Annotated in this window: 29 protein-coding genes; 25 read left to right on the top strand and 4 right to left on the bottom strand. The window is 73.1% G+C overall.

The window, feature by feature from the left end:
• The first annotated feature begins 190 nt into the window (after nucleotides 1-190).
• The 19 genes from GYH36_RS10600 (at nucleotide 191) to GYH36_RS10510 (ending at nucleotide 39,946) form a co-directional block, all read left to right on the top strand.
• The gene (locus tag GYH36_RS10600) at nucleotides 191-964 is read left to right on the top strand and encodes a hypothetical protein (RefSeq protein WP_162289831.1); all 774 of its coding nucleotides are present in this window, start codon (nucleotides 191-193) and stop codon (nucleotides 962-964) included.
• 174 nt (nucleotides 965-1,138) lie between these two features.
• The gene (proC, locus tag GYH36_RS10595) at nucleotides 1,139-2,050 is read left to right on the top strand and encodes a pyrroline-5-carboxylate reductase (RefSeq protein ID WP_162289830.1); all 912 of its coding nucleotides are present in this window, start codon (nucleotides 1,139-1,141) and stop codon (nucleotides 2,048-2,050) included.
• 35 nt (nucleotides 2,051-2,085) lie between these two features.
• On the top strand, nucleotides 2,086-3,138 hold the full coding sequence (locus tag GYH36_RS10590) for a LacI family DNA-binding transcriptional regulator (RefSeq protein ID WP_115943537.1): 1,053 nt from the start codon (nucleotides 2,086-2,088) through the stop codon (nucleotides 3,136-3,138).
• A 117-nt stretch (nucleotides 3,139-3,255) separates the two neighbouring features.
• Nucleotides 3,256-4,908, top strand: a complete 1,653-nt coding sequence (locus tag GYH36_RS10585) for a xylulokinase (protein WP_162289829.1) — start codon at nucleotides 3,256-3,258, stop codon at nucleotides 4,906-4,908.
• The gene (locus tag GYH36_RS10580) at nucleotides 4,905-5,645 is read left to right on the top strand and encodes an L-ribulose-5-phosphate 4-epimerase (RefSeq protein ID WP_162289828.1); all 741 of its coding nucleotides are present in this window, start codon (nucleotides 4,905-4,907) and stop codon (nucleotides 5,643-5,645) included. Before GYH36_RS10585 ends, GYH36_RS10580 begins: the two co-directional genes overlap by 4 nt.
• Nucleotides 5,646-5,769: 124 nt before the next feature.
• Nucleotides 5,770-7,278 carry an L-arabinose isomerase gene (gene araA, locus GYH36_RS10575; protein ID WP_024838817.1) on the top strand — a complete coding sequence of 503 codons (1,509 nt, stop codon included), beginning with the start codon at nucleotides 5,770-5,772 and terminating at the stop codon, nucleotides 7,276-7,278.
• 382 nt (nucleotides 7,279-7,660) lie between these two features.
• A complete protein-coding gene (locus tag GYH36_RS10570; RefSeq protein ID WP_024838816.1) occupies nucleotides 7,661-8,677 on the top strand; it encodes an ABC transporter substrate-binding protein in 1,017 nt (338 codons plus the stop codon).
• 230 nt (nucleotides 8,678-8,907) lie between these two features.
• Nucleotides 8,908-10,446, top strand: a complete 1,539-nt coding sequence (locus GYH36_RS10565; RefSeq protein WP_162289827.1) for a sugar ABC transporter ATP-binding protein — start codon at nucleotides 8,908-8,910, stop codon at nucleotides 10,444-10,446.
• Nucleotides 10,443-11,501: an ABC transporter permease gene (locus GYH36_RS10560; RefSeq protein ID WP_162289826.1), complete on the top strand. Its 1,059-nt coding sequence runs from the start codon at nucleotides 10,443-10,445 to the stop codon at nucleotides 11,499-11,501. Before GYH36_RS10565 ends, GYH36_RS10560 begins: the two co-directional genes overlap by 4 nt.
• Before the next feature lie 80 nt (nucleotides 11,502-11,581).
• Nucleotides 11,582-12,559, top strand: coding sequence for a galactofuranose ABC transporter, permease protein YjfF (gene yjfF, locus GYH36_RS10555; protein ID WP_162289825.1), 978 nt, complete (start codon nucleotides 11,582-11,584; stop codon nucleotides 12,557-12,559).
• A gap of 265 nt (nucleotides 12,560-12,824) precedes the next feature.
• Nucleotides 12,825-16,697, top strand: a complete 3,873-nt coding sequence (locus tag GYH36_RS10550) for an alpha-L-arabinofuranosidase family protein (RefSeq protein ID WP_162289824.1) — start codon at nucleotides 12,825-12,827, stop codon at nucleotides 16,695-16,697.
• Between the two features lie 240 nt (nucleotides 16,698-16,937).
• Nucleotides 16,938-21,116: a beta-L-arabinofuranosidase domain-containing protein gene (locus GYH36_RS10545; RefSeq protein WP_162289823.1), complete on the top strand. Its 4,179-nt coding sequence runs from the start codon at nucleotides 16,938-16,940 to the stop codon at nucleotides 21,114-21,116.
• 172 nt (nucleotides 21,117-21,288) lie between these two features.
• A complete protein-coding gene (locus GYH36_RS10540; protein WP_155098054.1) occupies nucleotides 21,289-24,183 on the top strand; it encodes a beta-xylosidase family glycoside hydrolase in 2,895 nt (964 codons plus the stop codon).
• Nucleotides 24,184-24,330: 147 nt separating this feature from the next.
• The gene (locus GYH36_RS10535; protein ID WP_162289822.1) at nucleotides 24,331-26,748 is read left to right on the top strand and encodes a family 43 glycosylhydrolase; all 2,418 of its coding nucleotides are present in this window, start codon (nucleotides 24,331-24,333) and stop codon (nucleotides 26,746-26,748) included.
• Between the two features lie 226 nt (nucleotides 26,749-26,974).
• Nucleotides 26,975-31,906: a family 43 glycosylhydrolase gene (locus GYH36_RS19695; protein WP_162289821.1), complete on the top strand. Its 4,932-nt coding sequence runs from the start codon at nucleotides 26,975-26,977 to the stop codon at nucleotides 31,904-31,906.
• A gap of 110 nt (nucleotides 31,907-32,016) precedes the next feature.
• A complete protein-coding gene (locus GYH36_RS10525; protein ID WP_162289820.1) occupies nucleotides 32,017-34,593 on the top strand; it encodes an immunoglobulin-like domain-containing protein in 2,577 nt (858 codons plus the stop codon).
• Nucleotides 34,594-34,798: 205 nt separating this feature from the next.
• Nucleotides 34,799-37,042 carry a glycoside hydrolase family 127 protein gene (locus tag GYH36_RS10520; protein WP_162289819.1) on the top strand — a complete coding sequence of 748 codons (2,244 nt, stop codon included), beginning with the start codon at nucleotides 34,799-34,801 and terminating at the stop codon, nucleotides 37,040-37,042.
• Complete coding sequence (locus tag GYH36_RS10515; RefSeq protein ID WP_162289818.1) at nucleotides 37,039-39,042, top strand: Ig-like domain-containing protein; 2,004 nt, start codon at nucleotides 37,039-37,041, stop codon at nucleotides 39,040-39,042. Before GYH36_RS10520 ends, GYH36_RS10515 begins: the two co-directional genes overlap by 4 nt.
• Before the next feature lie 274 nt (nucleotides 39,043-39,316).
• The gene (locus tag GYH36_RS10510; RefSeq protein WP_155098049.1) at nucleotides 39,317-39,946 is read left to right on the top strand and encodes a hypothetical protein; all 630 of its coding nucleotides are present in this window, start codon (nucleotides 39,317-39,319) and stop codon (nucleotides 39,944-39,946) included.
• 109 nt (nucleotides 39,947-40,055) lie between these two features.
• On the opposite strand, the gene GYH36_RS10505 is transcribed toward GYH36_RS10510, so the two are convergent.
• Together GYH36_RS10505 and GYH36_RS10500 are read right to left on the bottom strand one after the other, a co-directional pair.
• Nucleotides 40,056-40,760, bottom strand: coding sequence for a potassium channel family protein (locus GYH36_RS10505; protein WP_024841792.1), 705 nt, complete (start codon nucleotides 40,758-40,760; stop codon nucleotides 40,056-40,058).
• Nucleotides 40,761-40,898: 138 nt separating this feature from the next.
• On the bottom strand, nucleotides 40,899-42,275 hold the full coding sequence (locus GYH36_RS10500; protein WP_115942011.1) for a TrkH family potassium uptake protein: 1,377 nt from the start codon (nucleotides 42,273-42,275) through the stop codon (nucleotides 40,899-40,901).
• Nucleotides 42,276-42,441: 166 nt separating this feature from the next.
• Here GYH36_RS10500 and GYH36_RS10495 point away from each other — a divergent pair, with 166 nt between their 5' ends.
• Both GYH36_RS10495 and GYH36_RS10490 read left to right on the top strand, forming a co-directional pair.
• On the top strand, nucleotides 42,442-43,671 hold the full coding sequence (locus GYH36_RS10495; RefSeq protein WP_162289817.1) for an acetoin utilization protein AcuC: 1,230 nt from the start codon (nucleotides 42,442-42,444) through the stop codon (nucleotides 43,669-43,671).
• 222 nt (nucleotides 43,672-43,893) lie between these two features.
• Nucleotides 43,894-43,992 (top strand): 30S ribosomal protein bS22, encoded by a 99-nt coding sequence (locus GYH36_RS10490; RefSeq protein ID WP_003792170.1) that lies wholly within the window; start codon nucleotides 43,894-43,896, stop codon nucleotides 43,990-43,992.
• A 125-nt stretch (nucleotides 43,993-44,117) separates the two neighbouring features.
• Here GYH36_RS10490 and GYH36_RS10485 read toward each other — a convergent pair whose 3' ends face one another.
• A complete protein-coding gene (locus GYH36_RS10485) occupies nucleotides 44,118-44,996 on the bottom strand; it encodes an HAD family hydrolase (RefSeq protein WP_115942013.1) in 879 nt (292 codons plus the stop codon).
• 48 nt (nucleotides 44,997-45,044) lie between these two features.
• Between GYH36_RS10485 and GYH36_RS10480 the strand changes: the two genes are divergently transcribed.
• Together GYH36_RS10480 and GYH36_RS10475 are read left to right on the top strand one after the other, a co-directional pair.
• Nucleotides 45,045-45,338 (top strand): glutaredoxin family protein, encoded by a 294-nt coding sequence (locus GYH36_RS10480; protein ID WP_312028591.1) that lies wholly within the window; start codon nucleotides 45,045-45,047, stop codon nucleotides 45,336-45,338.
• A 58-nt stretch (nucleotides 45,339-45,396) separates the two neighbouring features.
• Nucleotides 45,397-46,071: a redox-sensing transcriptional repressor Rex gene (locus GYH36_RS10475; RefSeq protein ID WP_081772463.1), complete on the top strand. Its 675-nt coding sequence runs from the start codon at nucleotides 45,397-45,399 to the stop codon at nucleotides 46,069-46,071.
• Nucleotides 46,072-46,208: 137 nt separating this feature from the next.
• Here the strand turns inward: GYH36_RS10475 and GYH36_RS10470 are convergent, their stop codons facing one another.
• Nucleotides 46,209-46,760 carry a YceI family protein gene (locus GYH36_RS10470; protein ID WP_162289816.1) on the bottom strand — a complete coding sequence of 184 codons (552 nt, stop codon included), beginning with the start codon at nucleotides 46,758-46,760 and terminating at the stop codon, nucleotides 46,209-46,211.
• A 168-nt stretch (nucleotides 46,761-46,928) separates the two neighbouring features.
• Here GYH36_RS10470 and GYH36_RS10465 point away from each other — a divergent pair, with 168 nt between their 5' ends.
• Both GYH36_RS10465 and GYH36_RS10460 read left to right on the top strand, forming a co-directional pair.
• Nucleotides 46,929-47,456, top strand: a complete 528-nt coding sequence (locus tag GYH36_RS10465) for a MarR family winged helix-turn-helix transcriptional regulator (RefSeq protein ID WP_246209339.1) — start codon at nucleotides 46,929-46,931, stop codon at nucleotides 47,454-47,456.
• A 60-nt stretch (nucleotides 47,457-47,516) separates the two neighbouring features.
• Nucleotides 47,517-48,188 carry a histidine phosphatase family protein gene (locus tag GYH36_RS10460; RefSeq protein ID WP_162289815.1) on the top strand — a complete coding sequence of 224 codons (672 nt, stop codon included), beginning with the start codon at nucleotides 47,517-47,519 and terminating at the stop codon, nucleotides 48,186-48,188.
• Nucleotides 48,189-48,386: the final 198 nt, after the last annotated feature.

Genomic DNA, 48,386 nt, shown 5'->3' with positions numbered 1-48,386 from the left:
CGCTGGGGGGGGGCGCGGGGGGGTCCCGGGTCGGCGGGCCCCGGGGCCGCTGGGGGGGTTACGCGGCCCGGGGGGTCCCCCCTCCCCGGCCCGGGCGGGGGGTGGGGGCCACGCGCGCGTCCTACGCTTGGCCGCAGGCCCGGGCCGTGGCAGCGGGCCCGCAGGACCGACAGCACTGGAGGTGCGCGCGATGAGCCAGCCGCCCGGGCCGAGCCCCGCGGGACGTGCGCCCGCACCTGCGCGCCCGAGCGCGACGGACCGTGCGAGCGCGGCGGACCGGGCGCGGGCGGGTCGGGGCGCGACCCCGCCCGGCCCCCGCCGTCCGACCGACGCCGTCGGCGCGAGCGACCGTCGGCACTCCCGGCCCGCGTCGGCCGCGGTCTACCGGCGGAGGCGCCTCGTCGTCCTCGTCGGGCTGCTCCTCGTGGTCGGGCTCGTGGCCGCGCTCCTCGCGTGGGTGTGGCCGGGCTTCGCGCGAGCGGACGCGGCACCGCAGCCCGCGCCGACCGTGACCGTGACGGCCGAGGCGCCCACGCCGACCCTCGAGCCCGTCGCCCGCACCGGGACGTCGGCGTTCGCGACGGCGCTCCCGGACACGGTGCTCGACCTCGTGCTCCGCGCCGACCCGGCCACCGAGGCGTGGACGCCGGCGCGTGCGCTCGAGGCGTACGAGCTCGTGTACGCCGACGGCGAGGGCGACGACGCGACGACGGTCACCGTCGTCGCGGGCCAGTGGGCGACGGTGGCCGAGGCCGAGACGGCCGTGGCCGACCTCGTCGCCGCTGCGGGCGAGCCGACCGACACGGGCGACGTCGAGGTCGCCGGCGAGCGCGCCGGCTCGTACGCCGTGACCCCCGCGGGCGACGGCCTGGCCACGGTCACGTGGCGCAACGGCACCGCCGTGCTCCAGGCGACAGGCCCCGCCGACGTCGTCACCGACGTCTACGCCGCATACCCCCTCTGACGCCCCCTCTGACGCCCCCTGCGACGCCCCTCCGACGCCCCGCTCCGACGCCACCGGGACCCGTCCGGGACGGCCCCGTGCGCGACGCACGGCGAGACGCCTGCGACCCCGCGGCGCCGCCGGGCACCCAGGTGCGCAAGAATGCCCTCACCGACCACCGGGAGCTGATCGTCCATGACCGACCCGTCGACCTCGTCGACCGTGCCCAGGCTCGCCGTGCTCGGCGCAGGCGTCATGGGCGAGACCGTCCTCGCCGGCGCCCTCGCGTCCGGGTGGCGACCCGCCGACGTCGTCGCGACCGTGCGCCGCGCCGAGCGCGGTGACGAGCTCGCGGCGCGCCACGGCGTCGCCACGACGCGGGACAACGTCGAGGCCGTGCGCGGGGCCGGCGTGGTCGTGGTCGCGGTCAAGCCGAAGGACGTCGCGGCGCTGCTCGACGAGGTGTCCGGCGCGGTGGGGGCGGGGACGGTCGTGGTGAGCGTCGTCGTCGGTCTCCCCACGTCGTTCTACGAGGAGCGGCTCCCGGCGGGCACCGCGGTCGTGCGGGTCATGCCCAACACCCCGTCCGTCGTGGGCGCGGGCGTGAGCGCGGTGAGCCGCGGCAGCGCCGCGGACGACGCCGACGTCGCGCTCGTCGAGCGGTTGCTCGCCGCGACCGGCCTCGTCGTGCGGGTCGCCGAGAAGGACCAGGACGCGGTCGGCGCGCTCTCCGGCTCCGGGCCGGCGTACGTGTTCTACGTGATCGACGCGCTCGCCGAGGCGGGCGTGCTGCTCGGGCTCACGCGGGCGACGGCGCTGGAGCTCGCGACGGCCACGGTGCACGGCGCCGCGACCATGCTGCGCGAGACCGGCGAGCACCCCGCGATCGCGCGCGAGCGCGTGTCCTCCCCGGGCGGCACGACCGTCGCGGCGCTGCGACGCCTCGACGCCGGCGGAGTGCGCGCCGCGTTCCTCGACGCGCTCGAGGCCGCGCGCGACCGGTCGGTCGAGCTCGCGGCGGCGCTCGCGGGCCCGCCGGCACCGCCCGGGGCGACCGGCGACGAGGCGCGGGCGTCCGGCGACGAGGCCCGGGGGACCGACCGGTGAGCGACGGCCCCTCGGCGCGCACGCGTCCGCCCGCGATGTCCGACGTCGCGCGGCTCGCCGGGGTCTCGCACCAGACGGTCTCGCGCGTGCTCAACGACCACCCGAGCGTGCGCCCCGAGACGCGCGACCGCGTGCTCGACGCGATCGCGACGCTCGGCTACCGCCGCAACAGCGCGGCGCGCGCGCTCGTGACCATGCGGTCGGGGACGATCGGCGTGGTCACCACGGGCTCGGCGCTGTACGGCCCGACGTCGACCCTCATCGCCGTCGAGGAGGCCGCGCGCGAGCAGGGCTACTTCGTGAGCGTCGCGACGATCCGGCGCTACGACGCGGACACGATGCACCGCGTGCTCGAGCACTTCATGGACCAGAGCGTCGAGGGCATCGTCGTCATCGCGCCGCAGACGGACGTCGCGGCGGCGGTCGACTCGTTCCGCGCCCCCGTGCCGGTCATCATGATCGCGGCGCGCGACCGGCCCGGCGACGGCGACCCGGCGGACCGGGTGCTACCGAGCACCGGCGCGCTCGGCGCCCCGGGCGCGATCCTGCCCATCGCGGTCGACCAGCGCCTCGGCGCGCGCCTGGCGACGGAGCACCTGCTCGGCCTCGGTCACCGCACGGTGCTGCACGTGTCCGGCCCGCTCGACTGGTTCGACGCCCGCGAGCGCGAGACCGGCTGGCGCGCGGCGCTCGAGGAGCACGGCGCGCCCGTGCCCGACCCGGTGCGCGGCGACTGGTCGTCGGACCGCGGGTACGCCGTGGGGCGCGAGCTCGCGGACGGCCTGCGCACGGGAGACGGGCCGACGGCCGTGTTCGCGGGGAACGACCAGCTCGCGCTGGGCCTGCTCCGGGCCTTCTGGGAGCAGGGCGTGCGCGTGCCGACCGACGTGTCGGTCGTCGGGTTCGACGACGTCGCGGGCGCGGGGCACTTCATCCCGCCCCTGACGACGGTGCGCCAGCCGTTCGGGTCGCTCGGCCGGCGCTGCATGGCGATGATGATCGACGCCCTCTCCGGTGCGACCGTCCGGCCCGTGTCGATCCCGCCCGAGCTCATGGTGCGCGAGAGCACGACGACCCCGCGGGGCTGATCGGGCACCTGGGCGACGGCACGCGCCGGGGGAGTTGGCCTCGTCGGTTGTGAGCGCTAACATTCCAGGGACAGACCGACCTACCGAGGCGCGATGCCGCGACGAGGAGTAGCAGCGATGGTGCAGCAGGACGAGGTGGGCCGCCGGCGCGCGGCCGTCGTGGCAGGAACGACCGCGCTCGGGATCGAGCTCGGCTCGACGCGGATCAAGGCGTGCCTCGTGGACGAGGACGGCACGCCGCTCGCGAGCGGCAGCCACGCCTGGGAGAACCAGTTCGAGGACGGCACGTGGACGTACTCGCTCGAGGCCGTCGAGGCGGGGCTCCGCGACTGCTACGCGCGACTCGTGGACGACGTCGAGGCGCAGTACGGCGTGCGGCCCACGACGTACGGGGCGCTCGGCGTCTCCGCGATGATGCACGGCTACCTCGCGTTCGACGCCGACGGCGAGCTGCTCGTCCCGTTCCGCACGTGGCGCAACACCTCGACCGGCCCGGCCGCGGCCGAGCTCACCGAGCTCCTCGGGTACAACGTGCCGCTGCGGTGGTCGGTCGCGCACTGGTACCAGGCGATCCTCGACCGCGAGCCGCACGCGGACCGCGTCGCGTCCCTCACCACGCTCGCGGGGTACGTGCACCGGCGCCTCACCGGGCGGCACGTGCTCGGCGTGGGCGACGCGTCCGGCATGTTCCCCGTCGACCCGGCCACGCGCGACTACGACCACGCGCGCCTCGCGCTCGTCGACGAGCGCGCCGCCACGCACCGTGACGGGCCCAAGCTCGCCGAGCTGCTGCCCGACGTGCTCGTCGCGGGCGAGGACGCGGGCCGCCTGACGGCCGAGGGCGCGGCCTGGCTCGACCCCACGGGGTCGCTGGAGCCCGGCGTGCTGCTGTGCCCGCCCGAGGGCGACGCGGGCACGGGCATGGTCGCCACCAACGCCGTGGCGCCGCGCACGGGCAACGTCAGCGCGGGGACGAGCATCTTCGCGATGGTCGTGCTCGAGCGACCGCTCGCCGCCGTGCACCACGAGCTCGACCTCGTGACGACGCCCGCGGGCGACCTCGTCGCGATGGTCCACTGCAACAACGGGGCGAGCGAGCTCGACGCATGGGCCGGGCTGCTCGGCGAGCTCGCCGCGGCGGTCGGCGCCACCGCGACGTCGGACGACGTGTTCGGCGCGATCTTCCGCGCCGCGCTCGACGGGGACGCCGACGGCGGCGGCCTGCTCGCGTACAACTACCTGGCCGGGGAGCCCATCACGGGCCTCGACGAGGGGCGTCCGCTCGTGGTGCGCACCCCCGGGAGCCGCCTCACCCTCGCCAACTTCGCGCGCACGCAGGTCTACGGCGCGTTCGGCACGCTGGCGCTGGGCATGCGCGTGCTCGCCGACGAGGGCGTGGGCATCGACGGGATGCTCGCCCACGGCGGCATGTTCCGCACCGCGGGCGTCGCCCAGCGTCTCCTCGCCGCCGCGATCGGGGCGCCCGTGAGCGTCGGCCGGTCGGCGGGCGAAGGGGGCGCCTGGGGCATCGCGGTCCTCGCGGGCTACGCGCGCGACCGCGCCGCCGGTGCCCCGCACGCGACGGCCGACCTGGGGACGTACCTGCGCGAGCACGTCTTCGCGTCCGCCGAGACCGTGACCGTCGACCCCGACCCCGCCGACGTCGCGGGGTTCACGACCTACCTCGAGCGGTACGCCGCGGGGCTCGCCGTCGAGCGCGCCGCCGTGGCGGCGCTGCCGACCCGGACCGACGGAGAGGACCTCGCATGACCACCCCGACCACCGCCGCGCCGGCCGTCCCGGCCCACCTGCGCGACGCCGTCGACGCCGCCAAGGAGCGCGTCGCCGCGCTGCACGCGGAGCTCCCGCGCTGGGAGCTCGTCGTGTGGACCGCGGGCAACGTCTCCGAGCGGGTCCGCGACACGACGCGGCCCGACGGCTCGGGCGACCTGCTCGTCATCAAGCCGTCCGGCGTCGCGTACGACGACATCACCCCGGACGCGATGGTCGTGTGCGACCTCGACGCCACGCTCGTCGAGGGCGACCGGTCGCCGTCGTCGGACACGGCCGCGCACGCCTACGTGTACCGGCACATGCCCGAGGTGGGCGGCGTCGTGCACACGCACTCGACGTACGCGACGGCGTGGGCGGCGCGCGGCGAGCCCGTCCCGTGCGTGCTGACGATGATGGCCGACGAGTTCGGCGGCGACATCCCCGTCGGGCCGTTCGCGCTCATCGGCGACGACTCGATCGGTCGCGGGATCGTGGAGACGCTCCGCGAGTCCCGCAGCCCCGCCGTCCTCATGCGCAACCACGGCCCGTTCACGATCGGCGCCGACGCGCGCGCGGCGGTGAAGGCGGCCGTGATGTGCGAGGAGGTCGCGCGCACCGTGCACGTGAGCCGTCAGCTCGGCGAGCCCACGCGCATCGCGCAGCACGACGTCGACGCGCTGTACGAGCGGTACCAGAACGTCTACGGGCAGCACACGGTGCCCGACCAGCACTGACCCCGGCCGGGTCCGGCCCGCCGGCCGACCGGGACCGACGCGCACGGCACGACCGCAGCACGACCAGCCCGGACGGGCCCGCAGCGGTGCGGACCCCGCCCACGACACGAGAGATGGACCTGACATGAGCAAGCCCTACGCGGACCGCGAGATCTGGTTCCTCACCGGCAGCCAGGACCTGTACGGAGAGGAGACGCTGCGGCAGGTCGCCGAGCAGTCGCAGGAGGTCGCGCGCCTCCTCGACGCGTCGCCGGACGTCCCGGCGACCGTGGTCTGGAAGCCCGTGCTCAAGGACGCCGACGCGATCCGGCGCGCGATGCTCGACGCCAACGCGGACGACCGCGTGCTGGGCGTCGTGACGTGGATGCACACGTTCAGCCCCGCGAAGATGTGGATCGCGGGCCTCGACCAGCTCCGCAAGCCGCTCCTGCACCTGCACACGCAGGCGAACGTCGAGCTGCCGTGGGACACGATCGACTTCGACTTCATGAACCTCAACCAGGCGGCGCACGGCGACCGGGAGTACGCGTACGTCGCGACGCGCCTCGGGGTCGCGCGCACGACCGTCGTCGGGCACGTGACGAACCCTGCGGTCACGGCGCGCGTCGGGTCGTGGGTGCGTGGCGCCGCGGGCTGGGCCGCGACGCACGAGCTGCGCCTCGTCCGCTTCGGCGACAACATGCGCAACGTCGCGGTGACGGAGGGCGACAAGACCGAGGCGGAGCTGCGCTTCGGTGTGAGCGTGAACACGTGGGGCGTGAACGACCTCGTGCGGGCCGTGGACGAGGTGTCCGAGGCCGACGTCGACGCGCTCGTCGCGGAGTACGAGGACCTCTACGACGTGGCCCCGGAGCTGCGCAAGGACGGGGAGCGGCACGCGTCGCTGCGCTACGCCGCACGCCAGGAGATCGCGCTCGAGACGTTCCTCGCGTCGGTGGGCGCCAAGGCGTTCACGACGAACTTCGAGGACCTGGGCGACCTGCGCCAGCTGCCGGGCCTCGCGGTGCAGCGCCTCATGGCCAAGGGCTACGGGTTCGGCGCCGAGGGGGACTGGAAGACGGCCGTCCTCGTGCGCGCGGCGAAGGTCATGGGCGCGGGCCTGCCCGGCGGCGCGTCCCTCATGGAGGACTACACGTACGACCTCACGCCGGGGAGCGAGAAGATCCTCGGGGCGCACATGCTCGAGGTCTGCCCGTCGCTGACGACCTCGACGCCCCGGGTCGAGATCCACCCGCTCGGCATCGGCGGCAAGGAGGACCCGGTCCGCATGGTGTTCGACGCGGACCCGGGCGTCGGCGTCGTCGTGTCGCTCGCGGACATGCGCGACCGGTTCCGCCTCACGGCGAACGTGGTCGACGTCGTGGCGCCGTCCGCCCCGCTGCCGCACCTGCCCGTCGCGCGTGCGGTGTGGGAGCCCCGCCCCGACTTCCCGACGTCCGCCGAGGCGTGGCTCACGGCCGGCGGCGCGCACCACACGGTGCTCTCGACGGCGGCCGGGATCGACGCGTTCGAGGTGTTCGCGGACATCGCGCGCACCGAGCTGCTCGTCATCGACGAGAGCACCACGCGCCGCGGCTTCCGCGACCAGGTGCGGTGGAACCAGGTGTACTACCGCCTCGCACAGGGCCTCTGAGGTCCGGGGGAGGCCGTCCGTCCGTCCGGTCCGGGCCCCGCGGGGTCGTGACCGAACCGTGACGAGGGACGGCTTCCCCTCCGATCGTGTGAGCGCTAACATCGTGCCTCGGGAGGGTGTGAACGATCACACACGGACGGCGCGGGGCCCGGGTCCGACGGGGCCTCCGCGCTCACGGCACACCGCTGTGCCGGACGGCGGCCGCAACGGTTACCGAACGGTTATGCGGAATGCCGGGTCGGGGCTTGCGGGGGAGGCCCTGACACCGCTAGACATTGACACAAGCAAACATGTATCAACAAGAGTCAACAGTCCGATGGCGGGCTGGTACGACCCGACGACCCTCGGCACGGCGCCGAGGTCGCATCTCAAGGAGGAGAGCATGTTCAGCACGACCAAGGCGCGCACGCGTCTGACGGGTGTCCTCGCCGGCGTGGCGGTCCTCGCGCTCGCGGCGTGCAGCAGCGGGGGCGGCGGCACGGACGACGGCGGCAACGACGCGGGCGGCGACGGCGGCAGCGGCGACGCGATCGTCGTCGGCTTCTCGCAGGTCGGCGCGGAGTCCGGCTGGCGCGCGGCCAACACGAAGTCCATCCAGGACACGCTCACCGCCGAGAACGGCTTCGACCTCAAGTTCTCCGACGCGCAGCAGAAGCAGGAGAACCAGATCCAGGCGATCCGCTCGTACATCGCCCAGGGAGTGGACGTCATCGCGTTCTCCCCGGTCGTCGAGTCCGGCTGGGACGCGGTGCTCGAGGAGGCCAAGCAGGCCGGCATCCCCGTGATCCTCACCGACCGCGCGGTGGACTCCGAGGACGAGTCGCTCTACGCGTCGTTCATCGGCTCCGACTTCGTCCTCGAGGGCGAGATGGCCGGCGAGTGGGTCTCCGAGAACGTCGCGACCGAGCCGATCAACGTCGTCGAGCTCCAGGGCACCACGGGTGCCGCGCCGGCGATCGACCGCAAGACCGGCTTCGAGAACGCCACGAAGGACAACCCCAACGTGACGATCATCGACTCGCAGACCGGCAACTTCACGCGCGCCGAGGGCAAGACGGTCATGGAGGGCTTCCTCCAGGCGCACGACGACATCGACCTCGTCTACGCGCACAACGACGACATGGGCCTCGGCGCCATCGAGGCCATCGAGGCCGCCGGTCTCGTCCCGGGCGAGGACATCAAGATCGTCACCGTCGACGCGGTCAAGGACGGCATGCAGGCGCTCGCCGACGGCAAGATCAACTTCATCGTCGAGTGCAACCCGCTGCTCGGCCCGGACCTGGCGGAGATCATCAAGAAGGTCGTCGCGGGCGAGGAGGTCGAGAAGCGCATCGTCGTCGAGGACCAGTCCTTCACGCAGGAGCAGGCGGTCGAGGCGCTCCCGACCCGCGAGTACTGAGCGGCCCCTCGGAGCGATCCGAGACGCCGCCGGCGGGGGGGGGGGGGGGGGGGGGCGCCCCCCCCCCCCCCCCCCCCCCCCCCCCCCCCGGGGCGGGGGCCGGGCCGCGCCCCCCCCCCCCCCCCCCCCCCGCGGCCGACGCACCACCGCCGGCATGCCGACGTCGCCGGCGTCCTGAGGCGCCCCGGGGCCCGGCAGTCCCGCCGCCACCGCTGCACGGAAGGTCACCCATGACTACCGCCGTCCCCGACGGTCGGCCCGTCGTCGAGATGACCGGGATCTCGATCGAGTTCCCGGGCGTCAAGGCGCTCGACGGAGTCGACCTCACGCTCCGGCCCGGAGAGGTCCACGCCCTCATGGGCGAGAACGGCGCCGGCAAGTCGACGCTCATCAAGGCGCTCACCGGCGTCTACTCGATCGACTCCGGTCGCATCGTCGTCGACGGCGCCGAGCACACGTTCTCGGGCCCGGGCGAGGCCCAGGCCGCCGGCGTCTCGCCGGTGTACCAGGAGGTCAACCTCTGCGAGAACCTCTCGGTCGCCGAGAACATCATGCTCGGCCACGAGCCGCGCCGCCTCGGCGCGATCGACTGGCGTGCGACGCGTCGCCGCGCGGGCGAGATGCTCGCCCGCCTCAACCTCGACCTCGACCCGGCGTCGTCGCTCGCCTCCCACTCGCTCGCCGTGCAGCAGCTCGTCGCGATCTGCCGCGCGCTCGTCGTCGAGTGCAAGGTCCTCATCCTCGACGAGCCGACGTCCAGCCTCGACGCGGACGAGGTCGCCCAGCTCTTCGCCGTCGTGCGCCGCCTGCGCGACGAGGGCGTCGCGATCCTCTTCGTCTCGCACTTCCTCGAGCAGGTGTACGAGATCTCCGACCGCATGACGGTCCTGCGCAACGGGAAGCTCGTCGGCGAGTACGTCACGGCCGAGCTCCCGCGCCTCGAGCTCGTCTCCAAGATGATCGGCACCTCGCTCGAGGTACTCGAGGAGCTCGAGGAGGCACCCAAGCGCTCGGTGGCCGACCGCGAGGCGACGCCGTTCGTCCAGGCGCTCGGCGTCGGCCGCAAGGGCTCCGTGCAGCCGTTCGACCTCGACGTGTACCCGGGCGAGGTCGTCGGCCTCGCGGGCCTGCTCGGCTCGGGCCGCACGGAGCTCGCCCGGCTGCTCGCGGGCGCGGACCGCGCCGACAGCGGCCAGGTGCGCGTCGGCGGCACGCTCGCGCGCCTGCGCACGCCGCGCAGCGCGATGCAGCGCAAGATCGCCTTCTCCTCGGAGCACCGCAAGGCCGAGGGCATCGTGGGCGACCTGACGATCCGCGAGAACATCGTGCTCGGGCTCCAGGCGGAGCGGGGCTGGGCGCGACGCCTGCCGAAGAAGCAGGTCGACGAGATCGTCGAGACGTACATGAAGGCGCTCGCGATCCGCCCCGCGAACCCGGACGCTCTCATCAAGAACCTCTCGGGCGGCAACCAGCAGAAGGTGCTCCTCGCGCGCTGGCTCGCGACGGCCCCCAAGCTGCTCATCCTCGACGAGCCGACGCGCGGCATCGACGTCGGCGCCAAGGCCGAGATCCAGAAGCTCGTGGCCCAGCTCTCGACCGAGGGCATGTCGGTCGTCTTCATCTCGGCCGAGCTCGAGGAGGTGCTGCGGCTCAGCCACCGCATCGCCGTCATGCGCGACCGCGTCAAGGTCGCGGAGATCACCAACGACGAGGACGTCACGGTCGAGGACGTCGTCGAGCTCATCGCGAGCGGAGGGCAGGAGTCATGAGCACCACGACACCCGCCTGGCAGCGCGCCGTCCAGCACCGGCTCTTCTGGCCGATCGTCGCGCTGGTCCTGCTGCTGGCGGTCAACACGATCAACCGGCCCAGCTTCCTGTCGGTCCGGCTCCAGGACGGCCACCTGTTCGGGTCGCTCGTCAACCTGCTGAAGAACGGGGCGCCGCTGCTGCTCGTCGCGCTCGGCATGACGCTCGTCATCGCGACCCGCGGCATCGACCTGTCGGTCGGCGCGGTCGTCGCGATCTCCGGCGCCGTGGCGCTGAGCTTCATCGCGTCGTCGCCCTCGCCGGACAGCCTGACGACGGTCCTGGTCGCCGTCGGGATCGCGCTCGCGCTGTCCTTCGTCCTCGGCGTGTGGAACGGCTTCCTGGTCTCGGTCCTCGGGATCCAGCCCATCATCGCGACGCTCGTGCTCATGACCGCCGGCCGCGGCGTCGCGATGCTCATCACGGGCGGTCAGATCACGACGGTCAACAGCGCGCCGTACAAGGCGATCGGCTCCGGGTTCTGGTTCGGGGTCCCCGTCGCGGTCGTGCTCGCGGGCCTGGTGTTCGCCGCGGTCGCGCTGCTCACGCGCCGCACCGCGCTCGGCATGCTCATCGAGTCCGTCGGCATCAACCCCGAGGCGAGCCGCCTCGCGGGCGTCAAGGCGCGCAGCATCATCTGGACCGTGTACGCGGTGTGCGCGCTCTTCGCGGGCCTCGCCGGCCTCATGATCTCGTCGAGCACCATGGCGGCCGACGCGAACAACGCCGGACTGTTCATCGAGCTCGACGCGATCCTCGCCGTCGTCATCGGCGGCACGTCGCTCGCGGGCGGCAAGTTCTCGCTCTCGGGCACGCTCGTCGGCGTCCTCATCATCCAGACGCTCACGCTCACGGTGACCATGCTCGGCATCTCGCCGTCCGTCACGCCCCTGTTCAAGGCGATCGTCGTCATCGCGGTCTGCCTCGCGCAGTCCCCGAAGGTGCGCGACCTGGTCGCCGCCCGACGACGTCGCGCGGCCCCGACGGCCGCCGCGGCCGCGGAGGTGAGCGCCTGATGTCCGCCGTGCAGACCCCTGCCCCGACCTCGCCCCCGGACCCGCGGGGTGCCGGTTCCGCCGCCCCCGGAGGCCCGTCCATGACCGAGCGACTCACGAGCCGCGTCCGCCTCGACCGGCGCTACCTCCCGGTCCTCGGCACGTTCGCCGTGCTCGCGCTCATGCTCGTCGTGGGAGGGAGCCGGTACGAGAACTTCCTCTCGGCCCGGGTCGTCTCGAACCTGTTCATCAACAACTCGTTCCTCATCGTGCTCGCGGTCGGGATGACCTTCGTCATCCTCACGGGGGGCATCGACCTGTCGGTCGGCGCGGTCGTGGCGCTCTCGGGCATCACCACGGCGTCCCTGCTCCAGAGCGGGTGGCCGGTCGCCGTCGTGCTCCTCATCTCGGTCCTCATCGGGACCGTCCTCGGCCTCGCGGTCGGCTTGATGGTGCACGTGTTCGACATCCAACCGTTCATCGCGACGCTGGCGGCGATGTTCCTCGCGCGCGGCCTGTGCTACGTGATCTCGCTCCAGTCGATCCCGATCACGGACGAGTCGTTCGTGTCCCTAGCGGGCTGGAGCCAGCAGTTCGGCGACGGCTGGCGCATCACGACCGCGGTCATCATCGCGCTGGTGGTCGTCGCGATCGCGTTCTACGTGCTGCACTACACGCAGTTCGGCCGCACGGTCTACGCGATCGGCGGCGGCGAGCAGTCGGCGATGCTCATGGGCCTGCCCGTCGCGCGGACCAAGGTGCTCGTGTACGTGGTGAGCGGCACGTGCGCCGGCATCGGCGGCCTGCTCTTCGCGATGTTCTCGCGGTCCGGCTACTCGCTCACCGGCGTGGGCATGGAGCTCGACGCGATCGCGGCGGTCGTGATCGGCGGCACGCTGCTCACGGGCGGGACGGGCTTCGTGCTCGGGTCCGTGCTGGGCGTGCTCGTGCTCGGTCTCATCCAGACGATCATCACCTTCGAGGGCACGCTGAGCTCGTGGTGGACCAAGATCGTCATCGGCGTGCTGCTCCTGGTTTTCGTGATCCTGCAGCGCGTGCTGGTCGTCAGGCGGAGGTGAGCCGGCGGTGCCGGGCCGCCCTGCGACGTCGTGCGACGTCGTGCGGGTGAGGCCCGGCACCGCGGCCGTCTGCCCGGGCGTCTCGCCCCGGGATCACCGGAGCTGGACGGGGGCCGGCACCCCTGGGTCGGCCGGGCGCGTGCCCGGGCGACGGAGTGTCACGATACGACCCTTGTCGAATGTGAGCGTTCACACTAGGCTCGGTCACGATCCTGTTAACGCTCACACGCAATGGTGCGTGTCTCTCGACGAAGAGAGGAAGCCCATGGATACGTCCCTTCACCCTCCACGGCCCGGAACGGCGCGCCGCCGACGTGCGGTCGCGCTCGCGCTCGTGGCCGGCATGGTCGGCACCGTCGCGCTCGCGACGTCCCTGCCCGCCTCCGCCGCGGAGCCCGACCTGCCCGACGGCGCGCGGGTCGACACGTTCGACGGCGCCGCGCTCGACGCGGACTGGACCGTCGTCAACCCCGTCCCCGAGGCGCTCGCCGTCTCCGGCGGGGCGCTGCGGCTCACGTCCCAGCCGGGCGACACCTACCAGGACGCGAACAGCGCCAAGAACGTCGTCCTGCTCGACGTGCCCGCCGGCGACTTCACCGTCGTCACCCGGCTCGAGGCGCCCGTCGCCTCCGTCTACCAGGGCGCGGGGCTCATCGCGTGGCAGGACATGGACAACTACGTCCGCTCCGGCCTGACGTTCGTGGGCGACCTGTCGCCCTCGGGCCGCGCGATCGAGAACGACGTCGAGACCGGCGGCGTCTTCTCCGCGGCCGCGTTCACCGACCGCCCGGGGTCGACGGGCGAGACGCTGCGCATGCAGCGCACGGGCGACACCGTCACCACGTCCTACTGGGACAGCACCGCGTGGCAGCCGGCGGGCTCCGTCACGGTCGACTTCCCGACCACGCAGGTCGGTCTCTACGCGCTCGCCGCGCAGGACGGCGCGGCGCACACCGCGGTGTTCGACTACGTCGCGCTCGAGACCGCCGAGGGCGCCGACCAGGTCCCCGACGGCGCGTTCACGCTCGTGGGCCCGGGTGAGGCCCGGTACCTCGTGGCGGCCGACGACGGCCTCGCTCTCGACGACGAGCGCCCCGCGACGACGGTCGCGCTCGACGCGACGGCGGTCGACGGCGCCGAGGGCACGTCCCCGGTGACGCTCGCCGTCGGCGGCCGGCCCGTCGTCGTCTCCGGCTCGTCCCGGCTCTCCCTCGGAGCCGCGGGCGAGGAGGCCGCCGCGCTGCGGCTCACCGACGCGGGCGGCGGCAAGGTCTGGCTGCGCAGCGCGGCGGACCCCGAGCTGTACGCCAGCGTGCGTGCGTCCGACGGCGCGCTCGTGCTCGGCCCGCGCGAGGCAGCCACGAAGCTCAGGATCACGCCCGCCACGAGCGCGGACCACGAGATCACCGTGGACCTCGCCGGCGAGCGCACCGAGATGAGCGACGAGCTGTACGGCATCTTCTACGAGGACATCAACTACGCGGCCGACGGCGGCCTGTACGCCGAGCTCGTGCGCAACCGGTCGTTCGAGTTCAACAACCAGGACAACGGGTCCTTCACCGGCCTCACCGCGTGGAGCACCGCGAACAGGGGCGGGGCCACGGCGACGACGCAGGTCGTGAACGACGCCGGGCGGCTCAACGCGACGAACCGCAGCTATCTCGCCCTCACGACGACCGCCGCGGGCGCCGGGGTGCGCAACGCCGGGTACAACACCGGGCTGTTCGTCGAGGAGGGGGAGTCGTACGACTTCTCCGTCTGGGCGCGGTCGGCGACGGCGCAGACCATCACCGTGCGCGTCGAGGACGCTGCCGGGACCACGGCGTACGCGACCGGCCAGGTCGCGGTCGACGGCTCGAACGCGTGGAAGAAGTACGACGTCACGCTCACCGCGACCGGCACGACGAACGCCGGGCGCCTCGCGCTCCTCTCCGGCGCGGCGGGCACGCTCGCTCTCGACCAGGTCTCGCTCTTCCCGCAGGACACCTGGGTCGGCCCGGTCAACGGGAAGTCCGTGCTCCGCAAGGACCTCGCGGAGAAGATCGACGCGCTCGACCCGCAGTTCCTGCGCTTCCCCGGCGGTTGCGTGACGAACGTCGGCACGTTCCGCTCGTACGAGGAGTCGGGCTTCACCGACCGTCGCCGCACGTACCAGTGGAAGGAGACGATCGGCCCGGTCGAGGAGCGCGCGACCAACTGGAACTTCTGGGGCTACAACCAGTCGTACGGCATCGGGTACCTCGAGTACTTCCTCTTCGCCGAGGACCTCGGCGCGACGCCGCTGCCCGTGGTGTCGGTCGGCGCCAACGGTTGCGGCAGCACCATCCCCGAGATGAAGGACCCCGCGCAGATCCAGCGCTGGGTCGACGACACGGTCGACCTCCTCGAGTTCGCGAACGGCGACGTCACGACCGAGTGGGGCGCCGTGCGCGCCGAGCTGGGCCACCCCGAGCCGTTCGGCCTGAAGTACATCGGGCTCGGCAACGAGGAGAACACGAAGACGTTCGAGGCCAACTTCCCGGCGTTCCGCGACGCGATCGCGGCCGCCTACCCGGACATCCAGATCATCTCGAACTCCGGCCCGGACGACACCGGACAGCGCTTCGACGAGCTCTGGGCGTTCAACCGCGAGCAGGACGTCGACCTCGTCGACGAGCACTACTACAACGACCCGCAGTGGTTCCTCGAGAACGACGAGCGCTACGACTCCTACGACCGCGAGGGGCCGCACGTGTTCCTCGGCGAGTACGCGTCGCGCGGCAACACGTTCGCCAACGCGCTCGCGGAGGCGTCGTTCATGACCGGTCTGGAGCGCAACTCCGACGTCGTCCGGCTCGCGTCGTACGCACCGCTCCTCGCCAACGAGTCGTACGTCCAGTGGTCGCCCGACGCGATCTGGTTCGACAACGACGAGTCGTGGGGCTCGGTGAACTACTACGTCCAGCAGCTGTTCTCCGCGAACGCCGGTGACGAGGTGGTGCCCAGCACGCACTCCGGCCCGGCGCCGGCCGACGCGACGGTCGACGGCGGCGTGTTCCTCTCCACGTGGAACACGGCCGCGCAGTACGACAACGTCCGCGTGACCGACAACGCGAGCGGCGAGGTGCTCTTCTCGGACGACTTCGAGTCCGGCGCCTCGCAGTGGGAGCCGCAGTCGGGCACGTGGGCGGCGCAGGACGGCGCCTACGTCCAGTCGGCGACGAACGTCACCGACGCCCGGTCGATCGTCGCCGGCGCGTACGCGAAGGACTGGTCGAGCTACACGCTCGAGCTCGACGCGCGCAAGACGTCGGGCGCTGAGGGCTTCCTCATCGGCTTCGCCGCGGGCGGCCCGAACGACTACTACTGGTGGAACCTCGGCGGGTGGAACAACACGCGCCAGGCCCTCCAGCGCGCGTCGGGCGGGAGCGCCAACGAGGTGCAGGCCGTCGAGAACCACAGCATCGAGGCCGGGCAGCCGTACCACGTCAAGGTCGTCGTCGAGGGCTCGACCATCGAGCTCTACCTCGACGGCGAGCTCCAGATGTCCTACGAGCAGCCGTCGACCAAGTCGCTCTACCAGGTCGTCACGCGCGACGACGACACGGGTGACGTCGTCGTCAAGGTCGTCAACCCCACCGCGACCGCGGCGCGCACGCAGGTGCACGTCGAGGGCTCCGACGGCATCGCGGACCAGGCGACGGTCACGGAGATGGTGGGCGCGCCGTCGGACACCAACACCAAGGCCGACCCCGAGCGGGTCGTCCCGGTGGAGCGGACGCTGACGGGCGTGGGGGAGGAGTTCTCCTACGAGTTCCCCGCACACTCGATCACGTTCGTCCGGCTGCACGCGTCCGACGTGGAGCCCGAGCTCGACCTCGCGGTCGAGGTCGCGCCGCGCTGCCTGGCGGGCACGGCGTACGTCGCCGTGCGCGCGACGAACGGCGAGGACGTCCCGGTCTCGGTGACGCTCGCGACGCCGTTCGGGCAGAAGGCGTTCGCGGACGTGGCGCCCGGCAGGAACGCGTACCAGTCGTTCGCGGCGCGCGCGACGTCGGCCCCGGCCGGCACCGCGACGGTGACGGGCACGGCGACGCTCGACGGCGAGCAGGTCACCTCGACCATCGACGTCCCCTACGACGCGCTCGACTGCGGCTGACCCGGCGAGGGAGGACCTCTGGTCGCGGGGGAGAGGCCTCGAGCCCTACCTCGCGACCGCCGGTCCTCCTTCGCGAGTGCCTGCTTCCCTCGTGGCCGGTCCGGCGGGCCACGAGGGCGCGGCCCGCGCGTCGTGCGCGGGCCGCTCTCGCACGACCGCGCGACGACGCCGTCGCGTGACCACCTGTTCGACCTCCCACACGCGGGCGACGACGCCCGCGCGCGACCCTGAGGAGCAACGATGCACCCCCGACCGACCGACGGCGTCCGCCGTCGACCCGGCGGCGCGACCCGGCTGGCCGCCGTGGCGGCCGCCGCCGCGCTCGCCCTGACCACGTGGGCGCCGTCCGCCGTCGCGGCCGACGCGCTGCCCGCGCCCGTCCTCGACCTCGCGTTCGACGGTGACGTCGCCGACTCCGGCGCGCTCGCCCACCCCGTGACGCTGAAGGGCCACGACGGCTCGCCGCCCACCGGTTACTCGTACGTCGACGGGGTCGACGGGAGAGGGCAGGCGCTGCGCCTCGCCGGGAGCACGTACCTCGACCTCGGCACCTCCACCGCGCTGCAGCCCGAGGACCTCACGCTCTCGTTCTGGGTGGAGCCCAGCGGGAAGCTGTCGGGCGAGCACGTCATCACGTGGAACAAGCGCGCGTACAACTCGGACGGCTGGTACCTGTCGAGCGAGTCGGACACCGTGCCGCTCGCCCTGTCCGTCGGGCCGGCGTCGGGCCAGCCGTACAAGGTGCGGGTGGCCAGCTCCGACCGCGCGGCGTTCTTCCCCGCGGACGAGTGGACGCACGTCGTCGTCACGTACGACCACGCGACCAAGGACGTCGCGTTCTACCGCAACGGGGAGAAGGTGCCGTCCACGGTCGCGAACGCCGTCGGCGGCGACGCGACCGGCGTGCTCGGCTCGGACCCGGCCCTGCCCAAGACGATCGGGTTCAACGGGCCGCAGTACAACGGGGCCTACCTCAAGGCGGCGCTCGACGACTACCGCGTGTACGACGCCGTCGCCGGCCTCGGCGACGTCGTGGGGCTCTACGAGGAGAGCGGGCGCACGGTCGACCGCGACGCCATCGCGCAGGACGACGCCGACGCGCTGTCGCTGCCCGAGCGCGCGACCGTCGCGCTCGTGCTGCCGACGACGGGCTCGCGTGGGTCGACCGTGACGTGGCGGTCGTCGCACCCGGACGTGGTCGCGACCGACGGGACCGTGGTCCGGCCGGCGATCGGCGAGGACGACGCGCACGTGACGCTCACGGCGACGGTGCGCTACCTCGACGGGGAGCCCGTGACGCGCGACCTCGAGGTCGTCGTGCCCGCGCTCGTCGACGAGACGCCGCTCGAGGACACGGCGCTGCCGTCGGTGCTGCTCTCGGACGACTTCCTCCAGAACGCCGCGGCGAAGGAGCACGAGTACCTGCTGAGCCTCGACTCCGAGACGTTCCTCTACGAGTTCTACAAGGTCGGCGGGCTCGCCCCGACGACGCCGGCGGGCTACGGCGGCTGGGAGCGCAGCAACGCCGTGAACTTCCGCGGCCACGCGTTCGGCCACTACATGTCCGCGCTCGCCATGTCGTGGTCGTCGACGCAGGACCCGGCGACCAAGGACGCGCTGTTCACCGAGATCGAGGAGGCGGTCGGGGGGCTCTCGCGCGTGCAGGACGCCTACGCGGCGGCCCACCCCGGTTCCGCGGGGTACGTGTCCGCGTTCCGCGAGTCGATCCTCGACCAGGTGCAGGGCACCGGGACGTCGGACGAGAACGTCATCGTGCCCTGGTACAACCTCCACAAGGTGCTCGCGGGGCTGCTCGACGTCGCCGAGTACGTGGACGGGCCGGTCGGGGACCAGGCGCTCTCCGTCGCGACGGAGTTCGGCCTGTACGTGGAGGGACGCGTCTCGAAGCTGCCGAGCACCGACGTCATGCTGCGCACCGAGTACGGCGGCATGAACGAGGCGCTGTACGAGCTGTTCGACCTCACGGGCGACGCGCGCATCAAGGAGGCGGCCGAGGCGTTCGACGAGGTCGCGTTCTTCCGCCAGCTCGCCGCGGGCCAGGACGTGCTCCCGGGCAAGCACGCCAACACGCAGATCCCCAAGCTGCTCGGCGCGCTCAAGCGCTACCGCGTGTTCACGCAGAACCCCGAGTACTACGACCTGCTCACCCCGGCGGAGAAGGACGAGCTGCCGATGTACCTCGCGGCGGCGGAGAACTTCTTCGACATCGTCGTGCGCGACCACACGTACGTCACCGGGGCCAACAGCCAGGCGGAGCACTTCCACGCACCCGGCTCGCTGCACGAGCACGCGGCCGAGCAGGGCACGGCGCGCAACGCCGAGACGGCCGAGACGTGCAACGAGTACAACATGCTCAAGCTCGCGCGCGAGCTGTTCAAGCTGAGCAAGGACGTGCGGTACGCGGACTACTACGAGAACGCGTTCATCAACACGATCCTCGCGTCGCAGAACCCCGAGACCGGGACGACGACGTACTTCAACCCCATGGCCTCGGGCTACCACCGCGTGTACAACCTGCCGTTCACCGAGTTCTGGTGCTGCACCGGCACGGGCATGGAGAACTTCTCCAAGCTCGGTGACTCGATCTACTTCACCGGGCAGGGCTCCGTGTGGGTCAACATGTTCTTCTCCTCGACGGTCGAGCACGCGGAGCAGAACCTGCGGCTCACGCAGGAGGCGAACCTGCCGAACGAGGACACGGTGACCTTCCGTGTCGACGCGCTCGAGGGCGGTGCGGTCGCCGAGGGCGCGACCCTGCGCCTGCGCGTGCCGTCGTGGATCGCCGGCGACCCGGGCGTCGAGGTGAACGGCGCCGCCGTCGAGCCGCACGTGTCGCGCGGGTACGTCGTGCTGCCCGTCACCGCGGGCGACGTCGTCCGGTACACGATGCCGATGGCGGCGTCCGTCGTGGACACCCCCGACAACCCGTACTTCGTCGCCTTCCGGTACGGGCCGGTCGTCCTGTCGGCGGACCTCGGCGAGGTGCCGGAGCCGGCGTCGCAGAGCACGGGCATCCTCGTGCGCTCGTCGACGCGCGATGCCGACGCGCAGACCACCATCACCGCCGCCGGCATGGGCGCGGACGAGTGGAAGGAGCGCATCACCGAGAACCTGGTGCGCGTCGAGGACGACGCGGACGGCCGGATCCAGCTCCGTCTGCGCAACACCGCCGACGGCGGCGACCTCGTGTTCACGCCCCACCACACCAACTGGGACGTGACCTACGGGCTCTACCTCGACCTCGACGAGCCGGACTCGGCGGCGTCGCAGGAGCGCATCCTGCGCGCCAAGCAGGAGCTGCGCGACGCCGACCGCACCGTCGACAGCCTCACGAGCTTCGACAACAACAACTTCGAGAACGCGAAGAACCTCCAGCAGAGCGGGTCGTCGGTCGGGACGTTCTCGGGCCGCCAGTTCCGCCACGCGAACGGCACCGGCTGGTTCAGCTACGACCTGATGATCGACCCGGCGTCGACGTCGAACCACCTGGGTGTCACGCTCTACTCGGGCGACCAGGGCCGCGTGTTCGACGTGTACGTCAACGACGAGAAGCTGAAGACGATCACCACCGTCGCGAACGCCCCGACCAAGGACGAGCAGGGGTTCTACGTCGACACGACGCAGCTCCCCGCGAAGTACCTCGAGATCGGGGAGGGCACGCGCTGGAAGGTCGACAGCGCGGGCGAGTACGTGCTCGACGAGGACGGTGAGCGCATCCCCGTGGTGACCGTGCGCTTCCAGGCGACGGGCGGCTGGGCCGGGGGAGTGTTCGGGGTGCGTGTCGACCGCGCCGCGACGTACGACACGACACCGGGGCTCGCCGCGCTCGCTTTCGACACGGGGTCGCTCGCACCCGCGTTCGACCCGGCGGTGACGGACTACACGCTCACCGTGCCCGAGGGCACGACGAGCGTCGTGCTCGACGCCGACCCGCACGTGCCGAGCGGCCTCGTGCGCGTCGACGGCGTGCTGGTCGACGACACGCAGGGTCGGGTCGTGCCGCTCTCCGCGGACGGGAGCGCCCGGACCGTGGAGGTCGTCGGCGTCGCGCAGGACCACGTGACCGCGACGACGTACACGGTCCAGATCGTGCCCGGGACGGCGGCCGTCGTGCCGCTCGACGTCGAGGCGTCCTCGCGCTGCCTCGCCGGGAAGGCCTACGTGGCCGTGCGGGCGACGAACACGGGCGCCGTGCCGGCGGACGTCACCCTGACCACGCCGTTCGGGGAGAGGTCGTTCACGGCCGTCGCCCCGGGCGCGAGCGCGTACCAGTCGTTCGCGTCGCGCGCGACGTCGGTGCCCGAGGGTGTCGTCACCGTCAGCGGCACGGCGGTGGTCGACGGCATACCCGTCACCACGGCGTACGACGTCGCCGTCGATGCCCGCGCCTGCGCCTAGAACCGCAGTCCGCCGGGGGGAGCACCAGGGTTCGTCGAGGGAGTGCCGGGGCCGCGAGCCCTGGGCTCCCTCGGCGAACCGGGGCCCTCCCCGGCGGCGCCGGAGGTCGATATCGGTATCGAGACCGATCTCCGCACGATCCGAGCACGACCTCGACGAGGAGGAGAACGAGATGAGCAGACAGGTGAGGACCGTGGTCGCCGCGGCGCTGGCGGGGGTGCTCGCGCTCGGCGCGAGCACGGCGTCCGCCGTGGTGCCGGGCGAGTCGGACGACGCACCGGGGGGAGCAGGCACGATCACCGGACTGACCACGACCGACCGCGGTGACGGGACGTACGGCGTGCCGCTGCTGCGCAGCGACGTCCCCGACATCTCGGTGGCGCGCGTGCCCGCCGCCGAGAGCGACGAGGGGCGCGACGTCTACTACATGATCAGCACGACGATGCACCTCGCTCCGGGTGCGCCGATCATGAAGTCCTACGACCTGGTGAACTGGGAGATCGTCGGGTACGTCTACGACCGGCTCGGCGTGGGCGACGTGTCGTCGTTGCGCAACGGTCGGAACGGCTACGGCAACGGCCAGTGGGCGTCGTCGCTGCGCTACCACGACGGCACGTTCTACGTGGTGTTCAACACCAACGACCTGGGCGGGTCCTACCTGTTCCGCACGGACGACGTCGAGCACGGCGCGTGGGAGCGCACGGCGCTCGGCCGGGGGTTCCACGACCCGTCGCTGTTCTTCGACGAGGCCGACGGCGGGACGCCGTACATCTTCTACGGCTCGGGCGCGACGAGCGCCGTCCGGCTGAACGACGACCTCACCGCGATCGAGGCGGACTTCCCGAACATCTTCCGTGCCGAGGACTACGCGGGCGAGCGGTTCATCGGCGGGCTGTTCGAGGGCGCCCAGGTGCACTACATCGACGGCGAGTACTACGTCGCGATCATCACGTGGCCCAGCGGCCAGAACCGGCAGGAGGTGCTCTTCCGCTCTCCGCACCTCCTGGGGCGCTACGAGACCGCCGACGGGTCGAACCCGTACGAGGCGCGCAGCGCGCTGAACTCGGACGGCTTCGCCCAGGGCGGGCTCGTCGAGGTGCCCGACGGCGCGGGCGGCTACGAGTGGTGGGGGATGTTCTTCCGCGACACCTACCCGCTCGGCCGCATCCCCGCGCTCATCCCGGCGACGTGGGAGGACGGCTGGCCGACGTTCGGCGACGACGGCGTCGTCCGCGTCGGCGACACGTTCGCCAAGCCGATCGTGCTCGACGAGGCGACCGAGCGACGCGAGCGGCTGAAGAGCATCGTCGCCTCCGACGACTTCGCGAACGACGCCGAGCACCGCGCGTTCAGCGACACCGTCTGGGAGGTCCCGGAGCCTCCGACGTACGACGAGTCCCTGCTCGGCGTCGAGCTCGTCGCCAACCCCGGGTTCGAGGACGCGACGACCGCGCCCTGGGCCGCGCAGTTCGGGGCGACCCTGGCGCTCGACCGGAGCAGCCCGGCGTCGGGGGCGGCGGCGCTGCGCGTCAGCGGCCGGACGCTCAACGGGTCGGGACCGAACCAGCAGCTCGGCGGGAAGATCCAGGCGGGCGTGACCTACGAGGTCTCGGCCCGGGTCCGGTACGCCACCGGGCCCGCGCAGGTCCGCTTCAACCTCGTCGGCGACTGGGGCGCGGGCGTGAAGACCCTGGCCTGGGCGGACACGACCCCGGGGGAGTGGACCACGGTCAGCGGCACCTACACGGTGCCGGCCGGCACGGACGTGAGCGCGTTCAAGCTCGCGGTCGAGACGCCGTGGGCGAACCCGCAGCCGCCGTCGTCGAGCGTCGAGTACCTGCTGGACGACGTGTCCGTGGTCGGCCGCGCGCCGGACGTCGAGACGCCCACGCTTGAGGAGGTGTCGTACAACGGCTCGGACCTCGACCTCGCCTGGCAGTGGAACCACGCGCCGGACAACCGGTACTGGTCCCTCACCGAGCGCGAGGGCTGGCTGCGCCTGACCAACGGGCACGTCGTGACCGGCGAGGCGGAGTACACCAAGGCGCCCGGGCGCGACCTCACCTACCTCGAGGAGGCTCGCAACACGCTCGGCCAGCGCACCTTCGGGCCGACGGCCTCCGCGGAGACCCGCCTCGACGTGTCGGGGATGCTCGACGGCGATGTCGCCGGCCTGGCCGTCTACGGCCGCAGCTTCGCGTACGCGGGCGTCCAGCAGGTCGCCGGCGAGCGCACGCTGGGACTCGTCACGCGGCTCCAGCCGTTCACGGACACGATCGACCGCGAGGCGGTCGAGTCGTTCGTCCCCGGCTCGCAGGTCCCGCTCGGCGAGCGCACGGACGTGCACCTCAAGGCGGACGCCGACTTCGCCTCGCCGGACGGCCAGCTCTGGGTGCAGTACTCCTACAGCCTCGACGGGCGCACGTGGCAGCCGCTCGGGCCGCGCCAGGGGCCGCTCGTCATGGACTGGAGCCTGTCCCACTTCATGGGCTACCGGTTCGGCCTCTTCTCCTACGCGAAGGAGCAGACCGGGGGGCACGTCGACTTCGACCACTTCCTCCTGAGCGACGTGCTCGACGCGGACGGCGGCGCCGACCGGACGGCGCTCGACGCCGTCGTCGCCGAGGCCGAGGGACTCGACCCGACGGGCTGGACGCCGGACTCCTGGGCCGCGGTCGAGCAGGCGCTCGCCTGGGCGCGGTCGACGACCGCGCCGTCGACCCAGAACCAGGCCGACGCCCCCGCACGGGCGCTCGCGCTCGCCGTCGCGTCGCTGGAGCCCGCCCCGACCCAGGGCGTCGCGTTCGCGGCGGAGGCGAGCCTTCGCGCGCTCGCCGGCAAGGACTACGTCGCCGTGCGCGTGGTGAACGAGGAGGACGTCCCGGTGGACGTCGTCGTGAGCACCCCGTACGGGAGCCGGACCTTCGCCGGCGTGGAGCCTGGCGCGAACGCGTACCAGGCGTTCGCGAGCCGGCTCGGCCAGGCCCCGGCCGGCGAGGCCACGGTCACCGTCACGCGCTCGACCGACGCGGTGACGACGACCCGCGCGGTGTCGTACGGCCGCTGACCGCGGCCGACCCGGTGAGCCGCCCCGGCTGCTCGCCGGGTCGGCACGAGAGGAGGGAGGACGCAGGACGACGGCGGGGGACCGCCGTCGGGCACGACCGTCCGCGCGAGGCGCGCGGACGCGCACCACATCGATCGAGGAGGATCCATGGACACGCACCACCGCAGACGACGTCGCCTGCGCGGCGCCGTCGCCGGAGCCGCGCTCGCGACGCTGCTCTCCGCGTCGCTGGCCGCGCTGCCGTCGTACGCCGCGGACGAGGAGCTGATCGTCAACGGCGGCTTCGAGGACGGGACGACCGGCTGGTTCGTCAACAACGGCAACGCGACCGACAAGGCCGTGCTGTCGACGACCGACCAGGCGTTCTCGGGCGAGGCCGCCGTGCTCACCACCGAGCGCGCGACGACGGGCTCCGGCCCGATGCAGGACCTCAGCGGCAAGGTCCGCGCGGGTGAGACGTACGAGCTCACTGCGAAGATCCGCTACGACGCCGCCGCGGCCCCGGCCACCAAGCAGTTCTTCGCCACGATGCACTACGGCGGCGGGACGTACACGAACCTCGTGAGCGTGGTGGCGACCAAGGGGCAGTGGGCGACGTTCGACGGGACGTTCACGATCCCCGCGAACCAGGGCGTCGGCACCGCGCGCCTGTTCTTCGAGACGCCGTGGACGAGCAACCCCTCGGCCGACCCGGCCGTGCACCTCATGGACTTCGTGCTCGACGACGTCTCCGTCGTCGGGGCGCCTCCGCCGCCCCCGGCGTCGAGGACGATCGAGGTCGTGGGCAAGGTCCCGGGCGAGCACAACCCGCTGATCTCGCACAAGTTCGGGGCCGACGGGTTCGGGTTCGTCGAGGACGGGCGCGTGTACCTGTACATGACCAACGACACGCAGGGCTACGCGCCCGACCCGGTGACCGGCGTGTCCCCGCAGATCAACTACGGCGACATCAACCAGATCACCGTCATCTCGTCCGAGGACCTCGTGAACTGGACCGACCACGGCGAGGTCCAGGTCGCGGGACCGAACGGGGTCGCGCCCTTCACCGGCAACTCGTGGGCGCCGGGCATGGCGAAGAAGACGGTCGACGGCGTGGAGAAGTACTTCCTCTACTACGCCAACGGCGGCGGGTCGTCGAACGTCATCACGGGTGCGTCGCCGCTCGGCCCGTGGGTGAGCGAGCGCACCAGCACGCTCATCGACGGCCGCACGCCCGGCGCCGAGGACGTCGCGTGGAAGTTCGACCCGGCGCCGCTCGTCACGGACGACGGCGACGCCTACCTCTACTTCGGCGGCGGCCCGGCGTCGACGTCGATGCCTCCCGCGGAGCGCTTCAACAACCCGAAGAACCTCCGCGTCATCGAGCTCGGCGACGACATGGTGTCGACGCAGGGCACGGCCGTCGTGGTGGACGCGCCCGTCGCGTTCGAGGCGGCGCAGGTGTTCGAGCGCGAGGGCAAGTACTACCTGTCGTACTCGTCGCACTTCGGCGGCAACGACTTCGGCGGCAACCAGACGCCGCTCCCGGGCTACCCCGGCGGCGGGCAGATCGGCTACATGATCTCCGAGGACCCGATGTCGTTCCCGAAGGAGGCGTACGCCGGGGTGCTGTTCCCCAACCAGTCGCAGTTCTTCGGCGCGGGCACGGGCGGCAACAACCACCAGTCGGTGTTCGAGCTCGACGGGAAGTACTACTTCACGTACCACGCCCCGACGCTCAACAAGCGCATCAACGGGAACACCACGCAGGGGTACCGCAGCCCGCACATCCAGGAGCTGACGTTCAACGCGGACGGCACGATCCAGCAGGTGGTCGGCGACTACGCGGGCCCGGAGCAGGTCAAGGACCTCGACCCGTTCCAGGTGCTCGAGGCCGAGACGTTCGCGTGGCAGCAGGGCCTCGCGACGGCGAAGGTCGACGGCGGCTCGGCGCAGTTCGGGGACGACGCCCCGAACCTCGTCGTGCGGGACGTCGACGACGGCGACTGGTCGGCGCTGTCGTCCGTCGACCTCGGCGACGGCGCGGAGAGCGTCACGGCGCGCGTGAAGCCGCTCGTCGAGGGAGCCACGATCGAGGTGCGGCTCGACGACCGCGAGGGTGCCGTCGTCGGCACGCTCGACCTCGACGGTCCCGTCGGCGAGTGGGCGGACGTGACCGCCGCGCTCGACGGCGTGAGCGGCGTCCACGACGTGTACTTCACGTTCGCCGGGCCGGAGGGCGTCGACCTCGTGGAGGTCGACACCTGGGAGTTCGCGGCCGGGGCCGCCGGACCGGTCGTCGAGCTCGACGCGACCGCGACGGCGCGCTGCCTCGCGGGCACGGCGTACGTCGCGGTCCGCGCGACGAACGCGGGCGACGTGCCGGCCGACGTCACGCTCGCCACGCCGTTCGGGACGCGCGTGGTGCGCGACGTCGCCCCCGGGGCCAACGCGTACCAGTCGTTCTCGACGCGCTCGGCGTCGGTCGGCGCAGGGCACGCGACGGTGACGGGCGCCGCGGTGCTCGACGGCGAGGACGTCACGACCGGGTACGAGGCCGCGTACGGCGACCTCGACTGCGGCTGACGGCAGGGGCCTCGTGCCCTGACGACGGCGGTCCCCACCGGGTGCGGTGGGGGCCGCCGTCGGCCTGTGCGACCGGACCGCCCGCGCGCCCGCGACCAGATTCGACATCGTTGTCGAAATGGCGGGGTCTAGCCATGTTTGCGTTCACATGTTAGCGTTCACACGCGCGTCCGACGAGGGACGCGGGACCGGCGCTGCCGCCGGGCACGACGACGAGGAGTCACTGATGACCTCACGCCACGAACCGCCCCCGACACCCGCGAGGCCCCCCGCACACCGCCGCCGCGCGCTCGCCGCGCTCCTGGGCGTCGCGCTCGTCGCTCCCCTCGCGCCGGCCGGTGCCGCGACCGCCGCGACCGCCGCGCCCGCGGCCCCGGCCGCAGCCGTCGCGGCCGAGCCCACGACCGACGGCCTGCGGCTGTGGCTCCCGCTCGACGAGAGCGAGGGGACCGTCGCGCACGACGCGTCCGGGCACGGTCTCGACGGCACGCTCGTCGGCTCCGGCGGCGGCTGGCAGCCCGGCCAGGGACTCGTGTTCGGCGGGTCGAACCACGTGGACCTGCCCGACGACCTGCTCGCCGGCTACGACGCCGTGACGGTGAGCGCCGACGTCTGGGTGGACACCTCGCTGAGCGGCAACTACTTCTTCTACACCCTCGGCAACGAGGCGGTCGGGACGCCGCAGTCGGGCGACGGCTACCTGTTCTCGACCGGCAACGCGAACTACCGTGCGTCCATCTCCGACCTCGCGTGGGGCCGCGAGCAGAACACGGCGAAGGACCCCGCCGCCGCGCTGCAGCGCGGCGTGTGGAAGACCCTCACGTACACCCTCGGCGACGGCACCGGACGCCTCTACGAGGACGGCGCGCAGGTCGGGCAGAACACCGCCGTGACGATCACGCCCGGCGCGATCGGCGGCGGCAGCACGACCGCGAACGCGCTCGGCAGGTCCGCGTACGCGGCCGACAACCTCTTCAAGGGCCGCATGAAGGACTTCCGGCTCTACGACCGGGCGCTCACCGCGCAGGAGGTCGCGGACCTCGCGGCCGCCGCCGCGCAGGACGCCGTCGCCGCGGACGCCGCGGCGCTCGACCTCGGCGACACGAGCGCCGTCGTCACGGACCTCACGCTGCCCGCGAAGGGCGTCGGCGGCTCCGCCGTCACGTGGGCCACGTCCGACCCCGGCGTCGTCTCCGCGAGCGGCGCCGTCACGCGCCCGGCCGGGGACGAGCCCGCGACCGCGACCCTCACCGCCACGGTGACGCTCCGCGGCGCGACCGAGACGCGCGCGTTCGACGTCACCGTGCTCCCGGGCGACGGCGACCAGGCGAAGGCCGACGCCGCGGCGGCCGCGCTCGACGTGCCGAACCTCGACGACGTCCGCGGGAACCTCACCCTGCCCACCACGGGCCTGCACGGCGCGAGCGTGAGCTGGGCGTCGTCGTCGGCCACGATCACCCCGACCGGCGAGGTGACCCGGCCCGCGCACGGCGAGGACGCCGAGACCGTCACCCTCACGGCGACCGTCACGGTCGGCGGGGCGAGCGCGACGCGCGAGCTCGAGGCGCACGTGCCGCCGCTGCCCGAGCAGGAGGAGCTCGCGGGCTACCTCTTCTCGTACTTCGTGGGCGAGGGCACGGCCACCGGCGAGCAGGTCTACTTCGGGCTCAGCCAGGGCAACGACCCGCTGAAGTACCAGAACCTCAACGACAACCAGCCCGTCCTCACGTCGGAGCTGGGGGAGAAGGGCCTGCGGGACCCGTTCATCATCCGCTCGCCCGAGGGCGACAAGTTCTACCAGATCGCGACCGACCTGCGGATCTACGGCAACGGCGACTGGGACGGCGCCCAGCGCCACGGGTCGAGGTCGATCATGGTGTGGGAGTCCACGGACCTCGTGAGCTGGACCGACCAGCGCCTCGTGGAGGTCTCGCCCGAGACCGCGGGCAACACGTGGGCGCCCGAGGCGTACTACGACGAGACGATCGGCGCGTACGTCGTGTTCTGGGCGTCCAAGCTCTACGCGGAGGACGACCCCGGCCACACGGGCGACACCTACAACCGCATGATGTACGCCACGACGCGCGACTTCGTGACGTTCAGCGAGCCGCAGGTGTGGGTCGACCCGGGCTACTCGGTCATCGACTCGACCGTGACGTACCACGACGGCCAGTACTACCGGTTCACCAAGGACGAGCGGAACAACACGTCGTCCACGCCGTGCTCCAAGTTCATCCTCGCGGAGAAGGCGGCCGAGCTGCGCTCGACGGACTACGAGTTCATCACCGACTGCATCGGCAGGGCGAACTCGCTCGGCGGCGGGATCAACCAGGGCGAGGGCCCGACGATCTTCAAGTCGAACACCGAGGAGAAGTGGTACCTCTTCATCGACGAGTTCGGCGGCCGCGGCTACGTGCCGTTCGAGTCGACGTCGCTCGACGCGGCGGAGTGGACCATGTCCACCGACTACGAGATGCCGTCGCGCCCGCGCCACGGCACGGTCCTGCCCGTGACGCAGGCCGAGTATGACCGCCTGCTGCGGACGTACCAGCCGGACGCGTTCGTCGAGTCCGTCGAGGACGTCGCCGTCACCGTGCAGACCGGCTCCGCGCCGGTGCTCCCCGCGACCGTCACCGCGACGTACGCGGACGGCTCGACCGGCCCGGCCGACGTCACGTGGGACGCGGTCGACCCGGCGTCGTACGCGCAGGCGGGGACGTTCGAGGTCGGCGGCACGCTCGCGGGCACGAGCGTGCGCGCCCGCGCGGTCGTCACCGTGACCGACGAGGCGGTCCCGGTCGAGGGGCTGTCCGTCACCCCGGCGTCGCTCCAGGTGGGCGTCGGCGGCACGCGGCAGCTCACCGCGACGGTCACGCCGGCCAACGCGACGGCGCGCGCGATCACGTGGGCGACCGACGACGCGGACGTCGCCACGGTCTCGGCCGACGGCGTCGTCACGGGCGTCGGCGAGGGGCACGCGCTCGTCACGGCCACGACCGCGGACGGCTCGCACACCGCGTACGTCGCGGTCGAGGTCACGGCCGACGTGCCCGGGCTCGTGGTGCGGTACGCGCTCGACGAGACGAGCGGCACGACGGCGGACAACTCGGCGCCCGGGTCGTCGTTCGGCCCCGCGACGCTGACCAACGGGGCCGCGTTCACCGGGACCGGCGAGGGCGTGACGCTCGACGGGACGGACGACTACGTGGACCTGCCCGACCACCTGCTCGCCGGGCTCACGGACGTGACCGTCGCGCTCGACGTCAAGGTCGCGACCGACCAGGCGACGCCGTACTTCATCTACGGCCTCGGCAACACGAGCGGCACGGCGGGCAACGGGTACCTGTTCACCACGGGCAACGCGTACCGCACGTCGATCGCGACGGGGAACTGGACGACCGAGCAGACGGTCACGAAGAACGCGAACCTCCAGCGCGGGGTGTGGAAGCACCTCACGTACACGCTGTCCGGCACGACGGCCGTGCTCTACGAGGACGGCGTCGAGGTGGGCCGGCAGACCGGCGTCACCATCGACCCGCAGGACATCGGGAACGGCTCGACGCTCGCGAACTACATCGGCCGCTCGCTCTACTCCGACGACCGCTACCTCAAGGGCCAGGTGCGCGACTTCCGCCTCTACGACCGCGCGCTCACGGCCGACGAGGTGTACCAGCTCGGCGCCGACCACACGGCGGTCACGGGAGCCGAGCTCGACGCGCTCAAGGTCCCCGCGATCGTCGACGGGGCGAGCTCGACCGTGACGCTCGCGGTCGAGCCCGGCACGGACGTCACCGCGCTCGCCCCGGTGCTCGCCGTCTCGCCGCGCGCCACGGTCACTCCGGACAACGGCTCGGTGCAGGACTTCACGCAGCCCGTGGAGTACACCGTCACCGGGCCGGACGGGTCGTCGCGCACGTGGACCGTGCAGGCGAGGCAGATGGGCAGCCCCGTGCTCCCCGGGACGTACGCCGACCCGAACATCGCGCAGTTCGGCGACACGTTCTACCTCTACGCGACCACGGACGGCACGCCGGGCTGGGGCGGCAAGGACTTCTACGTCTGGACGTCCACCGACCTCGTCACGTGGGAGCGCTCGGAGCAGCCGTTCCTCACGCTCGACGGCGCGAACGGGAACGTCCCGTGGGCGACCGGCAACGCGTGGGCGCCCACGATCATCGAGCGGGACGGGAAGTACTGGTTCTACTTCTCCGGCCACAACCCGACGTACGACCGCAAGACGATCGGCGTCGCCGTGGCCGACAGCCCCGAAGGACCGTTCACCGCGCAGCCGACGGCGATGATCACGAACGGCGAGGCGGTCACGTCCGGACAGGCCATCGACCCGGCCGCGTTCCGCGACCCGGAGACCGGGAAGTACTGGCTCCTGTGGGGCAACGGCGGGCCGTCGAACGGCCCGGTCATGGCGGAGCTGAACGACGACATGACGTCGATCGAGCCGGACACGCTGCGGCGCATCCCCGGCCTGACCGACTTCCGCGAGGGCCTGTTCCTCAACTACCGCGACGGCGTCTACCACCTCACGTACTCGATCGACGACACGGGCTCGGAGAACTACCGCGTCGGCTACGCGACCGCGGACAGCATCGACGGACCGTGGACCTACCGCGGCGTGATCCTCGAGAAGGACCCGTCCCAGGGCATCCTCGGGACCGGGCACAGCTCGATCCTCAACGTCGAGGGCACGGACGACTGGTACATCGCGTACCACCGCTTCGCGATCCCCGGCGGCGACGGGACCCACCGCGAGACGACGATCGACCGCCTCACGTTCGGCGAGGACGGCCTCATCCAGAAGGTCGTGCCGACGCTGGAGAGCGTGGACCCGGTCGACGCGTCGCCGTCGCCCACGGTCGACCTCGAGGTCGAGGCGGCGCCGCGGTGCCTCGCCGGCAAGGTCTACGTCGCGGTGCGCGCGACCAACGCGGGCGACGTGCCCGCCGACGTCACGCTCGCGACGCCCTACGGCACGAGGACCGTCACCGGGGTCGCCCCCGGGGCGAGCGCGTACCAGTCCTTCGCGACGCGCGCGGACTCCGTCCCCGCGGGCACGGCCACCGTCACCGGGACGGCGGTGCTCGACGGCGCCCCCGTCGCCACGACGTACGACGTCGCGTTCGCCGCGCACGCCTGCGGCTGACGCCCCGAGGTCGAGCCGCAGGTCGCGAGGGAGGGCTCCCCGAGCCCTCCCTCGCGACCGCGGGCTCTGCCTCACGAGCACGACCTTCATCTCGACGAGGAGAGGAACACATGGAACGGACACACCGAGCACGCCCGGCGCTCGCCGCCGGGCTGGTGGGGGCCCTCGCCGTCTCCACGCTCGCCGCCGCGGTCGCCGCACCCGCGGCCGCAGACGTCGGGGGGCCCACCGACGACGGGCTCGTCGCCTGGTACCCGCTCGACGCCGCCAGCACGACCGGCACCACGACGGCGAACCTCGCCGAGGGCTCGTCGTTCGGCCCGGCCACGCTGGTGGGCGGGACGGTGGCGGCCGACGGCACGACGCTCGACGGCACGGACGACTACGTCGACCTGCCCGACCACCTGCTCGCCGGGCTGACCGACGTCACGGTGAGCCTCGACGTGCTCGTGGCCCCGGACCAGGGCACGCCGTACTTCGTGTACGGGCTCGGGAACTCGAGCGGGTCGAACGGCGACGGCTACCTGTTCACCACGGGCAACGCGTACCGCACGTCGATCGCGACGGGGAACTGGACGACGGAGCAGACCGTCACCAAGGGCTCCAACCTCCAGCGCGGGGTGTGGAAGACGATCACGTACACGCTCGCCGGAACGACCGCGACCCTCTACGAGGACGGCGTGCAGGTCGCCCAGGCTGCGGACGTCACGACCGACCCCGGCCAGATCGGCGGCGGGCAGACGACCGCGAACTACGTCGGCCGCTCGCTCTACTCGGGCGACCGCTACCTCAAGGGCCAGGTGCGCGACTTCCGCCTCTACGACCGCGCGCTCAGCGCGGGCGAGGCGGTCGAGCTCGCCGAGCAGACCTCGACGGCCGCCGCCGACGCCGACCTCGCCGCGCTGGACCTCGGCGACACGAGCGCCGTGACGGGCGACCTCGCGCTGCCGACCTCCGGCGCGCAGGGCTCGATCATCACGTGGACGTCGTCCGACCCGTCGGTAGTGTCCGCCACGGGCGCCGTCACGCGCCCCGCCGCGGGCGAGGACGACGCGACCGTCACGCTCACCGCGCTCGTCACGCGCGGCGCCGTCGCACGGACCACGCAGGTGGACGTCACCGTCCTCGCCCACCTCGCGCCCGCCGACGCGGTCGCGTGGGACGCGAGCCACGTCGTCGTGCCGCACCTCGACGACGTGCGCGGCAACCTCACGCTCCCCACCGAGGGCGCGAACGGCTCCACGCTCGCGTGGCAGAGCTCCGACCCGGCCACGGTCTCCGCCACGGGCGAGGTGACCCGGCCCGCGCACGGCGAGCCGGCCGCCGTCGTGCAGCTCACCGTCACCGCGACGAAGGAGGGCGCGACCGCGACGCACACCTACGACGCCACGGTGCTTCCGCTGCCCGCCGACGCGGACTACGAGGGCTACTTCTTCCCCTACTTCGAGGGCGAGAGCACGCCCGACGGGGAGTCCGTCTACTTCAGCGTGAGCAACGGCAACGACCCGCTCGACTGGGTCGAGCTGAACGACGGCGAGCCCGTGCTCACGTCGTCGCTGGGCGAGAAGGGCCTGCGCGACCCGTTCGTCATCCGCTCGCCCGAGGGCGACCGGTTCTTCCTCCTCGCGACCGACCTGCGCATCTACGGCGGCAACGACTTCGGCAACGCGCAGGAGCGCGGGTCGCGCGCGCTGATGATCTGGGAGTCGACCGACCTCGTGCACTGGTCCGACCAGCGCATGGTCACCGTGTCGAGCGCGTACGCCGGCAACACGTGGGCGCCCGAGGCGTTCTGGGACGCGCAGCGCGGCGAGTACATCGTCTACTGGGCGTCGGCGCTGTACCCGACGACGTCGACCGACGGCCGCCGCATCGCCGACTCCTACCAGCGCATGATGTACGCCACGACGCGCGACTTCGTGACGTTCTCCGAGCCGCAGGTGTGGATCGACGAGAAGCGCGGCAACGGGCTCGGGATGATCGACTCGTCGATCGTCGAGCACGACGGCACCTACTACCGGTTCACCAAGGACGAGGCGTACATGATCCCGCGCCTCGAGAAGTCGACCGACCTGCGCTCGACCGACTGGGAGCTCGTCGCCGAGAAGATCGGCTACGGCCAGCCCAACCCGTGGGGCGGCACGCTCACCGCGGGCGAGGGGCCGACCGTCTTCAAGTCCAACACCGAGGAGAAGTGGTACCTCTTCGTCGACCAGCCGAGCTACCACGGCGGCCAGGGCTACCTGCCGCTCGAGTCCACCGACCTCGACTCGGGCGTGTGGACGTCCGTCGACGCCCACCTGCCGAGCAGCCCGCGCCACGGCACCGTGCTGCCGATCACGGCCGCGGAGCACGCCGCGCTCCTCGCGGCCTACGGCGAGCAGCCGCCGGCGCCCGAGCTCGACCTCGCGGTCGAGGCGACGGCGCGCTGCCTCGCCGGCAAGGCCTACGTCGCCGTGCGCGCCACGAACGGCGAGGACGTCCCTGTGACGGTCACGCTCTCGACGCCGTACGGCGAGAAGACCGTCGCCGACGTGGCGCCGGGCACGAACGCCTACCAGTCGTTCGCGGCCCGCGCGACGGCGGTCCCGGCCGGGACCGCCGCCGTCACCGGCGTCGCGACGATCGACGGGAAGGAGGTGACGACCACGCACGAGGCGCAGGTCGACGCGCTCGACTGCGCCTGACGCACCACCGCGAGGTCGCCGCCACCGAGGCGCGGCCGGCGGGGGAGGGGCCGGGTACGCACGACCGGCCCCTCCCTCGCGGCACGCCGCCCTCCCGGCGCACGGCGACCGGACGACCAGCACGAGCGTCGGACGCGGGGCTTCCCTCCTTGCCGCCGACGGCGCTTCCCACCACTCGACGACGAGTGAGAAGGAGCGACAGCTCATGCACGTGCACGACTCCACCCTCTCGCGACGGGCCGTCCTGCGGCTCGGGGCCCTGGCCGCCGGGGCCACCGGCGCCGTCGCCCTCGCGGGCGGCGCCGCGGCCGCACCACCGGTGCCCGCCCTCCCCGTCCCGTCCGGCCCCCCGGTGAGCCGGGCCTTCCTGCGGTCCCTCGACCGGTCGGTCACGCTCGACGGCTGGGTCGCCGAGCCGTTCCCCATGTCCGACGTGACGCTCGCGCCCAGCGTCGCGACGCGCTCGCAGGACCAGATCCTGCACCTCGCGCGCCAGTACCCGGTGGACCGCGTCCTCGCCGTGTTCCGGCGCAACGCGGGCCTCGACACCCAGGGCGCCTCCGCACCCGGCGGGTGGGAGGGCTTCGGCCACGCCAACGAGGAGCCGTGGGGCCCCGACGACTACCCGGGCCGGGCGAGCACCCAGACCGCCAACCTCTTGCGCGGGCACTACGGCGGGCACTTCCTGTCCATGGTGTCCCTCGCGTACGCGAGCACGGGCGAGACCGTGTTCCGCGACAAGGTGGACCAGATCGTCGAGGGCCTCGGGGAGGTCCAGGCGGCGCTCGCGGCCATGGGACGGTTCAGCCACCCCGGGTTCCTCGCCGCGTACGGCGAGTGGCAGTTCAGCCAGCTCGAGAAGTACGCGCCGTACGGGGAGATCTGGGCGCCGTACTACACGTGCCACAAGATCATGGCGGGCCTGGTCGAGGCGTACCGCCTCGCGGGCAACGACCAGGCGCTCGAGATCGCCACGTCCATGGCGGCGTGGGTGCACAGCCGCCTGTCCGTGCTCCCGCAGAGCCAGCTCGACCGCATGTGGGGCATCTACATCGCGGGCGAGTACGGCGGCATGAACGAGGTGCTGGCCGACATCGCGGCGATCACGCGCGACGACACGCACGTCGCCACGGCGCGGCTGTTCGACCTCAACACGCTCGTCGACGCGAGCGCCGCCGGGACGGACACGCTCGACGGGAAGCACGCGAACCAGCACATCCCGCAGTTCCCCGGCTACCTCAAGGTCTACGACCTCACGGGCGAGGAGCGCTACCTCCGGGCGGTCGAGGGGTTCTGGGGCATGGTCGTGCCCGGGCGCACGTACGCGCACGGCGGGCACGGCGAGGGCGAGCTGTTCGGCCCGCCGAACACCGTGGCGGGCGACATCGGCGCGCGCAACGCCGAGACGTGCGGCACGTACAACATGCTCAAGCTCTCGCGGCTGCTGTACTTCCACTCGCTCGACCCGAAGTACATGGAGTTCTACGAGCGCGGCCTGCTCAACCACATCGTCGGCTCGAAGAAGAACACGCAGTCGTCGACGAGCCCCGACGTCACGTACATGTACGGCGTCAACCCCGGCACGCGACGCGAGTACGGCAACACCGGCACGTGCTGCGGCGGCACCGGGCTCGAGAACCACGTGAAGTACCGCGACTCGGTCTACTTCCGGTCCGTCGACGGCGAGGTCCTGTACGTCAACCTCTACCTCGCCTCCACGCTCACGTGGGAGGAGAAGGGCTTCGAGGTCGTCCAGGAGACGCAGTACCCGAAGGTCGGGGCGACGCGCCTCACCGTGAACGGCACCGGACCCCTCGACCTGCGCCTGCGCGTCCCCGGGTGGGTGCGCAAGGGCTTCACGGTGACGGTCAACGGCGAGGAGCAGGAGCTCGACGCCGTGCCGGGCACCTACGTGAGCGTGTCCCGCTCGTGGTCGCCCGGCGACGTCGTCGAGGTGACGATGCCGTTGAGCATCCGCGCCGTGCCGACGATCGACAACCCCGCGATCCAGAGCATCGAGAACGGGCCGACCGTCCTCCTCGCGCGCAGCGCGTCGCGCGAGTACCTCCGGCTCTCGCTGTACGCGCACATGGGCCTCGACGGCACGCTCGACGGCGCGTTCACCGACCTGGGGGACGGGTACTTCCGCCTCGGCGACCTCACGTTCGAGCCCGCGTGGTCGGGCGACGACACCCAGTACCACATGTACGTCGAGCGCTCCGAACCCCGCGTCGTGTTCGCGGGTCTCGACAGCGGCGTCGCCAACGCGTCCCGGCCGGACGGGACGACGTTCCTCGACGCCGTGTGGGGCGACGGCGGCTTCGCCGACCGCGCCGCCTTCCTCACGAAGGTCCAGCGCACGGTCGAGCAGTTCACCGCGGACGGCCTCCTCAGCCGCCGCGACGGTCAGAGGGTCCTGGTCACCGCGGGGAAGGCGAAGCTGGCATGAACGGGCGTACGGAGGCATCACGCGGGACCGTCGTGATCCCGCTCGACGAGCGGCCCGGGACGGGTGCGTCCCGGGCCCGACGCCGCGCAGTCGCCACGGCGGCCGCGCTCGCCCTGGCCCTCACGGGCGCGGGCGTCGGGGCGTGGGCCGTCGGCGGCTCCGCCGACCGCGAGCTCGTCGCCGCGGCGGACGAGGCGCCGTCGAACGTCGCCCTGATCGGCACCCCCGAGGCGAGCTACACCGCGTCGTGGAACCGGGTCGAGGCCGTGAACGACGGCGCCGGCGTGAGCACCGGGGGAGCGCACGACGCGACGTGGGCCACGTGGAGCGGCGACCGGCCCGCGAGCCAGTGGCTCGAGTACTCGTGGCCCGCCCCCGTCACCGTGGACCGGTCGGTCGTGCGGTTCTGGACCGACGGCGCCGACGCGAACGGCGACAACGTGCGCGTCCCGGCGTCCTGGGTGATCCAGTACTGGGACGCCGACGCGGGAGCGTTCGTCGACGTGCCGAACCCGAGCGGCTACCCGACCGAGCGGCTCGCGCTCAACGAGACGACGTTCGACGCGGTCACGACGACACGCCTGCGCGCCACGTTCCAGGCCCTGCGCGGCGCCACCGTGAGCACCTGGTCCGCGGTCGGCGTCTCCGAGTGGGAGGTCTGGGGCACGGGCGGCGTCGCCGAGCCCGAGCCCGTCGACCCCCACGGGCCGATCGACCTCACGCCCGTCCACGTGCCGACCGACGTGGGCGTCCTGCCGGCCCTGCCCGCCGAGATCGACGCCGTCTTCACGGACGGCCGGGTCGAGACCGTGCCGGTGGACTGGGAGGAGGTCGCGGCCTCCGACGTGGCCGAGCCCGGGTCGTTCGACGTCACGGGCACGTCGTCCGAGCTCGTCGAGCCGGTGAGCGGCACGGTCTGGGTGCGCGACGGCGACCCGGGCGAGATCACGGCCGTCGACACCGTGAGCGTCGTGACGCTCGCCGGCGCCGCGCCGCGACTCCCCGCGACCGTCACGGCCGCGTACGAGGACGCGTCGAAGGACAGCCGCGTCCCGGTGACGTGGGACGCGGTCGACCCGGCGGAGTACGCCGAGCCCGACGGCTTCTTCTTCGTCGCCGGCGACGTCGAGGGGACGGAGGTCCCGGCCGAGGCCGTCGTGTTCGTCGTCGCGCCGGACACGGGCGAGGACACGACGCCGCCCACGGTGACCGTCCTCGCCCAACCCGGCCCGGCGACGTCGGGCTGGTACGTGCAGCACCCGACCGTCTCGGTCGTGGCGTCCGACAACCGCGACCCCGCCCCGGCGGTCGAGGTCTCGCTCGACGGCGGCCCCTGGGCCCCGTACGCGGGCCCGTTCGCGGTCGACGAGGACGGCGTGCGTACCGTCGAGGTGCGCGCCACGGACGAGGCCGGGAACGTCGGCACCGGGTCGCGCGAGCTGCGCGTCGACACGGTCGCGCCCGTGACCGTCGCGACGCTGCGTGAGATCGGCAGCAGCGTCGAGATCACGCTCCGGGCCACGGACGCGGGCTCCGGTGTGGACAAGGTCCAGTGGGAGGGCCCCGGCACGTTCTGGGGCACCTACACCGAGCCGTTCACGCGCGCCCTCACCGACGAGCCCCAGGTCATCGAGTTCGCGGCGACCGACGCCGCCGGGAACGAGGAGGCGCGGCAGCAGGTCGTGCTGCCCGCGCTCGGCGCGGGGCCGGCGCTCGCGGTCGACGTCGAGGTGTCGCCGCGGTGCCTGGCCGGCACGGCGTACGTGGCCGTGCGCGCGACGAACGGCGAGGACGTCCCGGTCGCGGTGACGCTCTCGACGCCGTTCGGCCAGAAGGCGTTCGCGGACGTGACGCCCGGCAGGAGCGCGTACCAGTCGTTCGCGGCGCGTGCGTCGGCGGTCCCGGCGGGGTCCGCGACGGTCACGGCGACGACCGTGCTCGACGGCGAGGAGGTGACCGCGAGCGTCGACGCCCCGTACGACGCGCTCGACTGCGGCTGACGTCCCCGCCCGGCACCCCGGGCGGCCTTCGACCCCCGGGCGGTGTGCCGGCGCCGCCCGGGTCCGGCTCGGCCCCCGTCGCTCCTCGCAGCGGCGGGGGCCGAGCGCTGCCCGGCGCCGGGGGCCGGGTCCGGACGAGCGGGTGAACATACCTGGACGCCTGTTCAGTTCGGGCGTCCAAGATGGCAAGATGATCGCGGCTGGACGCACGTCCAGTCGGGTTCGGGGGGACCCTGGCAGCGCCCGCCCCGGGCCGGACGAAGAGGTTCACCGCGTGACGACGACCACCCGCAGGCTGCTCGCCGCCCTCGCGATCGCCGGGTCTCTCGCCCTCCCCGCAGGTGCCGCCTCGGCCGCCCCCGCCGAGGCGCCCGACCCGTCCGACGGCGTCCGCGTGAGCGTCGAGATCGGCGAGCGCGAGACCTCCGCCCCGCCGGCCGTCGTCGTCGTCGGCCCGGTCGTCGTCGGGGGAGAGCTCGTCGTGCGCGGGTCCGGCCTCGCGCCGCGCACGTCGTACGCCGTCTGGCTCGAGAGCGACCCCGTGCTCCTCGGGACGGTCACCACCGACGCCGCGGGCGCGTTCGAGCTCGTGACGACCGTCCCGCTCGCGACCGTCCCCGGCGAGCACCACGTCCGGGTCGTCGTCCCCGGCGGCACCGACGTCGTGTCCGCGCCGTTCCTCGTGCTCGCCGCGCCGGGCGAGCCGCAGGAGCCGGGGACCGACCCGACCGCCGGCACGTCGGACGGGGGCGCGACGGGCGGCGGGACGACGGCGTCGCCGCGCCCGGGCGGCCTCGCCACGACCGGCACCGGCCTGGTGGCCGCGGCGGTGCTCGCCGGGCTCGCGGTCGCCGCGGGTGCGGTGCTGCGCCGACGCGCGGGCCGCGCGGGCGCCGCCTCCTGAGGCCCGTCCGCCGATCGGCACCCCGCGCCGAGATCGGCAGTTCGTGCCGAGCTCGGCAGGTGCAGCTGCCGAGCTCGACACGAACTGCCGACGTCACGGGCGGCGGGGATCAGGGGCGGGCGGCGAAGCGCTCCAGAAGGTCGGCGTGGCCGGAGACGATGAGGAGGTCGTTGGCGCTGACGCGGGTCTCGGGCGTGGCGTAGAGGAAGTCCTCACCGGGGGACTTCACGCCGATGACGGTGACGCCGTAGCGCTCGCGCAGCTTCGACTGGGCCAGGGTGAAGCCCTGGACCTCCTTCGGCGGGCGCATCTTGACGATGGTGAAGCCGTCCTCGACCTCGATGTAGTCGAGGAGCTTGCCGGACACGAGGTGGGCGACGCGCGAGCCCGCGTCGGCCTCGGGGAAGACGACGTGGTGGGCGCCGATGCGCTGGAGGATGCGCCCGTGCTCGGCGGAGACCGCCTTCGCCCAGATCTGCGGCGTCCCGAGGTCCACGAGGTTGCCCGTGATGAGCACGCTCGCCTCGAGCGACGTCCCGACGCCCACGACCGCGACGGGGAAGTCCCGTGCGCCGAGCTGCTCGAGCGCGACGGGGTTGGACGCGTCCGCCTCGACGAGGGGGAGCTGCCCGCTCCACTGGGCGACGAGGTCGGGGTCGCGCTCGACGGCGAGCACGTCCTGCCCGAGCCGGTCGAGCGTCGCCGCGATCGCCGTGCCGAAGCGGCCGAGCCCGATCACGAGGACGCCGGCGTCCTTGCGGGGCGCCTTCGCCTCGTCGCGGCGCGCGCGCTCGGCGCGGCCGCGCTCGGCGATGCGCCGCGCCACGGCGCCCGCGGGCGCGTCGTCCTTCCCGTCGGCGGCGCGGGAGAAGGGGTCGGTCACGGTGGGGCCTTTCGTCGGTCCGGAGGGTCGGCGGGTGCCCGACGGCGGTGCGCGCCGCGGGCGGGTCGCTCACCCGATGATGGGACGCTCCTCGGGGTAGCGCACGATGCGGCGGCGGTCGCGGAGCGCGAGCGCCGCGGCGAAGGTCATGGTCCCGGTGCGCCCGACGAACATGAGCGCGACGAGCACGTACTTGCCCGCGTCGGGGAGCCCGGGCGTGATGCCGGTGGTGAGGCCGACGGTCGCGAACGCGGAGATGGTCTCGAAGAGGATGACGTCGAGCGTCTCGCCGGTGATCTCGAGCAGCAGGAGGCTGGAGACGAGCACGGCGGTCGCGCCGACGAACGACACCGCGACGGCGAGGCGCAGCGTGTCGCGCGGGATGCGGCGGCCGAACGTCTCCATGTCGCGGTCGCCGCGGGCCTCGGACACGATCGCGATGAGCATGACGGCGAGGGTCGTGACCTTGATGCCGCCCGCGGTGGACGCGGAGCCGCCGCCGACGAACATGAGCGCGTCGGTGATGAGCCAGCTCGCCTCGTGCATTCCTCCCGTGTCGACGGTGGAGAACCCGCCGGAGCGCGGCATGACGCCTGCGAACAGGGACGCGAGCACCTTCTCGCCGAGCGCGAGCGGTCCGAGGGTGCGCTCGTTCGTCCACTCGAGGGCCGCGAAGAGGACCGTCCCGACGACGACGAGCACCGCGCTCGTGGAGAGCGTGAGCTTGGTGTGCAGGTTCCACTTGGCGGCGCGTCGGCGGTTGCGCATGACGTTGAGGATCACGGGGAACCCGAGGGACCCGATGAACACGCCGAGGATGATCGGCAGGCACAGCATCCAGTCGCCGACGTACGGCGCGAGGCCGTGCTCGGTCGGGATGAACCCCGCGTTGTTGAAGGCGGAGATGCCGTAGAAGATGCCGTGCCACGCGGCCTCGCCGAACGTCTCCTCGAGCACGACGAACCGCGGGAGCAGGAGCAGCGCGATGAGGAGCTCGAGGGACGTCGAGGTGATGATGACGACGCGCACGAGCGAGCCGACCTCGCCGAGCCGCGTCGTCTTCGTCTCGGACGCGGTGAGGAGCTTCTGCGTGAGGCCGATGCGCCGGGATACCGCCATGCCGAGGATCGACGCGAGCGTCATGACGCCGAGGCCGCCGATCTTGATGCCGAGCAGGATGACGACCTGCCCGTACGTGGACCAGTAGGTCCCGGTCGGGACGACGACGAGCCCCGTGACGCACACCGCGGACGTCGCGGTGAACAGCGCGTCGACGAACGGCGCGGCGCGCCCGCTCGCGGTGGCCCAGGGCGCCATGAGCAGCGCGGTGAAGACGGCGATGACCGCGGCGAACACGGTGACGGCGAGGCGGGCGGGCGACTGCCGGGCGAGGCGGTCGACGATCTCCCGCCCTCGGAACAGGCGCCCCGTCATGCTCGTCGGCATGGAGCCTCCCTCACCACTCGCGTCACTCTGCCACGGGCGGGGCGGCCCGTCATGTCGCCGCTCCGGCGCCGGGACATCATGCCCTCCCGGGCGGCTGCGCGGGGGACGCCGGTCCGCCCGACGGTCCGGCGGGGCGAGCGCGCGCCGTCGGGCGTTACCGTGAGCCATGCCCTCGACCGACTCGACGTCGTCGCCCGAGGCCGCCCGTGCGGCGGCCGCGGCACCCGGAGCCTGCGTCGTGTGGAGCCCGGAGCTCCTCGGGTACGACTTCGGTCCCGGCCACCCGATGGCGCCCGCGCGGCTCGACCTGACGATGGGGCTCGTGCGCGCGCTCGGTCTGCTCGACGACGGCCCCGGCGTGACGTTCGTGCACCCCGAGCCCGCGCCGGACGAGGTGCTGGAGCTCGTGCACGACCCGGAGTACGTCGCGGCGGTCCGTGCCGCGTCCGAGCACGGGACGACCGACCCGCACCGCGGGCTCGGCACGGAGGACGACCCGGTGTTCCCGGGCATGCACGAGGCCGCGGCCCGGATCGTCGCGGGCTCGTGGGCCGCGGCGGGCGAGATCGCCGCGGGCCGCGCGGCGCACGCCGTGAACGTCGCGGGCGGGATGCACCACGCGCGCGCGGGTGCGGCGTCGGGGTTCTGCGTCTACAACGACGCCTCCGTCGCGATCCGCCGCCTGCTCGACGAAGGCGTCGAGCGCGTCGCGTACGTGGACCTCGACGCGCACCACGGCGACGGTGTCGAGGAGGCGTTCTGGGACGACCCGCGCGTGCTCACGGTCTCCGTCCACCAGAGCGGCACGACGCTCTTCCCCGGGACGGGCTTCGCCACGGACGTCGGGGGGCCCCGGGCGCAGGGCACCGCCGTCAACGTCGCGCTGCCGCGCCGCACCGACGGCGCGCGGTGGCTGCGGGCGGTCGACGCCGTCGTGCCGGCGGTGCTGCGGACCTTCGGGCCCGACGTCCTCGTCACGCAGCACGGGTGCGACGCCCACGGCGAGGACCCGTTGTCCGACCTCGACGTCTCGGTCGACGCGCAGCGCACCGCCGCCGCGTGGGTGCACGACCTCGCGCACGAGCTCACGGGCGGGCGGTGGCTCGCGCTCGGCGGCGGCGGGTACGCGATCGCGCGGGTCGTGCCGCTCGTGTGGTCGGCCGTGGTGGGGGAGGTCGTGCACCGTCCTGTGACCGCGGGCGCGCCGCTGCCGCAGGAGTGGCGCGCGCGCGTCGCCGAGGTCGCCGGGTTCGACGCCCCGCGGGAGTTCGGCCCGCCCGTGGAGGTGCGGCGCTGGCGCAGCGGCTACGACCCGGACGACGAGGTCGACCGCGCCGTCGCCGCCACGCGCCGCGCCGTCTTCCCGCTCCTGGGCCTCGACCCGCACTTCGACTGAGCGGGCCCGACCGCGCGCCGTCGTGCGCCCGTCCGGTGCCCGGGTGCCCGTCCACGTACCGGGGCACGAGCGCGAGCAGGTAGGCTAGGGGGCGGATTTCTCTCGTGTTGGTCGGCTCGCGGCGCCCCAGTGGTCGCCGGGGCGCCCCGATCAACCGTGGACCACACGCGGCCGGTCGACCGGTCGCCGACCGACACGCCGTTCGAGCATTGCGAGGACCGTATGGGCTCCGTCATCAAGAAGCGCCGCAAGCGCATGGCCAAGAAGAAGCACCGCAAGCTGCTTCGCAAGACGCGTCACCAGCGTCGCAACAAGAAGTGACGTCGCGCGCGTCCTGACGCGCCGACCCGTCGTCGAGCCCGGCCCCTCCCGAGGGACCGGGCTCGACGCGTCTGCGCCCGCGGTGCGGCGCCGCCACCGCCCCGCCGACCCGCAGCCCCAGGGCGTCAGAGGCGGGCGATGCGGCGGTCGACGGCGCGGCGCACGGAGCGCAGGACGAGCGCGGCGGCCCACGCGGCGCCGGCCCAGCTCGCGGTGCGCACGCTGCTGCGCGCGACGCGGCGGCGCCGGCCGCGGAACTCGCGGATCGGCCACCCGACGTCCTGGGCGTGGCGGCGCAGGCGCGCGTCGGGGTTGATGGGGCACGGGTGCCCGACGGCCTCCATCATGGCGACGTCGTTGAGCGAGTCGCCGTAGGCGTAGGACGCGGCCAGGTCGATGTCCTCGCGCTCGGCGAGGGCGCGCACGCCGGCGGCCTTGGCGCGGCCGTGCATCATGTCGCCCACGAGCCGGCCGGTGTAGAAGCCGTCCTCGTGCTCCGCGACGGTGCCGAGGGCGCCGGTCGTGCCGAGACGGCGGGCGATGAGCTCGCCGATCTCGACGGGCGTCGCCGAGACGAGCCACACCTGGTGCCCCGCCGCGAGGTGCTCGTCGAGCAGGCGCCGCGTGCCGGGGTAGATGCGCAGCGACAGGACGGTGTCGTACACCTCCTCGCCGATCGCGGTGACCTCCGCGACGGAGCGCCCGGCGATGAGCGCGAGCGCGCGCGACCGGATGCGGTCGATCTGCTGCTTGTTCTCGCCGAAGAGGAGGTAGCGCGCCTGGTGCACCGCGAAGCGCACGATGTCGAGCGTGGAGAAGAACTCGCGCTGGTAGAGGGCGCGTGCGAGGTGGAACGACGAGGCGCCGCGGATGATCGTGTTGTCGACGTCGAAGAACGCGGCGACGCGGTGCGGGGGCGGTGGGGCGGGGCGTCCGGCGCCGGGCGCGTCCTCGCCGGTCGACCCGGGGGGCAGGTCAGGGCCCGGGCCGGAAGACGTCGCCATGCGTCTACTCTAGGCGGTCGCGCCCGCGGCTCCTCGTACGCTGGGGGCGTGAGCACGCCCGACGCCCCGACCCCTCCCGTCCTGCTGTACGGCCGCGCGGGGTGCCACCTGTGCGACGACGCGCGCGCCGTCGTCGAGGCGGTGTGCGCCGAGGCGGGGGTCGCGTGGGCGGAGGTCGACGTCGACGCCCCGGACGCGGACCCGGCGCTGCGCGAGCAGTACGGCGAGTACGTCCCGGTCGTCACGGTCGGGGGCGTGCAGCAGGGCTTCTGGCGGGTCGACGCCCGGCGGCTCGCGCGCGCGGTCGCCAGGATTTCGGCCGCGCGCACGGACCTGGGATGATTCCCCCGGAAGAGCGCGACCGTCGACGAGGACGGTCCCAGTGACGGCGAGGTGACGGGTGGCTGAGCAGGTAGTCGGTGAGGTGACGGCGCCGGGGATCCCGAGCGCGACGGTGGCGCGGCTCCCCTCCTACCTGCGGGCGTTGCGCGATCTCGTGTCGCGCGGGGTGGCGACGACGTCGTCGGTGGAGCTCGCGGAGCTCTCCGGCGTCGGGCCCGCGCAGCTGCGCAAGGACCTGTCGTTCCTCGGCTCGTTCGGGACGCGCGGCGTCGGGTACGACGTCGACTCGCTCGCGCAGTACATCACCGAGGCCCTCGGCCTCGTCGATGAGCACCGCATCGCGATCATCGGGATCGGCAACCTCGGGCACGCGCTCGCCAACTACTCGGGCTACGAGCAGCGCGGCTTCCACGTCGCGGCGCTCCTGGACGCGTCGCCGGACGTGGTGGGCACGCGCGCGGCGGGCCTCGTCGTGGAGCACGTCGACGCGCTCGAGGAGGTCGTCGAGCGCGAGAAGGTGTCGATCGTCGTGCTCGCGACGCCCGCGGCCCACGCGCAGGCGGTGGCGGACCGGGTCGTCGCGGCGGGCGTGCGCGAGATCCTCAACTTCGCGCCGCGCGCGCTGCAGGTGCCCCCGGACGTCGACGTGCGCGGGGTCGACGTCGGCAGCGAGCTGCAGATCCTCGCGTTCCACTCGCAGGCGCGCGCCCTCGCGGAGTCGCAGGGGCGCTGAGCCGACGGGCCGCGGCGCCCGTCCGGGACCCCGGGGGGCCCGCCGGAGGACGACGACGGGGCCGCGTGCTCGCGCACGCGACCCCGTCGCCCGGCGCCCTGCCGGGAGCGCCCTTCCCGGGAGGCCCCGGGACGTCGTCAGGCCTGCTTGATGGCCGAGACGTCGAGCGAGATCTTGATCTTGTCGCCCACGAGGACGCCGCCGGTCTCGAGCGCGGCGTTCCACGTGAGGCCGAACTCCTTGCGCGAGATCTCGGTGGTGGCCTCGAACCCGGCGCGCGAGTTGCCGAACGGGTCGGTCGCGGTGCCCGCGAACTCGGTCTCGAGCTCGACCGGCTTGGTCACGCCGTTGATGGTGAGGTCGCCCGCCACGACGTAGTCGTCGCCGTCGCCGGTGATGCGCGTCGACGTGAAGGTCCACGTCGGCTTGTTCTCGGCGTCCCAGAAGTCCGCGCTGCGCAGGTGGTTGTCGCGGTTCTCGTCGCCCGTGCTCACGGACGCGGCGTCGAGCTCGGCGGTCACGGCGGTCGTCTCGAGGTCGTCGCCCACGGTGATGGTGCCGGCCGTGATGGCGAGCGTGCCGCGCACCTTGGAGATGCCGGCGTGGCGGACGGTGAAGGCCGCCTGCGAGTGGGACGAGTCGAGGGCGTAGGTGCCGGAGGTGAGCCCGGTGGGCAGCGACGAGGCCATGGATGCTCCTGTGAGGGTCGTGGTCCGCGGACCGACTTGGTTGAAGGTTCAACTTCGTACGGAGCGTATCAACAGCGACGGTCGATCCGTCTATTCCCGGTGGGGTGGAACAATGTGGGACGACGCCCCGCACCTGACCGCGCCCCTCCGCACACCGCACGAGGACCCATGACGAGCAACGACGTCGACAACCCCCCGATGACGTCCGCACCCCGCACCGCCTCCGCGACCGACGAGCCCCGCTGGCTCGACGCCGAGCAGCAGCGGCTCTGGCGCGCCTACCTCGACGGGACGGTGCGCTTCATCGAAGCCGTGGGCCGCGACCACGAGGAACGCTCCGACGTCTCCCTCAACGAGTACGAGCTGCTCGTGCGGCTCTCGGAGAGCCCGGACCACACGCTGCGCATGTCGGCGCTCGCGGACGGTCTCGCGCGCTCGCGCAGCCGCGTCACGCACACGGTCGCGCGCATGGAGGCGCGCGGCCTCGTGCGCCGCTCGGCGAGCACGGGCGACCGGCGCGGCGTCAACTGCGCGATGACGAGCGAGGGCTACCGCGTGCTCGTCGCGTCCGCGCCCGCGCACGTCGCGGCCGTGCGGCGGTACATGGTCGACGTCCTCACCCCCGAGCAGTTCCGCGCGCTCGGCGAGGCGATGGCCGCCGTTGCCGCCGCGTGCAAGGCGGAACGCACCTCCTGACGTCGCGCGTCACCCGGGCACGGTGCCACCCGGCCCGCGGAGTGCGGGACACTGGTGCGCATGGTCTCCACCATCGTCCACCTCCTGCGCCACGGCGAGGTCCACAACCCCGACGGCGTCCTGTACGGCCGCATCCCCGGCTACCACCTGTCCGAGCGCGGCCACGAGATGGCCCGCCGCGTCGCCGCGCACCTCGCGGGCGAGCCCCGCCCCGACGGGACGTCGCGGCCGCGGGCCGACCTCGCCGTCGTCGTCGCGTCCCCCCTGCAGCGTGCGCAGGAGACGGCGACGCCCGCCGCGGAGACGTTCGGTCTCGAGCTCGGCACCGACGACCGACTCATCGAGGCCGCGAACCACTTCGAGGGCATGACGTTCGGCGTCGGCGACGGCTCGCTGCGGCACCCGCAGCACTGGCGCCACCTGTGGAACCCGTTCCGCCCGTCGTGGGGCGAGCCGTACGTCGAGCAGGTCGCGCGCATGCGGGCCGCCGTCGCCGACGCGCGGGACAAGGCCGCGGGGCGCGAGGCGCTGCTCGTCAGCCACCAGCTCCCCGTCTGGCTCACGCGCCTCAGCTACGAGAACCGCCGCCTGTGGCACGACCCTCGCAAGCGCGAGTGCTCGCTCGCGTCGCTCACGTCGCTGCACTTCGAGGACGACCGCCTCGTCGCGCTGCACTACACCGAGCCGGTCGCCGACCTCCTGCCGGGCGCCGCGCAGGTCGCGGGGGCGTGACGTCGGTCATGGTGCGCGCGGTCGTGGGGGTGGCGGCGCCCGAAGCGTCCCGTTCGGGCGTGGCGCAGGTCACGTCTCCCAGGTGGCGCCCAGGAACCGCGGGCAGGGTGCTCCCTGTGATGCCGCTGTGACCGCACCCTCGCGCGCGCGCGACGCGCACGCCCTCCCCGTCGCGACCGGCCCGGCGCCGGCCCCGCG

The sequence above is a fragment of the Cellulosimicrobium composti genome, assembly GCF_010287905.1.
Classification (GTDB): domain Bacteria; phylum Actinomycetota; class Actinomycetes; order Actinomycetales; family Cellulomonadaceae; genus Cellulosimicrobium; species Cellulosimicrobium composti.
The sequence above is the reverse complement of the archived record's forward strand: the minus strand, read 5'-3'. Positions and strand labels throughout refer to the sequence as shown.

Bases quoted from the DNA above. Each gene is read 5' to 3' on its own strand.
- GYH36_RS10600 (WP_162289831.1), top strand. From the start codon at position 191: ATGAGCCAGCCGCCCGGGCCGAGCCCCGCGGGACGTGCGCCCGCACCT.
- proC (WP_162289830.1), top strand. From the start codon at position 1,139: ATGACCGACCCGTCGACCTCGTCGACCGTGCCCAGGCTCGCCGTGCTC.
- GYH36_RS10590 (WP_115943537.1), top strand. From the start codon at position 2,086: ATGTCCGACGTCGCGCGGCTCGCCGGGGTCTCGCACCAGACGGTCTCG.
- GYH36_RS10585 (WP_162289829.1), top strand. From the start codon at position 3,256: ATGGTGCAGCAGGACGAGGTGGGCCGCCGGCGCGCGGCCGTCGTGGCA.
- GYH36_RS10580 (WP_162289828.1), top strand. From the start codon at position 4,905: ATGACCACCCCGACCACCGCCGCGCCGGCCGTCCCGGCCCACCTGCGC.
- araA (WP_024838817.1), top strand. From the start codon at position 5,770: ATGAGCAAGCCCTACGCGGACCGCGAGATCTGGTTCCTCACCGGCAGC.
- GYH36_RS10570 (WP_024838816.1), top strand. From the start codon at position 7,661: ATGTTCAGCACGACCAAGGCGCGCACGCGTCTGACGGGTGTCCTCGCC.
- GYH36_RS10565 (WP_162289827.1), top strand. From the start codon at position 8,908: ATGACTACCGCCGTCCCCGACGGTCGGCCCGTCGTCGAGATGACCGGG.
- GYH36_RS10560 (WP_162289826.1), top strand. From the start codon at position 10,443: ATGAGCACCACGACACCCGCCTGGCAGCGCGCCGTCCAGCACCGGCTC.
- yjfF (WP_162289825.1), top strand. From the start codon at position 11,582: ATGACCGAGCGACTCACGAGCCGCGTCCGCCTCGACCGGCGCTACCTC.
- GYH36_RS10550 (WP_162289824.1), top strand. From the start codon at position 12,825: ATGGATACGTCCCTTCACCCTCCACGGCCCGGAACGGCGCGCCGCCGA.
- GYH36_RS10545 (WP_162289823.1), top strand. From the start codon at position 16,938: ATGCACCCCCGACCGACCGACGGCGTCCGCCGTCGACCCGGCGGCGCG.
- GYH36_RS10540 (WP_155098054.1), top strand. From the start codon at position 21,289: ATGAGCAGACAGGTGAGGACCGTGGTCGCCGCGGCGCTGGCGGGGGTG.
- GYH36_RS10535 (WP_162289822.1), top strand. From the start codon at position 24,331: ATGGACACGCACCACCGCAGACGACGTCGCCTGCGCGGCGCCGTCGCC.
- GYH36_RS19695 (WP_162289821.1), top strand. From the start codon at position 26,975: ATGACCTCACGCCACGAACCGCCCCCGACACCCGCGAGGCCCCCCGCA.
- GYH36_RS10525 (WP_162289820.1), top strand. From the start codon at position 32,017: ATGGAACGGACACACCGAGCACGCCCGGCGCTCGCCGCCGGGCTGGTG.
- GYH36_RS10520 (WP_162289819.1), top strand. From the start codon at position 34,799: ATGCACGTGCACGACTCCACCCTCTCGCGACGGGCCGTCCTGCGGCTC.
- GYH36_RS10515 (WP_162289818.1), top strand. From the start codon at position 37,039: ATGAACGGGCGTACGGAGGCATCACGCGGGACCGTCGTGATCCCGCTC.
- GYH36_RS10500 (WP_115942011.1), bottom strand. From the start codon at position 42,275: ATGCCGACGAGCATGACGGGGCGCCTGTTCCGAGGGCGGGAGATCGTC.
- GYH36_RS10495 (WP_162289817.1), top strand. From the start codon at position 42,442: ATGCCCTCGACCGACTCGACGTCGTCGCCCGAGGCCGCCCGTGCGGCG.
- GYH36_RS10490 (WP_003792170.1), top strand. From the start codon at position 43,894: ATGGGCTCCGTCATCAAGAAGCGCCGCAAGCGCATGGCCAAGAAGAAG.
- GYH36_RS10485 (WP_115942013.1), bottom strand. From the start codon at position 44,996: ATGGCGACGTCTTCCGGCCCGGGCCCTGACCTGCCCCCCGGGTCGACC.
- GYH36_RS10470 (WP_162289816.1), bottom strand. From the start codon at position 46,760: ATGGCCTCGTCGCTGCCCACCGGGCTCACCTCCGGCACCTACGCCCTC.
- GYH36_RS10465 (WP_246209339.1), top strand. From the start codon at position 46,929: ATGACGAGCAACGACGTCGACAACCCCCCGATGACGTCCGCACCCCGC.
- GYH36_RS10460 (WP_162289815.1), top strand. From the start codon at position 47,517: ATGGTCTCCACCATCGTCCACCTCCTGCGCCACGGCGAGGTCCACAAC.